Annotated in this window: 40 protein-coding genes and 1 tRNA gene (2 of these 41 cut by a window edge); 17 read left to right on the forward strand and 24 right to left on the reverse strand. The window is 57.3% G+C overall.

Translation table 11 applies throughout. The features are described 5' to 3' along the window. From DYI22_RS04475 to DYI22_RS04505, 7 genes are all read left to right on the forward strand, one after another. Positions 1-295, forward strand: the 3' portion of a protein-coding gene (locus DYI22_RS04475) for a hydrolase or metal-binding protein (protein WP_213476828.1). It extends 593 nt beyond the left edge of the window; the window shows 295 of its 888 coding nt (coding positions 594-888); its start codon lies off the left edge, out of view; it ends in the stop codon at positions 293-295. 273 nt (positions 296-568) lie between these two features. Continuing rightward, positions 569-3157: an AAA family ATPase gene (locus tag DYI22_RS17625; protein ID WP_213476829.1), complete on the forward strand. Its 2589-nt coding sequence runs from the start codon at positions 569-571 to the stop codon at positions 3155-3157. Next, positions 3150-4619: a DUF262 domain-containing protein gene (locus tag DYI22_RS04485; protein WP_213476830.1), complete on the forward strand. Its 1470-nt coding sequence runs from the start codon at positions 3150-3152 to the stop codon at positions 4617-4619. Before DYI22_RS17625 ends, DYI22_RS04485 begins: the two co-directional genes overlap by 8 nt. Next, a complete protein-coding gene (locus DYI22_RS04490) occupies positions 4609-6597 on the forward strand; it encodes a DUF262 domain-containing protein (RefSeq protein WP_213476831.1) in 1989 nt (662 codons plus the stop codon). Before DYI22_RS04485 ends, DYI22_RS04490 begins: the two co-directional genes overlap by 11 nt. A gap of 87 nt (positions 6598-6684) precedes the next feature. Then, positions 6685-9558, forward strand: a complete 2874-nt coding sequence (locus tag DYI22_RS04495) for an SNF2-related protein (RefSeq protein WP_213476832.1) — start codon at positions 6685-6687, stop codon at positions 9556-9558. A 98-nt stretch (positions 9559-9656) separates the two neighbouring features. Beyond that, complete coding sequence (locus DYI22_RS04500) at positions 9657-13049, forward strand: site-specific DNA-methyltransferase (protein WP_213476833.1); 3393 nt, start codon at positions 9657-9659, stop codon at positions 13047-13049. Next, the gene (locus DYI22_RS04505; RefSeq protein WP_213476834.1) at positions 13024-16407 is read left to right on the forward strand and encodes a DEAD/DEAH box helicase family protein; all 3384 of its coding nucleotides are present in this window, start codon (positions 13024-13026) and stop codon (positions 16405-16407) included. The genes DYI22_RS04500 and DYI22_RS04505 overlap by 26 nt, the downstream gene beginning before the upstream one ends. A 63-nt stretch (positions 16408-16470) precedes the next feature. Here the strand turns inward: DYI22_RS04505 and DYI22_RS17680 are convergent, their stop codons facing one another. Then, a complete protein-coding gene (locus DYI22_RS17680; RefSeq protein WP_416234548.1) occupies positions 16471-17202 on the reverse strand; it encodes an inovirus Gp2 family protein in 732 nt (243 codons plus the stop codon). A 175-nt stretch (positions 17203-17377) separates the two neighbouring features. Next, complete coding sequence (locus DYI22_RS04515) at positions 17378-17566, reverse strand: AlpA family transcriptional regulator (protein ID WP_213476836.1); 189 nt, start codon at positions 17564-17566, stop codon at positions 17378-17380. A gap of 338 nt (positions 17567-17904) precedes the next feature. Here DYI22_RS04515 and DYI22_RS04520 point away from each other — a divergent pair, with 338 nt between their 5' ends. Then, the gene (locus DYI22_RS04520; RefSeq protein ID WP_213476837.1) at positions 17905-18753 is read left to right on the forward strand and encodes a hypothetical protein; all 849 of its coding nucleotides are present in this window, start codon (positions 17905-17907) and stop codon (positions 18751-18753) included. Between the two features lie 39 nt (positions 18754-18792). Here the strand turns inward: DYI22_RS04520 and DYI22_RS04525 are convergent, their stop codons facing one another. The 3 genes from DYI22_RS04525 to DYI22_RS04535 form a co-directional block, all read right to left on the reverse strand. Next, a complete protein-coding gene (locus DYI22_RS04525) occupies positions 18793-20007 on the reverse strand; it encodes a tyrosine-type recombinase/integrase (RefSeq protein WP_213476838.1) in 1215 nt (404 codons plus the stop codon). 193 nt (positions 20008-20200) lie between these two features. Beyond that, positions 20201-20277: transfer RNA gene (locus tag DYI22_RS04530), tRNA-Arg, on the reverse strand. 62 nt (positions 20278-20339) lie between these two features. Next, a complete protein-coding gene (locus tag DYI22_RS04535; RefSeq protein ID WP_323132871.1) occupies positions 20340-20987 on the reverse strand; it encodes an MBL fold metallo-hydrolase in 648 nt (215 codons plus the stop codon). 40 nt (positions 20988-21027) lie between these two features. Here DYI22_RS04535 and DYI22_RS04540 point away from each other — a divergent pair, with 40 nt between their 5' ends. Then, positions 21028-21792, forward strand: a complete 765-nt coding sequence (locus DYI22_RS04540) for a TIGR04283 family arsenosugar biosynthesis glycosyltransferase (RefSeq protein ID WP_213476892.1) — start codon at positions 21028-21030, stop codon at positions 21790-21792. Then, positions 21776-22414, forward strand: coding sequence for a TIGR04282 family arsenosugar biosynthesis glycosyltransferase (locus DYI22_RS04545; protein WP_213476839.1), 639 nt, complete (start codon positions 21776-21778; stop codon positions 22412-22414). The genes DYI22_RS04540 and DYI22_RS04545 overlap by 17 nt, the downstream gene beginning before the upstream one ends. Here the strand turns inward: DYI22_RS04545 and DYI22_RS04550 are convergent. Next, positions 22338-25190: an insulinase family protein gene (locus tag DYI22_RS04550; RefSeq protein ID WP_213476840.1), complete on the reverse strand. Its 2853-nt coding sequence runs from the start codon at positions 25188-25190 to the stop codon at positions 22338-22340. The two genes, DYI22_RS04545 and DYI22_RS04550, sit on opposite strands and share 77 nt — an antisense overlap. Before the next feature lie 20 nt (positions 25191-25210). Continuing rightward, positions 25211-25510, reverse strand: coding sequence for a hypothetical protein (locus tag DYI22_RS04555; protein WP_213476841.1), 300 nt, complete (start codon positions 25508-25510; stop codon positions 25211-25213). A 384-nt stretch (positions 25511-25894) separates the two neighbouring features. Between DYI22_RS04555 and DYI22_RS04560 the strand changes: the two genes are divergently transcribed. Continuing rightward, a complete protein-coding gene (locus DYI22_RS04560) occupies positions 25895-27880 on the forward strand; it encodes an SDR family oxidoreductase (protein WP_213476842.1) in 1986 nt (661 codons plus the stop codon). A 52-nt stretch (positions 27881-27932) separates the two neighbouring features. Here the strand turns inward: DYI22_RS04560 and rnt are convergent, their stop codons facing one another. Both rnt and pyrC read right to left on the reverse strand, forming a co-directional pair. Beyond that, the gene (gene rnt, locus DYI22_RS04565) at positions 27933-28592 is read right to left on the reverse strand and encodes a ribonuclease T (RefSeq protein WP_213476843.1); all 660 of its coding nucleotides are present in this window, start codon (positions 28590-28592) and stop codon (positions 27933-27935) included. 41 nt (positions 28593-28633) lie between these two features. Next, on the reverse strand, positions 28634-29671 hold the full coding sequence (gene pyrC, locus DYI22_RS04570) for a dihydroorotase (RefSeq protein ID WP_213476844.1): 1038 nt from the start codon (positions 29669-29671) through the stop codon (positions 28634-28636). A gap of 160 nt (positions 29672-29831) precedes the next feature. Here pyrC and DYI22_RS04575 point away from each other — a divergent pair, with 160 nt between their 5' ends. Beyond that, the gene (locus DYI22_RS04575; protein ID WP_213476845.1) at positions 29832-30749 is read left to right on the forward strand and encodes a flagellar protein MotY; all 918 of its coding nucleotides are present in this window, start codon (positions 29832-29834) and stop codon (positions 30747-30749) included. Here the strand turns inward: DYI22_RS04575 and DYI22_RS04580 are convergent. Continuing rightward, complete coding sequence (locus DYI22_RS04580; RefSeq protein WP_213476846.1) at positions 30746-31672, reverse strand: histone deacetylase family protein; 927 nt, start codon at positions 31670-31672, stop codon at positions 30746-30748. The two genes, DYI22_RS04575 and DYI22_RS04580, sit on opposite strands and share 4 nt — an antisense overlap. A 172-nt stretch (positions 31673-31844) precedes the next feature. Between DYI22_RS04580 and DYI22_RS04585 the strand changes: the two genes are divergently transcribed. Next, entirely contained in the window at positions 31845-34589 is a 2745-nt protein-coding gene (locus DYI22_RS04585; protein WP_213476847.1) for a bifunctional acetate--CoA ligase family protein/GNAT family N-acetyltransferase, read from the forward strand. A 31-nt stretch (positions 34590-34620) separates the two neighbouring features. On the opposite strand, the gene rdgC is transcribed toward DYI22_RS04585, so the two are convergent. The 8 genes from rdgC to DYI22_RS04625 all read right to left on the reverse strand — a co-directional run bounded on the left by rdgC (position 34621) and on the right by DYI22_RS04625 (position 40503). Further along, positions 34621-35550: a recombination-associated protein RdgC gene (rdgC, locus tag DYI22_RS04590; RefSeq protein WP_213476848.1), complete on the reverse strand. Its 930-nt coding sequence runs from the start codon at positions 35548-35550 to the stop codon at positions 34621-34623. 90 nt (positions 35551-35640) lie between these two features. Further along, positions 35641-35841 carry a DUF2788 domain-containing protein gene (locus DYI22_RS04595; RefSeq protein ID WP_213476849.1) on the reverse strand — a complete coding sequence of 67 codons (201 nt, stop codon included), beginning with the start codon at positions 35839-35841 and terminating at the stop codon, positions 35641-35643. Positions 35842-35867: 26 nt separating this feature from the next. Beyond that, the gene (yaaA, locus tag DYI22_RS04600; RefSeq protein ID WP_213476850.1) at positions 35868-36638 is read right to left on the reverse strand and encodes a peroxide stress protein YaaA; all 771 of its coding nucleotides are present in this window, start codon (positions 36636-36638) and stop codon (positions 35868-35870) included. Positions 36639-36650: 12 nt separating this feature from the next. Further along, complete coding sequence (locus DYI22_RS04605) at positions 36651-36884, reverse strand: glutaredoxin family protein (protein WP_213476851.1); 234 nt, start codon at positions 36882-36884, stop codon at positions 36651-36653. Further along, positions 36884-37633: a YciK family oxidoreductase gene (locus DYI22_RS04610; RefSeq protein WP_213476852.1), complete on the reverse strand. Its 750-nt coding sequence runs from the start codon at positions 37631-37633 to the stop codon at positions 36884-36886. Before DYI22_RS04610 ends, DYI22_RS04605 begins: the two co-directional genes overlap by 1 nt. A gap of 65 nt (positions 37634-37698) precedes the next feature. Continuing rightward, positions 37699-38358 (reverse strand): HAD-IA family hydrolase, encoded by a 660-nt coding sequence (locus tag DYI22_RS04615; RefSeq protein WP_213476853.1) that lies wholly within the window; start codon positions 38356-38358, stop codon positions 37699-37701. A gap of 20 nt (positions 38359-38378) precedes the next feature. Continuing rightward, positions 38379-39107, reverse strand: coding sequence for a bifunctional 2-polyprenyl-6-hydroxyphenol methylase/3-demethylubiquinol 3-O-methyltransferase UbiG (gene ubiG / locus DYI22_RS04620; RefSeq protein WP_213476854.1), 729 nt, complete (start codon positions 39105-39107; stop codon positions 38379-38381). Between the two features lie 64 nt (positions 39108-39171). After that, positions 39172-40503, reverse strand: a complete 1332-nt coding sequence (locus DYI22_RS04625) for a TRZ/ATZ family hydrolase (RefSeq protein WP_213476855.1) — start codon at positions 40501-40503, stop codon at positions 39172-39174. Positions 40504-40708: 205 nt separating this feature from the next. Here DYI22_RS04625 and mtnA point away from each other — a divergent pair, with 205 nt between their 5' ends. Next, positions 40709-41773, forward strand: coding sequence for an S-methyl-5-thioribose-1-phosphate isomerase (gene mtnA, locus DYI22_RS04630; protein ID WP_213476856.1), 1065 nt, complete (start codon positions 40709-40711; stop codon positions 41771-41773). On the opposite strand, the gene DYI22_RS04635 is transcribed toward mtnA, so the two are convergent. The 4 genes from DYI22_RS04635 to DYI22_RS04650 all read right to left on the reverse strand — a co-directional run bounded on the left by DYI22_RS04635 (position 41762) and on the right by DYI22_RS04650 (position 48333). Continuing rightward, positions 41762-42481 (reverse strand): helix-turn-helix domain-containing protein, encoded by a 720-nt coding sequence (locus tag DYI22_RS04635; protein ID WP_213476857.1) that lies wholly within the window; start codon positions 42479-42481, stop codon positions 41762-41764. The two genes, mtnA and DYI22_RS04635, sit on opposite strands and share 12 nt — an antisense overlap. Positions 42482-42513: 32 nt before the next feature. Beyond that, on the reverse strand, positions 42514-44670 hold the full coding sequence (locus tag DYI22_RS04640) for a carboxy terminal-processing peptidase (protein ID WP_213476858.1): 2157 nt from the start codon (positions 44668-44670) through the stop codon (positions 42514-42516). A 271-nt stretch (positions 44671-44941) separates the two neighbouring features. Beyond that, the gene (locus DYI22_RS04645; RefSeq protein WP_213476859.1) at positions 44942-47092 is read right to left on the reverse strand and encodes a 3-hydroxyacyl-CoA dehydrogenase NAD-binding domain-containing protein; all 2151 of its coding nucleotides are present in this window, start codon (positions 47090-47092) and stop codon (positions 44942-44944) included. Positions 47093-47124: 32 nt separating this feature from the next. Next, positions 47125-48333 carry an acetyl-CoA C-acetyltransferase gene (locus DYI22_RS04650; RefSeq protein WP_213476860.1) on the reverse strand — a complete coding sequence of 403 codons (1209 nt, stop codon included), beginning with the start codon at positions 48331-48333 and terminating at the stop codon, positions 47125-47127. Between the two features lie 197 nt (positions 48334-48530). On the opposite strand from DYI22_RS04650, the gene DYI22_RS04655 reads away from it, so the two are divergent. After that, positions 48531-48794, forward strand: coding sequence for a late competence development ComFB family protein (locus tag DYI22_RS04655; RefSeq protein ID WP_213476861.1), 264 nt, complete (start codon positions 48531-48533; stop codon positions 48792-48794). Between the two features lie 15 nt (positions 48795-48809). On the opposite strand, the gene DYI22_RS04660 is transcribed toward DYI22_RS04655, so the two are convergent. Beyond that, positions 48810-51284 carry a DUF349 domain-containing protein gene (locus DYI22_RS04660; protein WP_213476862.1) on the reverse strand — a complete coding sequence of 825 codons (2475 nt, stop codon included), beginning with the start codon at positions 51282-51284 and terminating at the stop codon, positions 48810-48812. Positions 51285-51464: 180 nt separating this feature from the next. Here DYI22_RS04660 and DYI22_RS04665 point away from each other — a divergent pair, with 180 nt between their 5' ends. Further along, complete coding sequence (locus DYI22_RS04665) at positions 51465-51944, forward strand: regulatory protein RecX (protein ID WP_213476863.1); 480 nt, start codon at positions 51465-51467, stop codon at positions 51942-51944. A gap of 13 nt (positions 51945-51957) precedes the next feature. Here the strand turns inward: DYI22_RS04665 and mltF are convergent, their stop codons facing one another. Beyond that, complete coding sequence (gene mltF / locus DYI22_RS04670) at positions 51958-53472, reverse strand: membrane-bound lytic murein transglycosylase MltF (RefSeq protein ID WP_416234549.1); 1515 nt, start codon at positions 53470-53472, stop codon at positions 51958-51960. A 337-nt stretch (positions 53473-53809) separates the two neighbouring features. Between mltF and purL the strand changes: the two genes are divergently transcribed. Further along, positions 53810-57671, forward strand: partial view of a phosphoribosylformylglycinamidine synthase gene (purL, locus tag DYI22_RS04675; RefSeq protein ID WP_213476864.1) — the 5' portion only. It continues 44 nt past the right edge of the window; only the first 3862 of its 3906 coding nucleotides appear in the window; the start codon lies at positions 53810-53812; its stop codon lies beyond the right edge, outside the window.

Consider the following 57671-nt stretch of genomic DNA (forward strand, 5'->3'; position numbering starts at 1 on the left):
GCCAATTTATTACGTGGACTTGGTGATCAAAGAAGAGCTATCACTGAAGGAAGCGGTGTCGGAGGCGAAGGAAAAGGCCGCGCAGGTGGCAGAGGAGGGCATTGATCAGTCGGCGCTGGATGCTGCGGCTGCCAAGGGATTTGGAAACGCGTTATTTGAGTATGATGAGGATGAAATAACTGAAGTTTTGGAGGAGTTTTACCCTCTCTCGTCACATGGAAGTACGACAGAAAGTGCGGTGACAGCCTCTAAACTCATGAAAGGTTTGGAGTCTCAGCACTCGGTAGCAGGATAGAGAGCGACGAGTGGCCCGTTGGGGCCACTCGTCGGAGTACTGGTGAATTTATTTTTTGTTTCAAATAGTGAGAGCCCAGAGATCAAGCTGGATACCGTGGTGTTTACCGTAAATAAGTAGATTGCGGTGGTAGTTTGACCATGTGTGAATTCAAATGCGGTGAGGTTGTCCACCATTTGAGAGGATGGTTACATTTTCAGTACATGTCAGCGTAAACTGGGTATCAGACTGATCGGAAACGACTTTGAAAGCAATACAAGGAGGACGCAGTCTGTGCCTGATGTGGATGAAACAACTATCGAGTGGCTCCATGGTCAGCAAGACTGGCTACAGCAAGCAACCGAGACACTGCTAACTGATGGATGTCTATCCGACGCGAAGCTCGACGAGTTGGTTGCTTATCTAAAAACCTCTGAGGGACAGGAGGTTACGAACCACCGCCAATTCGATGGCCTGACCACTCATGCAGCCGCTACCGGGGAGTTGCGACTCACTGAGATTGGCGACATTAGCGGAATTGAAAATCTGGCACCCAGGCAGCCTCTGAACTTCGGTAAGGGGAACCTTTGTGTGATCTATGGGCATAACGGGTCAGGCAAATCCGGTTACACGCGCCTGCTAACGAAAGTTTGCGGAAAACCACAGGCAAAAGACCTTAAGCCCAATGTGTTTGAAGCGCCGCCTGCTGAGCGCCATTGTAAGGTTAGCTATTCTGAAAGCGGGATAGCAAGCGCTCTGGATTGGCCAGCGAATAGCGCTCCGATTGATGCCCTTCGGTCTGTAGATATTTTCGACGCCGAAACTGCCGTTGCCTATCTCACTGAGGAAACAGCAGCCACCTACACGCCACCTTCCGTTGCTCTTTTTGAGGAGCTGGCCAGTGTATGTAACCGCATCAAGGAGAGACTTCAATCTGAGCAGGAAGCCCTGTTTAGTGCGTTGCCACGGTTGCCTAACGAATATGCGGCAACGCAGGCGGGCACTGATTATCGCGGGTTGAAGTCGACCATGACCGAGGTAGATATAGAACCCATCATCCAATGGGCATCCCGCGACCAGCGAACCCTGGATCAATTGGACGAGCGTTTAAAAACAGCAGATCCAGGACAGTTAGCTCGCAGCAAACGAAATACTAAACAGCAACTCGAGCAACTCGTGGCGAAGCTCAAAGCTGTGATGGCTGCACTCGGCAAAGACCGCCTCGATTCGATTCGGTCGTTCAGAAGTGAAGCGATCAATAAACGTCGTATGGCGAGAGAGGCAGCTAAGGTAAAGTCTGCCGAGTTGGAAGGCGTCGGCACGGACACTTGGCGTGCATTATGGGAAGCTGCACGAGTTTATTCCCAAACCCCCTATCCTGGGCAACAGTACCCCGTTACAGACGATGCACGATGCGTCTTGTGTCATCAAGAACTGGGGGAGGAAGCGCAGCGGCGGTTACTGGATTTTGAAAGTTTCGTGCAAGGCCGTTTGGAGACCGAAGCTAAGGTAGCGGAAGAATCCTATCGGCAGGCTTTGGCGGCCCTGCCCTCGGGGCTGACAGAGGAACAGTGTGCAACAGCATGCCAAGCGGCCGGGTTGAGCGACGGTCCATGGGAAACACGGCTCATGGAATCGTGGCGTAAGATCGTCAAAACGCGTGCTGTTCTTTTGGACCACGAGGCGAAAAGCAATGCAGAACCCCTGGAATGGCCGACCGATATCATTGAAGAACTGAGCAATCGGATTCAATTGCTTGAACGTGAAGCCGCACAGCACGATGAAGACGCGAAACACTTTGATCGTGCCCAAGCCACCAAAGAAAAGTTGAACCTAGAAGCTCGAAAGTGGACCGCGCAGCAGGCTGCAGCGGTTCGTGCCGAACTTGAACGCCTTCGCAAAGTGGCGCTCTACGAAAAGTGGAAGCGTTCAACGAATTCCCAAGGTATTTCGCGTAAAGCGGCGGAAATTGGTGAGCAGGTTATTACTCAGATGTTCGTGGATCGTTTTAATCGCGAATTAAAAGCATTGGGCGCCTCCCGGATAAAGGTTGAGCTTTACAAATCGCGCACGACAAGGGGGAAATCGCTCCATAAGCTTCGGCTGAAGGGGGCGCAAACCGGCCGAGACTTACCGGAGTCGGTATTAAGCGAAGGTGAGCGTCGGGTTGTGGGGTTGGCAGCGTTTCTCGCGGATGTCGCAGAGCAGCCTCACGCTGCCCCCTTTGTCTTCGATGATCCTATTTCTTCACTGGATCATGATTACGAATGGCATGTGGCAGTTCGGTTGGCTCAGTTGGCGCAAACGCGGCAAGTGCTTGTGTTTACACATCGGCTATCGCTATACGGAGCGATGGAAGATGCTGCCAAAAAGGTTGGTGATGCTTGGAAAAATGACCATTTGCAGCAGCTTTGTATCGAATCCTTTTCTGGCACTGCAGGACATCCGGCAGATCAAGCGGTATGGAATGCCAATACCAAGAAAGCCAACAACATCCTATTGCAACGGCTCGATGACGCTAGGAAGGTAGGTGAAGCCTCAGGAGCTGAAGCCTACAGGGGCCTAGCTCAAGGTATATGTAGTGACTTCCGAAAATTGCTGGAGCGGACTGTTGAAGACGATCTTCTGAATCAAGTTGTGAGGCGCCATCGCCGCAGTGTCACGACGGACAATCGGTTAGCCCCGTTGCCGTTGATTAGCCATGAAGATTGTCAGTTTATTGATGACATGATGACCAAGTATTCCTGCTATGAGCATAGTCAGTCGTCGGAGGTGCCGGTCTTTATTCCAGAGGCAGATGAGTTGCGAGCCGATATCGAGTCACTGAAAGCATGGCGTGAGAGCTTTCGAAAGCGCCCCGAAGGAAGCGTTGCCAGTGCCTGAGTCTGGTCCCGTTACGGTAAGCGTGCGAAGTTTCGTCGAGTTCTTTGGTGAGTCTTCTTTGCCGGTGGCAGTCGACACATACCAGCGCGGCTTTGTGTGGGACCTGGAGAAGGTAACGCAGCTTGCGGAGGACCTGGTGGCGTACGAGGAACTGGGTGAGGAGGCTCCACCTTATTACGTAGGCACGGTGCTGGTTCACCGCAGTCCGGCGAAGGGCAAGCGCTTTATTATCGACGGACAGCAACGGTTGACTGCTCTGACCATCCTGTATCGTCAGCTAACCGGTTCCCTGCCGGAACAGTTTGCCATGACGTACTCTTCGCGATCGGCGCGCCGCATTCGCTCGGCGGCAAAAACCTTTCAACAGCTGCGAAAACCCGGCAAAGAGATCTTTAAACGGATTCGGTTCACCATTATCGAAGTCGATCGGGTAGATCTGGCCTTTACCTTCTTTGACACGCAGAACAATCGGGGTGTGCCCTTGCATGCGACCGATTTGCTCAAGGCCTATCACTTGCGTGCAGTAGAGGGTGAAGCGAGAGAACGACTGCAAACGCTGTGTGCCAGCGGCTGGGAGCAAGTCCAGCAAAGCCGCACTGCGCTCGGCCCGGAGGTAGAGGTCAAGGACTCCGCTCCGCGCCTGTTCAACCTGTTTCTGTGGCGGGCAAGGTGTTGGACCGGCAAGCAACTGCGACCTGGTGGCCATGACGCACTAATGGAGGCTTTCCAAAAGGATACCTGGCCGCTGACCGGCCCGGAAGATGGCATTCCGCTCTACCGTTCCCGTCAGAATCGCCTGGGCACCCATCTACGGCTGGGTGAGGCCGGACAACGGGAAATCCAGACTCACCCCATCACCTTGAGTGCACAGGCGGCCGACCTGCCTTTTGCTATTCGTCAGCCAGTGCACAAAGGGATCGGTTTTTTCCTCTATGCGGAAAAGTATGGTGCCTTGTTGCAATGGATGCTGGTGGACGAAACCTCTTCTTCGCAGCGGGTCTGTTTTCGGAGAATCCACACCGACCTCATGAGGGCGAACTCAGTTTATCTTCGGGAAATTTTCGTTCTCGGGGCGCTGATGTATGCGGATCAATTTGGCGAGGAGCAGCTGTGGGAGTTTGCACTCTGGTATGAACACGCGCTTGGAGCGATCCGACTGGAGAAACAGCAGGTGCGTTACGAAGCGGCAAAGAATTTTTTTCGCGATGATGCGCTCAACCTGCTTGACGTTATTGCTGGGGCCTATCTTCCAGATCAAGTCATAGGGCATCTGAAGCGACACCATCGTCATGACAGGATCTACGCTGACGAGCAGATCGAAACCGGAAAAGGCGTGCAGGGGCGCTACAAGCAGGCAGTATTGCGCTATTTCAAGATGCCATCCCTAAGCCTGAAGGGGAAAGCAGGATGGATAGAGCACTTGGTCAGCATGGATCAGGAGGAGGCCGGCCATGGCGTATGATTCGCAACTTATCAGCCTGGCAGAAATCGTTGAGAAGGAAGAATCCTGGACTTTCAATGTGCCCATCTATCAGCGCCTCTACGTGTGGGGAAGTGACGAGGTGAAAACCCTGCTTGATGATCTCGTCAACGCCTATGAGCGGGATGAAGACTTGTTTTTCCTGGGGGGGACTCTGGTAGTCGAACAGCCATCTAATCATGGACGGAAGTTTGAACTGATCGACGGGCAGCAACGCTTCACCACCCTGTGGATGCTTTGTCATGTCTGGCGCCGGGCGCTTGAGCCCTTTTTGACAGTCAAAGAGGGTGGAGAGAATCTTCTGCGTCTGGGCTTTGCCATCCGTCCGACGGTCAATCGTTACCTGAAATCTTTGGTTCTAACCGGGCATGATGCGGAGACAGAAACGGCGAGGGAAACCCACAAGATGCGAGAGGCTGTTGCAACCATGGAGGCGCTCTTCAAGCGCCGAGGTCTTCCCCATGGTGTCAGCTTGGACGAGCATTTGGCGGGCCTCAGTCGGTTTGTTTTCGAGAAAGTTAAGCTGGTCTTTACCGTGGTTCCCACCGAGACCGATTTGAACAAGCTGTTCGAGGTGATCAACAATCGTGGAGTGCAACTCCAGCACCACGAGATTCTCAAGGCTCGGATGTTGGACGCCCTCTCAGACCAGGAGCGGCAGGCTTATGCCATTTTATGGGACAGTTGCGCCGACATGGGAGAGTTTGTGGAGCGCGGATTGGCGGCCAACTCCGCGCTAAGCGCTAAGGATGTCGCGCAGCTCTGCGACGCGGAGGCGATGGTTCGTGATGCCGAGCCCCTGGCTAAGGCTGTGGCGGTACTCAAACGGCTCAATGCTACCGTCCAAGATCAGGGGGCGGCCGATGCTCTCGGGCTGGACGAGATTTTGATTTCTCATGAAGAGTGTGGGGAGTTAGATAATAAGGATAAAGGAGAGCCCCAGGAGGGAACGACATGGATGCGAAGCATCGTCGGCTTCCCAATGTTTTTGCAACATGCTCTTCGTATCTGGCTGATCCGTGAGGGCCGCCCGGATCTTCCGCGCATTTTGGATCGGGAGCTCCTGCAGCTGTTTGAAACGCATTTTTTTTATGACGGGAAGGAGATCGAGCAGGCGGAACGCTGTCGCTCCTTCATCAAGTTGCTCTGGGAGCTGCGCTACCTTTTTGACAAGCATTTCATCAAGTGGGTCGACCGTGGTGATGAAGAAATCCACATGATCAGCCCGCTCAGTTTAAGTAAAAGCGACGGAGCGCTTAGTTTGAGTCGTGGTCGGGAAAGCGAGAAGCAACAAGGATTCGGCTTGCTCCAGAGCATGCTTTATCACTCGCAGGAAATCACGACTCACTACTGGATCACGCCCCTGCTGAACTTTATCCATAAAGGCCCGCAAGAAGCAGAGAATTATTATGAATACCTCCGGCACCTCGACACCCACCTTCTTGGATCAACCATAGAGGGAAGTCTGATTGAGCGGACAAAAACGTTTCTGGACAAGCCTTGGTCACGCCATGACTTGAACCACGAGCAGGAGCTCAGGAAGGAACATGGCGTCGGATTTCGGCACTACTGGTTCTATAAACTGGAATTTGTTCTTTGGTATCTGTATCGGAACGAAAATGCTGGATGGCGTGACTTTCGTTTCACAGCCAAGAACTCTGTTGAGCATATTTCTCCCCAAAATCCAGTAAAGCAGGACGACGATCGCGTGGAGAAAATGCGGCATCGCTTCGGCAATTTAGCGCTTGTCTCTCGAAGCTTGAATTCCGAATACAGCAACCTGCCTTTCAACGAAAAACGGCAAAGGTTCATTAACAACAACAAATCGACAGTGGATTCGCTGAAGATGAGCGTGATCTACAGGCACGAGACCTGGAGCGATACCTTCGCTCAAGAGCACGAGAACGCTATGATTTTAGCTTTTGACAAATACGCAGCAAGTTTGAAGTCAGGGGGGTAACGTAGGTTGCTCCTAGTAGTGAGTTTGATTCTTGCCTTTAGCCAGTACAGTTGAAACCGCTTGCTCCTCAAAAAAAGGAAGTACTCCATGCCTATAACGGACTACCACGCCAAGTATTTTGCCTACGAACTCACCAGGCAGCGTCGTGGTGGTGACGTTGGTCGTCTGACCCAGTCGCTATTCGATGCCTCAGTCGACCTGAACCCCCACCAGATCGATGCAGCGCTCTTCGCTTTGCAGAACCCCTTGGTAAAAGGTGTGATCCTGGCGGACGAGGTCGGCCTGGGTAAAACCATTGAGGCTGCCCTGGTGCTGGCACAGTACTGGGCAGAACGTAGACGAAGACTGATCGTCGTCTGTCCTGCGGCTTTGCGTAAGCAGTGGGCAAACGAGCTGGCAGAGAAATTTCATCTGCCCTCGCAGATTCTGGATGCCCGAACCTATAAGGAGTTGCGTAAGCAGGGTGTGGCAGACCCGTTCGACCAGCCCGGTGTTAACGTCATTTCTTACAATTTTGCCGCGAGAATGTCGGAGAAACTACGGCTTACACCGTGGGATCTGGTGGTATTCGACGAAGCCCACAAACTCCGTAACGCCCACCGGGAAAGTCATCGTACTGGCCAGGCTATCAAAGAAGCCTTCGGCGCTTGCAATAAGCTGCTGCTGACGGCAACGCCACTACAGAATTCCCTGATGGAGCTGTACGGCCTTTCGACGGTCATCGACAGCCAACTGTTTGGTGATGCGCTCAGTTTCCGTCGCCAATATCTGCGCGGTGGAGAAGACCTGGAAGGACTGAAAGAACGGCTTCAGGAGTTCACCAAACGGACCTTGCGTAAACAGGTTCTGGAGTACATCCGCTACACACAACGACGTGCCATCACGATTCCCTTTGCTCCATCGGAAGATGAACTTCGGCTTTATCATCTTGTGTCTGCCTACCTGCAGCGTGAGAACAGTTACGGCGTCCCCCAGCGGCAGCGCCACCTGGTCACTTTGGTGGTCAGGAAACTGCTGGCATCCTCCACAAGTGCCATTATCAATACGCTTGAGACGATGATCGATCGGTTGAAAAGGCTGGAGCAAACTCAAGAAGATGAAGACAACTGGCTGGAAAAACTGATCGGTAGTGAGGATGTAGAAGAGGACCTCCTTGATGAAGCCGCTGACGGGGAGGGCGAATACCAGGTTGAGCAACCGGATGAGCCCATACAGCTGGACCGCCTCCGTGGAGAGATTGCTGAACTGGAACAGTATCTGGATCTGGCACACAGAATCACTGAAGACGCTAAATCTGCAGCTCTGCTGAATGCGCTGGAGCAGGGCTTCAGCCACATGACGGAGATGGGCGCGGAGCGTAAGGCCGTCATCTTCACCGAAAGCCGGCGAACTCAGGATTATCTGCTCAAGTACCTGGAACGGCATGGCTACCTTGGTAAGGTCGCCACATTCAGTGGTACCAATAATTCCAGCACTACGCAGGCGATTTACAAGCGCTGGCTCACGCGTAACGAAGGTTCTGATCAGGTTACCGGTAGCCCTGCAGTTGACCGGCGCACAGCGATTATCGATCACTTCAGGGACGATGCAGAAATACTCATTGCCACCGAAGCCGCAGCAGAGGGCGTGAACCTTCAGTTCTGCAGCCTTGTCGTCAATTATGATTTGCCCTGGAACCCTCAGCGAGTAGAGCAGCGCATCGGGCGCTGCCATCGCTACGGTCAGAAATTTGATGTCGTCGTCATCAACTTCCTCAACCAAAAGAATGAAGCAGATCGGCGAGTTCTTGAACTGCTCAGTGAGAAGTTTCACTTGTTTGATGGCCTGTTTGGTGCGTCAGACGAAGTGCTGGGCCGAATCGAGTCCGGTGTCGACTTCGAGAAGCGCATAGCGGCCATTTACGACACTTGCCGGTCTCAGGCCGAAATCGAACAGGCCTTCAATGATCTTCAAAAGGAGCTCGAAGAAAGCATTAACCGGCGAATGCAAGAGACTCAGGAAAAGCTTCTGGAGCATTTCGATGCCCAAATCCATGACTTGCTGAAGATCCAGCGCGAAAGAGCAGAGCAGCAGCTCGACCGGGTAAGTCGCCTCTTCTGGCAGCTCACCAGGCATCAACTTGCCCCCTTCGCAACCTTTGATGAGAACCGCCTGGCATTTGAGTTGAACGAAAGTCCGTTAACCAAGGTGGCCACCGGTGCATATGAGCTGATCCGAAAGGGCGAGAAACCGTCAGAGCACGCCCACCTATACCGGTTAAGCCACCCCCTCGGTGAGTATGTTTTGGACACTGGCCGCAGGTTGGAAACGCCGGTAACGGAAATGGTGTTCAATCTGTCTGGCCACGAGGCGAAACTTTCCGCACTCCAGAATCTTCCGGAAAAATCCGGCTGGCTTGAACTGAATTTGCTTGAGCTGCAAAGCTTTCAGCGCGAAGAGCACCTGGTTTTTACCGCAGTCACGGATGCCGGACAGCTGCTTGATGAAGAGCAATGCGAACTCTTTTTCCGGCTGCAGGGTGAGGTGCTGAGCAATGACGCTGACGGCCCCGTTCAGCAACCGGGGCGGCAGCTAAGTGAAACCGTTACCAGGCAACTGGATGCCCGGCTCAGCCGATTGCTCGACGAGAACAACGAATACTTCCAGCGTGAGCGGACCAAGCTCGAAGCCTGGGCGGATGATCAATTGTTGAGTGCAGAGCAAAAGCTCGAGGACACAAAAGCTCAGATCAAGGAAGCAAAGCGCCAGTCCCGCCTGGCAGAAAGCGTTGAAGATCAGAAGCATGCTCAAGAAGAGATCAAGCGTCTCAGTAAGTTGCAGCGCCGGCAGCGACAGGAAATATTCGATGTGGAAGACGAGATAGAAGCCCGCAGGGATGCCTTAATTGATGCGCTGGAGCGCCAGATGCATCAGAGCAGTAGCACCCATCACCTGTTTCGAATTCGATGGCGCCTAGCCTGATCTTTAGCTGTCAGTTCGATTAACAATCTTCCAGCTATTTGTGGGAGAATCCTCAGCATTTCTGACCTGCCAAGTTCGATTTTTAAACAGGGAATACCATGAGTAACGCGACACAGCAGTTAAAAGCCCAGCAACGTCGACAGAAATTTGCCGACCTTTTGCGCGAAATGTTCCAGCTCAATCAGCCGGAACTGGATTTTGGGCTCTATCGCATTATGCATGCCCGTAAAGATGACATTAACCGGTTTATTGAGCAGGACCTGCCGAGGATCACTCAGGAAGCATTCAGCCAATACGCCAGCCAGGATCAGGCTCAGCTGGAAGCCGAACTGGAAGAGCACATCAAGAGCGCGAAAGGCCTGGGTATGGATCCGGATGCGATTCCCAAGGTGCAGGAACTCAAGCAGCAGTTGCGGGGTGGATTTGACCTCGCGCGGGAAGAGGGCGAAGTTTACGACGCATTGGTCACCTTCTTTAACCGCTACTACAACGAGGGTGACTTCCTGTCACGCCGGGTATACAAAGACGGTACCTATGCGATTCCCTACCAGGGGGAAGAAGTGGTGCTGCACTGGGCCAACAAAGACCAGTACTACATTAAAAGCAGCGAAACCTTGCGGGATTACAGCTTCCGCCTGAACCCGGATGCCGGCCCCGGTGAAGATCCCATGCGGGTTCATTTCAAGCTGGTGGATGCGGAAGCCGGTGCAAAAGACAACAACAAAGAATCCGGTGATAGTCGTCGAGTTTTCGTGCTGGACGTAGAGAACCCGTTTGAGCTGATCACCGGTGAACCAACCGAGTACGGTGACCAGCACACCGAACTGCAATGTCGGTTCGTGTTTCGGCCGGCAACGGAAAGCGACTGGACAGAAGCCGAGAAGAAAAAGGCGACAGCTGCAGCCCAGAAGAAACCGCCGACACAAGATGCGCTCCGAGCGATTGCTGAAGAAAGGCTTTTGGGAGCGGCCTCGGATGTGCCGGAGTATTGGAAGAGTGCGCTGGCAAAGTCCTACCGTAAGGCTGATGGCAACCAAGCTGATTATTCAATGCTGGCTGGGCAACTGAATAACTACACCAAGAAGAATACGTTTGATTATTTCATCCACAAAGATCTCGCCGGATTTTTAACCCGGGAGCTGGATTTTTACATCAAGAATGAGCTCCTCGATTGGGAGGATATCGCCTCGTTAAAAAATGATACGGCAAGACTTGCCCCACTGCTCAGCAAGATTGAAGTGATTCGTTCGCTTGGAGAGAAGATCATCGCTTTCCTTGCGCAGTTGGAGAACTTTCAGAAGAAACTGTGGTTGAAAAAGAAGTTCGTAACCGAAACTAATTACTGTTTTACGCTAGATGTGCTGGCTGGCAATGACGGTCTTCTAGCAGAGATCTTTAGCAATAGTGATCAATTAAAAGAGTGGGAAGATCTCTATAAAATCGATTTGACCGATCTTCGGAAGTGTTTAGAAAAAGTAGGTTATTCAGGTGTTCTTGACAACCCGAAATACCGGTACCTTTTGGTCGATACTGCAAAATTTGATAAATCTTTTAAACAGGGTCTACTTGATTTTGTTGAGGGACTTGATGAGAAGTGTGATGGCGTTCTGATCAATGCAGAAAACTTCCAAGGGCTGTCTTTCTTGAAAGAGAGATATGCGTCAGAAGTCGGGTGCATTTATATAGATCCGCCATATAACACTGATGCCAGTGCCATAATGTATAAAAATGGATATAAATCATCAAGTTGGATTTCTTTGATGAATGACCGACTTCAGTTAGCAAGAGATTTGATGTGTCGTGATGGTGTTTTGGCGTCAGCTATAGATGATGAACAACAAAAGGAGCTCGCATTTCTATTAGAGTCGGTCTTCAGATCGGAGCTCCTGGGAGTGTTCTCTATCCGGTCCAACCCCTCAGGTCGACCGACCAAGACCGGATACTCTGTTTCGCATGAGTACAACCTTTTTGTGGGAAAGAGTGATGAGTCTAATATAAGTAGGCTGCCCCCGACCGACGCTCAGCTGTCTCGGTTCAGCGAGAAGGATGAATTTGGAATCTTCGAATGGAGAAATTTAAGAAGAGAAGGCTCGAACTCTGACCGAAGCGCAAGGCGCGCACTTTATTATCCAATCTATATCAGAGATGAAAAGGCTTATGTGCCAGAAATGTACTGGGAAGAGCAGGATAAGTCATGGGTCGTTACTGAAGATCCAAAGCCCACTGATTCAGTTGTTTGGCCGATTAACGACCAGGGGGATGAAAAAACGTGGAGATGGGAGAACTCGAAGGTCGCTTCATCACCAGGTCTAATTGGTATTCGAAAGGATCGATCAGGAAAAGACTATGTATATTACAAGAGGCGTCCAAATGATGACGGCGTAGTATCGGTCTCTTCTTGGTTTGACGCTAAGTATTCGGCAACTGAGCATGGTTCAGCGTTGATTAAGGATTTATTTGGAAATATGGCTTTTTCCTACCCGAAATCAATACATGCAGTTAAGGACACTGTTCATATTTCTGGTGGAAACAAAAAGGATGTTAAAGTTCTTGACTTCTTTGCCGGTTCAGGAACCACTGGCCATGCGGTCATTGATAAAAACAGAACCGATGGTGGAAATCGTAAATATATTTTGATCGAGATGGGAGAGCATTTCGATACTGTTATTATTCCTAGGCTGAAAAAGGTTTCGTATTCTGCCCGCTGGAAAGGTGGATTGCCTCAATTATCGGAAGATGGCACATTCGAATCCACATCACAGTTCTTCAAATATCTTCGACTTGAAAGCTACGAAGATTCTCTCAACAACTTGTCTCTAACCAAGTCGCCAAATCAACAAAAGATCTTTGGCGAGCTTTCAACGCCTCAGGTTCAAGCTGCCCGAGAAGCGTATTTTTTGAATTACATGCTTGAAGTCGAATCACGGGGATCTAACTCCCTTCTTAATGCTAGGAAGTTCTGGAATCCAGATCATTACGAGCTTAAAGTTTGCGCTTCTAATAGTGATCAAACTCGGTCTATAAATGTCGATTTGCTGGAAACCTTCAACTATCTCCTGGGCTTGGAAGTCGAACATATTGCCGCCCCCATTCACTTCGAGGCTGAGCTGAACCAAGGCGAATACGGCCGCTGGCAGGCGAAGGTTAAGCGCAGTGAAACCGGCAAGTGGTGGTTCCGAACCGTCTACGGCACGAATCGGACTGGGCAGCAGGTGCTGGTGGTATGGAGAAACCTGCCGTCGGTCATTGATGGAGAGGCCGATGGTATCCAGAAGGACAATGCTGTGCTGGATGCGGTACTGATCGAGAAGCTCTCTATTCGCCTGACCGAAAGCCAGGACGACGAGATCGACGTGCTGTACGTAAACGGTGACCACAACATCAGTATCCCCCGGTCCCGCAAGGGTGAACCCATGGAGCAGGCGCGTATCCAGCTGATCGAGGAAGCGTTCCATCGGCTGATGTTTGCTGACACCGAAGCGGTTCACTAAGGGGAATATCATGGCAGCACGGAAATCCGCCAAGGGCAGCAAACAGACGTTGCCCTTCCGCCATCACTTGGTGCTGAACCAGTGGTTGTTTTCTCTGTTCGGCTTCGATTCTCTCAGTGGCCAGTTTGATTTGGGAAACCGGGAAGCGCCAACGCTTGAGGCGTTTCGCGATCGTTTCCAGCTGATCGGTGAAACCAGCGGCCGCAATGCCGAGGGGGAGCACCTGCTGATTCAGAGAATGCGGGAAAACCTCAACGAACATGCCAAGCTGAGCGATGAGCAACTGCTGGAGTACGACCGCCGCATTAAGCAGCTGACAGATACCATCAATAACGCACGCCTCGCCTCCGGTGAGGAGCCGATTGAATGGAAGTATTTCCAGTACTTGATGCTGCTGTTCACCGAGATCTACCTGGACTACCTGTTCACCAAACCGGATGAGTTGCTGGAGGCGCTCAACGAACAGATTGAGCGTTGGAATGATCACTGGGTTGTGGAGCAGGGCTTTAATCACAAACCGCTGGATTTACTGAACCCGGAGGATGATCTGTGGCCGCAGCTCAACATGGTGGCCTATTGGAGCGCGACGGGCTCCGGTAAAACCCTGATCATGCACGCGAACATTCTGCAGTATCGCTTCTACCTGCAGCGGTATGGAAAAGCCGGGGATATCAACAAGATTATTCTACTGACCCCCAACGAGGGGCTTACCCAGCAACACCTGCGTGACCTGGACAAGTCCGGAATCAGGGCCAGTGAGTTCTCTGCCCGTGGTGGCGACCTGTTCGCTCAAGATGTGATTGTCATCGACATTAACAAGCTCCGCGATAGTGAGAAGAAGAAGACGGTTGCGGTCGACTCCTTCGGCTCCCGCAACCTGCTGTTGGTGGATGAGGGCCATCGGGGAACGGCCAGTGGTGGTGGCAGCTGGTACGACTATCGGCAAAAATTGTGTTCGCTGGGTTTCTCCTTCGAATACTCCGCTACGTTTGCCCAGTCAGGCTCCAAACACGAGAACCTACGGCAGACGTATACCAAGGCCATTCTGTTCGATTACTCCTACCGACATTTTTATGGGGATGGCTACGGTAAGCAGTCTCAAATCCTGAACCTGCAAGCAAATCCCAATGCCCAGGATGAATTCCGATATCTGGTTGCCTCGTTACTGAGTTACTACCAGCAACTACGGTTGTTCGAAGAGCAAAAGGCCAGCTTCAAGCCCTTTAACTTGGAGAAACCGCTGTGGGTGTTTGTAAGCTCTAAGGTAACGGCAACGCTGTCCAGCGGCGAAGCTTCAGACACCGTTCAGGTGCTGGCATTTATCGACCAGGTATTGCACAAGCAGGAAGAAACGGTCGCCGCGATCGATTACCTGCTGAAGCGCGGCATGGTTGCCAAGGGTGGTACCGATCTGTTGCATGGGCGGTTCAATTATCTGAAAGAACTGGGTGAAGGCGGGGATGCGCTGTATCACGATCTGCTGGACAGGGTATTCAGTAGTAGTGGCGGTCGACTCCACATCGAAAATATCACCGGCATTCCTGGTGAAATCGCGCTTCGAGCTGGCACGTCTGACACCCCTTTCGGGGTCATTAACGTGGGGGATGATGCAAAGCTGGTCAAACTCTGTGAGAAGCACGAACTGTTCACTCAGGATTCTCGCTTTAGCGAAAGCCTGTTCCATGGCATCAACACCGACAGTTCACCAGTCAATCTGCTGTTGGGCTCGAAGAAGTTCACCGAGGGCTGGAGCAGTTGGCGCGTTTCCAACATGACGTTGATGAACGTCGGTAAGAATGAGGGTGCCCAGATCATCCAGCTGTTCGGTCGTGGCGTGCGCCTGAAAGGCTGGAAAACAACACTTAAGCGCTCAGCCGAGCTGGCAACCGGCTTGAAAGAAGCTGGTATTGAGCGGCCTGAGCACATTGGTGTCATGGAGACCCTGAACATCTTTGGGGTGAAGGCCGATTACATCGCGCAATTCCGGAAAGAGCTGGAAGACGAAGAGATCCCAGTTAACGAGGGCCTTGAAGAATTCGTGCTTCCGCTGAAGCCGATGAAGGACCTGCGCAAGGACCTTCATGTTGTGCGAGTAAAGGAAAGCATCGCCAATAAGGCCATTGGCGGTTCCGGTACGGCTTTTCAGGAGCTCGCCGAACAGGTAGTTCTGAAGGCTCCGGACGATTTGAAGCAAACTGAGATCGATTACTTCTGCAATCCGCCGAGGGTAAGCCTGGATTTCTATCCCCAGGTTGGACTGTTCGCAACCGACAAGAAGGGCGTTCAGAACACCGGTGCCAAAATTCAGCGTTTAAAGCCGACTCATATTGCGCTGCTCGATATGCAACGCCTTTATTTCGAGCTGCTGGCGTTCAAACGAGACAAGCGGTGGTCAAACCTGACCATCACCCCGGAAGTAGTAGAAAAACTCCTGACTGATAGCCGGTACGACTGGTACCGGCTCTATGCCCCAGACGAGGCGATGGAGCTCGGTCGACTGGATAAGATGTCACTGTGGCATGACATGGCGATATCCCTCCTTAGAAAGTACTGTGAGTTGTTCTATGGTTTCCGCCGCAAGCAGTGGGAGGCAGACAAGCTTGAGTACAGGCCTATTACGGAAAATCGGAAGTACCTCCCGGGCGTGAGTGATGCCACACCAGAGGGCAGCTACATGGTCACTCTTGACCGGGTACGCCATCAGTCGCTGATCAAACAACTCTCGAATTTGAGGGATAGCATTGCTAACGGCGAGGTGGACGTTTGGGATGGCAAGATCGCAGAGGGTCTGGAGTTTATCTGGTGCGAGCCGCATTTCTATCAGCCGCTACTTGCATCCACCCAGGGTCTAGATTTTCAGGTGACTCCGGTATCTCTTAATAAAGGGGAGGCCGATTTCGTTCGCGACATCCAGGTGGCAACTAAGACTGGGGCTTTTGAAGGCTACGAGGTTTACCTACTGCGCAACCAGACCGGCCAGGGAGCCGTGGGAGTATTCGTTGATGGTGGCTTCTATCCGGACTTCATCCTGTGGCTGGTGAAGGGCCAATCCCAGAAAGTGGTTTTCGTCGACCCGAAAGGTCTGCGTCACCACAAACCGGACGATCCCAAAGTCCGCTTCCATGAGACCGTCAAGGACATTGAGGCAGACCTTCGCAAGCAACGTCCGGAGAATGCCGGAATCGAGCTGCATGCGTTCCTGATCTCGGAGACACACTCGTCTCAGCTTGTGAGTCAGTGGAGGGATGCTGCCGGTCAGGCTGTGACCCGAGAGCTTATGGAAAGTTGGAATATCCTCTTCAGAGAGGAGGATGATCGATATGTCGAGAAACTGGTCGAAAAGATTTCTGGTTCATAGACCGATGTAGAACCCTGCTGATACCTGGAAGCCGGCTGCATGCAGCCGGCTGATTCCGTTTCTTTATAGTCCGCGTCTTACTGACCAGCTCAACTTCGCTGATGCGCGCCTGCTCGTCCCGAAGTTGTGGCTTGCCAATCCCCACATCTTGCTCCTTTGTTTTGCCAGGTAACTGGCGCGCTTAAACAGCTCATCGTAGGGCTCGCCTCGGCGAATGTGGTAAAGGTGGTTTCCCGGCACGTAGATGAGCCCGTCGCCCTCTACCTGAGTGCAGCTCAAGGAGCTGCACCAGGCCTTGCTTATCATTCCGTATAAACCGATGCTATCCATTCCTAATTGGCCAAGGCCTCGGAATGTTTGCTTATTGAACAGCAGAATGCAGTGATAATGCGGATGATTGTTTGTATTGAACTCTCGGCACCATATGAATCCAACATTAGTGGGGTGGAACCGTTTGCCCTGGCGTGTCAAAGAGTAGCCGTAGGCTTGTATTCGTGCTTTTAGTGAATCAATGAATTTGCTGAATAATGGGCGGCCTGTGGGGGATTCCCAGTTATAGTGTTTCGGTAGGCGAAGGTCTATTCGAACTGCTATTGAGTGAGGATGGGTCAATAAGAAATCGCTGATGGTCTCATCGATCCTCTGGAGATATTTGGTTATAAAGAAACCATGACCTGGTATAAGTTCCATTTTATTGAACCTGCCCTCTTTGGTGAGAGGCAGGTTCGATACGTATTCATGTGGTGATATAGTGTCAAGGCTCATTATTGATTCCCTATGTCGGTGCTCCTGCATGTAGAGAACTATTTTGTCAACTCTATTAGTGAGTAACTAATAGTATTTAAAACCTACATGGGTTTGATGGATTGTTGAGTCAGAAGGTCGGTCGTTTGATAGGTCGAAATTAACTAATGTTGAAGTATTCGGTCTGCAAAAATGAGGGAGCCTTCTTCCGTTAACCGGTTGGCACTCAGTAGGCTGCATCTCGCTCTTGGATCTTCCCTGCGATCCAATCATCTATTTCCGAGTCTACCCAGCCGACGGACCTGCCTCCCAAATCAATCGGCTTGGGAAACGTTCCTGCGTCGATGTATTTGTAGATAGTCGAGCGGGCGAGGCCAGTCTTTTCCATCACGTTTCTGAGTCTGAGTATTCTCATGGCTATCTCCTGAACGGTTTGTCTCAGAAGATCCAGGGAGGTCAGTAGAAATTTATTGATGCTTCCGGAAGCGAAGTGAGGTACGCCTGAGGCTGCCAGTCCGTCTTGCCATTGTCGGCTGGGTGTCGAAGCCATGCCCTCTCTAAGCCGCATAGTCGAGATCTGTAATCCATAACTGACTGTATTAACATGTTAAAAATGACTAGATACGGCTAGCCAGACAATAGAAGGCACCTAGAAACCGCACAGAATCTACCAAGATACCGTGTAGAAAGACGCAAGAAACATGGTAGAGTAGATCTTGGTTTATTGTTTTATCTAAAAATCGTAGGTGGTGTATGGCTGTCCGCATAAAAGACCGGGAGGTATTGCCCGATAGATTCAAACATTTTTCTGATCAGGACCTTGTCTGGCTCTGGGCCATTCTCAGTAATGAATTTACTATCAGCCCACCCGAGTCTTTACGAAATCCTAAGGATTTAGCAGAGTCTTGCGCTAAAGCTCTAAGTAATAAGAATGCTGGTTATGAAGAGTGGGTTGTTAAAAGTTATCAACAGTGTGTTATTAATGGTCAGATAAGTGAAATTATCGCTAAGCCAGATAAGAGGCTGATTAGCTGGCTTATGTACAGGCTTGTCGTTGATAATGGTTTTGATTTTGAGCTTAAAGGATTGAAAAATTACTTGGACGATTGGGCGTGCTTTCTCTTGGCTGTGGATTTGGATGCTAGACCAGGGTCTGAAAAGCTACGTCTTATTAGGGAGATAATGGCGCTTTGGAACCTTCGCATGTTGAGCGATTATTCTCTCGACTGGGTTGATGGTAACGATTCCAAGCAAGTTTCTTGGCTTATAAACGAGGGGCTTAAAGCTGGGTTGCCGAACTTGGTGTCCGGAGGGGTAAATAATCCTTTGTCGATAAATGAAAGTCTATTAAAGTTTAAGTGTATGTTGGATCAGTCTAGATTCAACTCAAAGATGGAAGAGATGTTAATTAGAGATTTGAGAAGGAAATGGAGTATAAAAACCAATAAGAAAAGGAATGAGCGATATCAGGTTAATGTATTGCTTCTCCCAGAGACTAAAGAGGGGATAAAGGAGCTGATGAAGAGGGATGGTTATAAGACTCAAGGAGAGGTTGTAGATGCCCTTGTGAGCAAGGCCCTCTCCGGGTACGAACACTTGTAGTATCTAACAGTTCAAACTGAAGGCTTAGCCACCGAACGGTTATACCTTCAGTTTGTTGAGGAAATCTGCCCATGTCTGCATCATTCGCTTTCTTTCTTTCAAACGAGCGGAGCGATTGTATGCGGCAGCAACCTGGTTGCGCTGCTTGTGCGCAAGCTGCAGCTCAATGACTTCTGGTGGCCAACCCTGCTCATGGAGCAGTGTCGAAGCTGTTGCACGAAAGCCGTGGCCCACCATGGTCGAGCCGTCAAAGCCCATGGATCGGAGTGCGACGTTAATGGTGTTATCGGACAGTGGGCGCCCGGACTTCACAGACTCGAAAACCAGGTGCTGGTGGCCGGTGATCGCCTGGAGCTCCTTCAGGACAGAAACCGCTTGTTTGGGCAGGGGGACAATGTGGTCCGGCACTAAGCCGGCCCGTTTTGCCTTCTGAGTACCTTTCATTCGTTTACCTGGCACAACCCACGTGCCCGACTTCAGGTCGATCTCTGCCCACTCAGCGTTCCTTAGCTCACCGGGGCGCAGAAACAGCATCGGAGCGAGCTTCAGCGCTGCTCTGGTTGATGCGTGGCCACTGTAGGCATCAATAGCCCGCAACAGTGCTCCCAATTCGTCAGAGGAGGTGATGGCGGCCCTGTGCTGCGTAGGTACCGTCTTCAATAGGCCTTTCAGTGTGGAAGTCGGGTCTGTTTCAGCTCGCCCTTCTGCGACGGCGTACCGATAGATCTCACCAATTCGCTGGCGTATGCGGTGCGCGGTTTCGTGTTTACCCTGATTCTCGATTTCGCGAAGCGTTTCCAGAATCTTGGCTGGCTTGATGTCTGCGATGGGTAGGTGGCCTAGTTTGGGGTAGGCCCAGGTCTCCAGTCTTCTGCGCGCTACTCTCAAGGTACCTTCGGAGAGCTCTCCTTTTTTCAGCTTTAGCCATTCTTCCGCAACAACCTTGAAGGTGTCGCTTTTCTCCTGCTCAGCGGCTTTTTCCTGCTTTTTGACCTCATTGGGGTCTACGCCGTCAGCGATTAATGCTCGTGCCTCAGAGCGCCTCTGCCGGGCGAGCTTCAGTGGTACGTCCGGGTATACCCCCAGAGCCAACGTTTTTTCTTTGCCACCGAACCGGTACTTCATGCGCCAATACTTGCCCGACGGCTGGATATCCAGGTACATGCCTGCGCCGTCAGAGAGCTTGGTGCGCTTGCCATACTTTTCGAAGCTGGCAGATTTGATCTGTCTGTCGGTCAGCTTGTCCGTTGCCATTGGGGTATCCTCCATCGGTTGGGGGTATAAAACTTACTATAACGGGGTGCATTTCAGTTTGCACCCCCAGATGTACCCCCAAAGGTTGTGGCTGAGCATGGATGTCAATGGATGTTTATGGACTGAGGATGAGGTAAAAGTTGTTTAAAAACGGTAGGTTGTGGAGGTTGGTGGATCTTGATGGAAGGGTGACTGGTACCCCCGGCAGGACTCGAACCTGCTACCTTCCCCTTAGGAGGGGGACGCTCTATCCAGATGAGCTACGGGGGCTGATCGTCAGAAGGCCGGTATGATAGCGGGCCCGGTGTAGTGTCTCAAGGGCCCGCGGGGATTTAGCCCCGATGGTCGGAAACGAAAGGATTGGTTTCCTTCTCATGGCCAAGGGTGGACATGGGGCCGTGGCCGGGCAGAAAACGGATGTCATCACCCAGTGGAAACAGCTTTTCACGAATGGAGCGTACCAGGGTGTTGTAGTCGCCTTTGGGAAAATCCGTGCGGCCGATGGAGCCCTGAAACAGCACATCGCCGACCAGCGCCAGTTTCGATGGTGCGTGATAGAAGACGACGTGGCCGGGTGTATGGCCGGGGCAGTGCAGCACCTCCAGTGTCTGTTTGCCCAGAGTGACCTGCTCACCATCTTCCAGCCACCGGTCCGGGGTAAAAATTTCCGGCGCCGGAAAGCCGAACATCTGTGCCTGCATGGGCAGGCCCTGAATCCAGAAGTTATCCTCCTGTTGTGGCCCTTCGATGGGCACATCGAATACCCGTGACAGCTCGGCCGTGCCGCCGGCGTGGTCAATGTGGCCGTGGGTCAGCAGGATCTTTTCCACCTTGACGCCTTCTTCCGCCACTGCGCTTCGTATCCTGTCCAGATCGCCGCCGGGATCGACCACCGCTGCCGCCAGGGTTTCGTCGCACCAGATCATGGAACAGTTCTGTTGAAACGGGGTCACAGGAATGATTCGGTAATTCAGTGGCATAGTGGTGTCTGTCCGCAGGCTGTACTGATTTGAGATGACTATGGTAAAGGTAATCGGGGCCGGGCTCGAATTTTCAAGCCGGGTTCAGGAACAGGAGCGCGATTCGTTGTTGTTGAGTGTTGTTGTACCGGTCTGGCAGGAGTCGGCCGCCATTGTGGATACCCTGCAGGCGCTGGCTCCCTTGCGGGTCGCCGGTCATCAGGTGATTGTGGTGGACGGTGGCAGTACGGACGGCACCGCCCAACGGGCTGAAGGATTTTGTGACCGGGTGGTGGTATCGGAGCCCGGACGGGCGCTGCAGATGAATGCCGGTGCCCGGGTCGCTACTGGGGATGTTCTGCTGTTTCTGCACGCCGACACCCGCTTGCCGGGGGCAGCCCTGAAGGCACTGGAGCGCTTCGGTGACAGTGGTAAAGCCTGGGGGCGCTTCAATGTGCGCCTCAGTGGCCGTCGCCCGTTGTTTCGGGTGATTGCCTGGTTGATGAATCAGCGCTCGCGCCTGACCGGTATCGCCACCGGTGACCAGGCGCTGTTTGTGCGCCGCCCGGTGTTTGAGGCGCTGCGGGGGTTTTCTCCGATTCCGCTGATGGAAGATGTGGAATTGTCATCCCGGCTGCGGTTGGTGTCTCGCCCATTCTGCATCAGCGATCCGGTGGTCACCGACAGCCGACGCTGGGAACAGCAGGGCGCCTGGCGTACCATTGTGCTGATGTGGCGATTGCGCTGGCGCTATTGGCGCGGTGAATCGCCGGACTCTCTTGCTACCGCCTACCGATCGGATATCCGTAATGCCCACAAACCCTGATGCCTCTGCACTGGTTATGCAGTTCTCCAAATGGCCGGAAGAGGGCCGGGTGAAAACCCGTCTGATGCCGGAGCTGGGAGCGAAGGGGGCGATGGACGCGCACATCCGCCTCAGCCTGGCGGTTCTGGATAACCTGATGGCCAGTGGCCTGCCGGTGGAATTCTGGTGGGATCGGCCAGTGACCACCGTGCCCGAAACCGCAAGCCAGGTGATGGCCACGCTTGCCGCGGGCGGCATCCACACCGCAATTCAGCAGGGCGATCATCTGGGACGGCGTATGGAAGGGGCGTTGGCCAGCGGGCTTGCCGGCCATGACAAGGCCCTGGTGGTAGGCAGTGACTGCCCGTCGGTGGATGCAGATTACCTTCGGCAGGCCGTGGCCGCCCTGGACACCAGCGATGTGGTGCTGGGGCCCTCAAACGATGGTGGCTACGTGCTGATCGGTGTTCGCAGGGTGGTGCCCGGCATGCTGGACAACGTGGACTGGGGAACCGAGAGCGTTCTGGACCAGACCTGTGATCGCCTTGCCGGGCACGGTTTGAGCGTCAGCTTGCTGGCGCCTCGCTGGGACGTGGACGAGCCTGAGGACTGGCGGCGGTTTCTTCGTCTGGCGGCGTCGTGATCACCTGCAGCGCCCGGTGGCGTTCAAGCGCGGCGCTGCGGTAGATGTCGAGCAGTTGCTCCTGATCGACCGCTTTGACGGCCTCTACCAGCCGTTCCCGTGAGTCGAAGTCGGTGGCGCCACGGTCGATCTCCCGCCAGAAACGCTCGGAAATCTCACCTAACGTACGTTCCTGCTCTTTGAGCTTGCTGATCACCGCCTGCTTTTCCCGTTCAAGCTCGGTATCGCTGAGGTCGCTGAGCGTCTCCTCAAAGTCGGAAGAGAATTCGGCGATGGCCTGGTCAATCTCTTGCGCCGACGCCTCCGGAGACTGCACCACCAGGCCCAAGGCCGGCATTTCCAGCATCTCGAAAGGGGTGGCGTACACGATGTAGCCGAGCTGCCGGTTGGTGCGGATCTCTTCATAGAAGGGGCTGCTGATAATCTGGCCCAGCAGACGGAACGCCGCCCGTTCATCAAACCCGTCATGGCGGCCCTGCATGTACAAGGTGTACCCGGTATCGGGGTGATCGACGGTCAGCGGCACCACGGTTTCAGTCTTCGGCAAGGCTCGAACCTTGCTGCGGGGCACGTCGGTGATGGCGGCCTGCTGCAGCACCATGGCCCGGATCTGTTGCGCAAGGTTCAGCGCCGCTGCCTCGGTCAGGTTGCCGTGGGCGAGCATCACCGGGTCGGTCTGTGAGAACAGCTCGGCAGCGAAGCGCTCCAGCTCGTCGAGCGTCACCTCCCGGGCTGCTGCCAGTCGCTCCTCGGTGTTCCACGCACCTTCAATGAGCAGGGTCTGGACTTTTTCCGAGGTCTGCTGCACCGGTCGTTCCTTGGCCTTGTTCAGCAGGCCGTCGATCATCCGCTGGCGGGCAATATCGAAGCGCTGTTGCGTCAGGTGAGGGTCGGACACCTGGGAAAGTATGCGTGTCATCAGCAGGTGAAGCTTATCGCTGTAGCCGCCCACCCGGATGGTGACGCCGCGCAGGTGGGAGTAAACGCTGTAGTCGAGGCCAGCGAGCTGCGCCGGATACGCCCAGGCGTTCAGGTTGGTGTTGACCGCGTCGACCAGCAGCTCGGTGAGTACCTTGCCACGGGCGGAGGCCTGCGCCAGCGGTGTGCGGATGCTGACGTACACGTTGGCTTTGGGTGTGCCGAACTGGGTATCCCTGGCGTACCAGACCGACAGGCCCTCCTGCTGGCTGAGCAGCACCGGCTTGCTCATGGTGTTGCCGCTGACCATGCCGAGGCTCTCGGGGACGAACGGGTTGGCGTCCGGAAGCGCCAGTTGCGCGGCCAGCCCTGCGGTGTCAGCCTCGTTAACGCTGGGAATGTCCAGTGGCTGACGTTCGTAAGCGGTTTGATACCACTGTGTCTGGCTGGGCGATTCGATGCCCGGCTCGGGCGCGACCACCGTAACCAGCACATTGTCCGGTGTCAGCCGCGCGAGGATGTCGCGATACTGCGCCGGTTCGTAGGCTTCCATCATCCACGGTGCCTGCAGCACGTCCGCTGGTGGGTAGTGTCGCAGCTGGCTGGCCAGTCGCATCACCTCATGAACCGGTTCGCTGCGTTCGCGGAAACGGAAATCAATCTGCGCCAGATTCTTCATTTCATTGAAGCGGTCTTCGGAAATGCCTTCGTCGCGGATCTGCTCAATGTAGGCAAACACCAGCGCCAGAATCTCGTCCCGTCGCTCGAGCCCCTCCGGGGTCAGCGACATGGCGATTTCCAGAGTGGCTTCGGTGCCGGTGTCCATGCCGGTGCCGGCGGACAGGCTTTCCACCAGACCTTCCTGCTTCAGCACGTCAAACAGGCTGCCGGGGCCTTCGTGCCCGAGCAGGTTGGCGACATAGCTGCCGGGTTTGGTGCGGTAGTTTGCCTGCTGGGAAGGGATCGGGAAGCTCAGCGTCAGGCTGCGGATGTCCTTCAGTGCGTCCACCGTGACCTGTGCCGGCAGTGCCTCCGGACGCATCAGCGGTGCGTCATGCACCTTGGCCGCCAGGTCGCGGTTTTCGATGGCATCAAAGCGGCCGCGAACCATGGCTTCCAGTTCGTCCAGTGGCTGTGGGCCATACACCGCGAGGCTCATCAGGTTGGCGGAGTAGTGCGCTTTCCAGAACTCGACCAGATCGGGTCGCAGGGGACGTGCGTCGGTGTTTTCCAGTGTTTCCAGGTTGCCCACGGCAAACTGGTGGAAGGTGTGATCGGGGTTGCTGACGGCCTTTTTCACCGAGTAGATACGCCGGCCGTCGTCTTTGAGCTTGGAGGTGTACTCCGAATGAACCGCCCGGCGTTCGCGATCCACCAGTTCAGGTGTGAACAGCGGGGCGGAGAATTGCTCGGCAAACCGATCGAGAGCGTCGTCGAGATGGCCGGCCTGAATATCAAAGAAATAATTGGTGTCCTGGAAGGCGGTAAAGGCATTGTGGCTGCCGCCATGGCTCTTGATGAACTGCTGGTACTCGCCGGGCTCCGGGTATTTTTCGGTTCCCAGAAACAGCATGTGCTCCAGAAAGTGGGACAACCCTTCACGGTTCTTCGGGTCGTCGCCGCTGCCAACGGCCACGTTCATTGATGCCGCCGCCTTGGTGGAGCCGGGCGCCGAAATCAGCAACACCTGCAATCCGTTGTCCAGCTCGAGGTACCGGTAACGATTGCTGTCATTCGGGCTTTTCACCGGTTCGGTGACGGCCTGGGCAAGGCTGGCAAAGACCAGCAGGACAATCAGTGCCAGTAACTGCGTCAGCCCGCGGGGCTGAGGGCGAATCAGGGAGATGCCGGATTGCATGGTGTCAGTTGCTCCGAAGATCAGTGGATCATGGCGTTTCGGGTACTTGCAGGCTGCTGGTCGAGAGTTTTACGGGCCAGGGAAGCGGCCGTATCAGCGTCGAGTTGCCCACTGGCGATTTTTTCCAGCACCGTGCCCATCACCGCTACCGACTGGCGGTAATCGGCGAATTCCGCCTGAAAAGCATCATCAATGGCCTGGTACACCGCCTGAATCTTGTCTTCCCGGGAGCCGGAATCTTCCGCGGTGTCGTTAATGGCCTTCAGGCAGGCGCGGGCGATGGCAATGTAGCGTTCTGCGTTGGCGTCGTCTTTTTTCATGGGCTGATATCCGGGATGAAGTGAATGGTCCGTATGCAGGAGAGATAGGGTTGGATTATGTCATTGCTATAGGGTGGTTTCATTTCTTTCTGTTAATGAAGGGTTTTTCCGGGCACCCGCCAAACCTTGTGCTAGGCTCAAAATCAGTGTGTCGATCGAGTCGACGGGTCCGGGTCGTCCGGTGCCCGCTCCGGGACGCTTCCTAGAGTAAAGGCTCTAATTAAAACAAAGGCTTAGAGAGTAAATGCTCTAAAAAAGTTCGATACATGAAGGTTGCAATTAAGTACAATGCCGGCGTTCCCGGGGAAATCTAAGACTTTGGTCGTAGATGCCCCGGACGTTAGGGACAGACAACAATTGAGCAACAGGCAAGGTGGACTATCAATGAATTACTTTCTGACGGGTGGCACCGGATTTATCGGCCGTTTTCTCGTAGAGAAACTCCTCGCTCGCGGTGGCACGGTGCATGTGTTGGTGCGTGAGCAATCTCTTGGCAAGCTGGACGTTCTGCGGGAACGCTGGGGCGCGGATGACCAGCAGGTGAAAGCGGTTATTGGCGACCTGACCAGCCCGAATCTCGGCATCGACGCCAAGACCATGGACGCCCTGAAAGGCAACATTGACCACTTCTTCCACCTCGCCGCCGTGTACGACATGGGCGCGGACGAAGCCGCCCAGCAGGCCACCAACATCGAGGGCACCCGCAGTGCGGTGAGCGCCGCTGAAGCCATGGGCGCCGGCTGTTTCCACCATGTGTCTTCCATTGCCGCCGCAGGCCTGTTCAAAGGCACCTTCCGCGAGGACATGTTCGAGGAAGCGGAAAAGCTGGATCATCCCTACCTGCTGACCAAGCACGAGTCTGAAAAGGTGGTGCGTGAGAGCTGCAAGGTGCCATTCCGCATCTACCGCCCCGGCATGGTCATCGGCCATTCCGAAACCGGTGAAATGGACAAGGTCGACGGCCCTTACTACTTCTTCAAGATGATCCAGAAGATCCGTCACGCGCTGCCCCAATGGGTGCCCACCATCGGTATCGAGGGTGGCCGCCTGAACGTGGTGCCCGTGGATTTCGTGGTGAACGCCATGGACCACATCGTCCATCTGGACGGTGAGGATGGCAACTGCTTCCACCTGGTGGATTCCGATCCTTACAAAGTGGGCGAAATTCTCAACATTTTCTGCGAAGCCGGCCACGCGCCGAAAATGGGCATGCGCATTGATTCCCGCATGTTTGGCTTTGTGCCGCCGTTTATCCGTCAGAGCCTGAAGAACCTGCCGCCGGTGAAGCGGCTGACCGCTGCGGTGCTGGATGACATGGGCATTCCGCCGTCCGTGCTGTCGTTCATCAATTATCCCACCCGCTTTGACGCCCGGGAAACCGAGCGCGTGCTGAAAGGCACCGACATAGCGGTTCCGCGCCTGCCAAGCTATGCGCCGGTGATCTGGGATTTCTGGGAGCGTAACCTGGACCCTGATCTGTTCAAGGATCGCACCCTGCGCGGCACGGTGGAAGGCAAGGTATGCGTGGTGACCGGCGCCACGTCCGGCATTGGTCTGGCCACCGCCCAGAAGCTGGCTGAAGCCGGCGCGATTCTGGTGATCGGTGCCCGTACCAAGGAGACGCTGGACGAAGTGGCTGCCGAACTCGAATCGCGCGGCGGCAATGTCCACGCCTATCAGTGTGACTTTGCGGATATGGACGACTGCGATCGTTTCGTGAAAACCGTGCTGGATAACCACGGCCACGTGGATGTGCTGGTGAACAACGCCGGTCGCTCCATCCGCCGTTCCCTGGCGCTGTCGTTCGACCGTTTCCATGATTTCGAGCGCACCATGCAGCTGAACTACTTCGGCTCTGTGCGCCTGATCATGGGCTTTGCCCCGGCCATGCTGGAGCGTCGTCGTGGCCACGTGGTGAACATCTCATCGATTGGTGTGCTGACCAATGCCCCCCGCTTCTCGGCGTACGTGGCGTCCAAGTCCGCGCTGGATGCGTTCAGTCGCTGTGCCGCGGCGGAATGGTCTGATCGCAACGTGACCTTCACCACGATCAATATGCCGCTGGTGAAGACGCCGATGATCGCGCCCACCAAGATTTACGATTCGGTACCGACCCTGACGCCGGACGAGGCCGCGGAAATGGTGGCGGATGCCATTGTTTACCGTCCCAAGCGTATCGCCACGCGTCTCGGTATCTTCGCTCAGGTGCTGCACGCTCTGGCGCCGAAGATGGGTGAGATCGTGATGAACACCGGGTACCGGATGTTCCCGGATTCACCGGCTGCCGCCGGCAGCAAGTCGGGTGAAAAGCCGAAAGTGTCCACCGAGCAGGTGGCCTTTGCCGCGATCATGCGGGGCATTTACTGGTAAGTGTCTGGCCGATGCCTATAAAAAACGCCTCCCTCGGGAGGCGTTTTTTTGTTCAGTCGTCGCCGGATTCGCTGATCAGCGGCGGCGGAAAGCCACCCAGCTCCTTCCAGCGATTGACGATACCGCAGAACAGGTCGGCGGTTTTCTCCGCATCGTAGGCCGCCGAGTGTGCTTCCTTGTTGCTGAACGGAATGCCGGCGAGCTTGCAGGCCTGGGCCAGCACCGTGTGGCCATAAGCGAGACCGGCCAGGGTGGCGGTGTCGAAGGTGGAGAAAGGGTGGAACGGGTTGCGTTTGATGTCTGAGCGCAGGGCCGCCGCGAACACGAAATTGTGGTCGAAGGTGGCGTTGTGGCCCACCAGCACCGCCCGCTTGCAGTCGTGGGCTTTCACCGATTTGCGAATCGGAGTGAAAATTTCGCTCAGACCTTCCCGCTCGGGCACTGCCTCACGTTCCGGGCTCCAGGGGTCGATGCCGGTGAAGTCCAGTGCCGACTGCTCCAGGTTGGCGCCTTCAAACGGATCAATCTGCTGTACGTGGGTTTCCGCACGCCTTAGCCAGCCGTCCTCATCCATTGTCAGCATGACTGCGGCCACTTCCAGCAGGGCGTCTTTCTCCGGATTGAATCCACCGGTCTCCACATCCACAACCACCGGCAGAAATCCGCGGAATCGACGGGCCATGGGATGCGGTTCTCTGTTTTCGTCAGTCACTCAAACTCCTCGGGATCGGGCTTCGGGTCGGTTTGCCTGATTCAGGCAGTTGCCAGTTTCCAGTTCACGGTTTCGCCGGCACGCAGGGGAATAATGGTGCCATCCGCCAGGGGCAGTTCCTCGGGCATGGTCCATGGCTCCCGGATCAGGGTGATGGTGTCAGTGTTTCGGGGCAGTCCATAGAAATCAGCGCCGTTGAAGCTGGCGAAAGCTTCCAGTTTGTCCAGCACGCCCAGTTCTTCGAAGATGTCAGCGTAGAGGCCCATGGCACCGAATGCGGAATAGCAGCCGGCGCACCCGCAGGCGGCCTCTTTCTTGTCGCGGGCATGGGGCGCCGAATCGGTACCGAGGAAGAATCTCTTGTCACCACTGGCCACGGCTTCCTGCAGGGCGCGCTGGTGGCGGTTGCGCTTGAGAATCGGCAGGCAATACAAGTGCGGCCGGATACCGCCGACCAGCATGTGATTGCGGTTGTACATCAGATGCTGGGGCGTCAGGGTGGCGGCCAGATTATCGCCGGTGTGGGCGCGGACGAACTCGGCGGAATCGGCCGTGGTAATGTGCTCCAGGACCACTTTGAGGGTGGGGAAGGCCTGCAGTGTGGGGGCCAGTACCCGCTCCAGAAAGACTTTCTCGCGATCGAAGATATCAATATCTGCGTCAGTCACTTCGCCGTGCACCAGCAGCAACATGCCGCACCCGGCCATGGCTTCCAGCACCGGGTAGATGTTGCGAATGTCCGTCACACCGGAGGCCGAGTTGGTGGTGGCGCCAGCCGGATAGAGCTTGGCGGCAACCACGCCCGCGGCTTTTGCCTCGCGTATGTCTTCGGCGGTGGTGGACTCGGTCAGATAAAGCGTCATCAACGGGTCGAACGGCAGGTCGCCAGCGGCGCTGACGATCCGTTCCCGGTACGCCAGCGCGGCACTGGCGTTGGTCACCGGCGGCGCAAGGTTGGGCATGATGATGGCGCGACCAAAGCACCGCGCGGTGGCGGGAACCACATCGTCAAGCACGGCACCGTCCCGTACGTGAAGGTGCCAGTCGTCGGGGCGGGTGATGGTCAGGGTGTCAGTCATGGGATGTTATCCGGGCAGTCAGGCGCCGGGCAGACGCCGGCAAAAAAATTTGGCGGAATTATATCAGATGCGGGGTGCGTTTGTTTCCGTCGAATTGCTAAAGAAAGGTTCCAGCCCGCCGTTAAACGGTCAGTAACCCTGATACTGACGGATAGATGGTATGGCCACACATTCAGCCTTGTTTCCGCGAACAGCCGCGCTGGTCGGTGCGCTGTGGCTGTGCGCCAGTGGGTCGGCCCAGTCCTCCAGCTTTGGCGCCGGCATCGAGAACAGCCAATGGTATGTGTCCGAGTCGGTGTTCGAATGCGCGCTGGTGCATGAAGTGCCCGGTTACGGTCGCGCGATATTTCGCCATCGGGCCGGCGAGCAACTGTCGTTCATTCTTGAATCGGACACCGGGTTAATGCGGCCAGGGCGCGGCAGCGTGGTCGTGGAAGCACCCGCCTGGCGCCCCGGTGCGGCGCCGCGCAAGGTGGGTTCGGTCGAGGTTGGGGGCGGACGCCGACCGGTAACGTTGGGAGCCAGGCAGTCGATGATGGTTGCCCAGGGCCTGCTCGACGGCATGATGCCCACCGTCACCCGGGAATCCTGGTACGATCGCAGGCCGGTCAGGGTGCGGGTATCCAACATCAATTTTGCCCGCGAATTCGACCGATATCGTTTGTGCACGGCCGGTCTGCTGCCGGTCAACTATGACCAGATCAAACGCTCGCGCATACCCTTCCGGGCGGGCAGTACCAGCCTTTCCGATAGCGATCAGGCACTGCTGGATAATATCGTGCGTTACGTTCAGGCCGATTCCACCATCGAGCGCATCTTTGTGGATGGTCATACCGACGGTTCCGGCAGCCGGATCGACAATCGCGCGCTGTCAGAAGAGCGGGCCAACGCGGTGGCGGATTATCTGATTGCACAGGGACTGCCGGCGGATCTGATCACCGTTCGTGCCCATGCCGATCAGTATCCGGTGTCCAACCGCGCGGCCGATAACCGGCGTACTACGATTCGTTTGCAGCGCGAGGGCGAGCGCCCGGAACTGCAGCAGGCGAACGGCTATGAATCCGGGTTCGCGGGCTAGCGAACCGAACTCAGCACATCAAGATGGGCGTTCACGCTCTGGGCCAGCGCCCGCAGGTGATAGCCTCCTTCCAGCGTCGAAATGATCCGGTCGTTGGCGTGGTCACTGGCCACGCTGACGATCATTTCCGTCAGCCAGCGGTAGTCGTCTTCCTCGAGGTTCAGCTCCGCCATCGGATCCAGCCTGTGGCTGTCAAACCCGGCGGAAATCAGCACCGCTTGTGGGCGGAAATCCTGTAACTTCTTCAGCCAGCCCGCTTCCACCGCCTTGCGGTAGTCCAGTGCCGAGCAGTCGGATGCGATCGGCGTGTTGATGATGTTTTCCGGCTGGCGGTGAACGTGGGAATGGGGGTAAAAGGGGTGCTGAAAACTTGAGCACATCAGAATGCGTTCGTCCCCGCCCACGATATCGGCCGTCCCATTGCCCTGGTGCACATCGAAATCAATGATGGCGACGCGCTCCAGCTGGTGGAAATTCAGCGCCCGCATCGCGGCCAGTGCGATGTTGTTATAAAAGCAGAACCCCATGGACTTGCTGCGTTCCGCGTGATGGCCGGGTGGCCGGGCGCACACGAAGGCGTTGGTGACCTGGCTGCTCATGACCATGTCGACCGCTTCGATGTTGCCGCCAGCCGCCAGACGGGCGGCGCGCAGGGTGTCTGGCATCATCGCAGTGTCCGGGTCGGTATACACGCGGCCCCGGGTCGGCTGCATCAATTCCAGCTGGTGCAGGTACTTTTCCGGGTGAACAGTCAGCAGCTGATCCCGGGTGATCTCGTCCGGGCGCACCCAGTCCAGCCGCTCCCCCACGCCGGAGTCGGACAGGTAGCTGATGATGGCTGCAATGCGCTCCGGAGATTCAGGGTGTTCCGGGCCCATGTTGTGCTTGAGGCAGTCATCATGGGAGAAAAATGCTGTGGTCATACCAATCCTGACAACGTTGGTTCTGCTTGTATTTTCACCAATGTTATCAGGGATGGTACGTGCTTGCCGCGTTTCTTTGGTCTTATGGAGAGGATAGGCGTTTTACATCACCGAACAGGCGCCTAAGATAAGGTTAGCCCGTCGACGACTGGAAACAGCAAGGAGCCTGCGCTTGAGCACCCGATATCTGGAAAGTCTTTTCAATCCGTCCTCTATCGTGGTGATTGGCGCCTCCGAACGGGCAGACAACCTCGGCGGGATGGTACTGCGGAACCTGCTGGGTGGTGGCTACCCAGGCCAGCTGCTGGTGATTAACCAGAACGAATACGACAACGTGCACGGGGTGCCCTGCGTGCGCAAAGTGTCTAAGATGGAGTTCAGCCCCGACCTCGCCATTATCTGTACCCCGCCGGACACGGTGCCCAAGATGGTTCGCAGGCTGGGGGAGGCCGGTGTGCGCACCGCCATCGTGATGACAGGGGGCATGTCCCGTTCCCACAGCAAGACCGGGCAGCCGCTGATGTATTCGGTGCGGGATGCCGCGAGAGAGACCGGTATCCGCGTGCTGGGGCCCAATACCATTGGCCTGATGGTACCTGCCAGGAGCATGAACGCCACCTATGCCCACATGGGGGCGATACCCGGGAAAGTCGCGTTTGTTGGTCAGTCGGGCACCATTGCCAGTTCGGTGATCGACTGGGCGTTTGCGCGCGGTGTCGGTTTCTCCTATTTCCTGACCCTGGGCGACGGCATGGACATCGACCACGATGACCTGATCGACTACCTCGCCCAGGACAGCCAGACCCGCGCCATCCTTCTGCATATCGAGAATATCCCGAACCCGCGGCGATTCATGTCGGCGGTGCGGGTGGCGTCCCGCACCAAGCCGGTTATTGCCGTCAAGAGCGGTCGGGTGCCGGAATCGGAATGGTTCGCCCACGAACTGCCGGCGGGGGTCAAACGCAGCGACCCGATCTACGACGCCATGCTTCAGCGCGCGGGTGTGCTTCGGGTGGACGGTCTTGGCCAGATGTTCGATGCCCTGGAAACGCTGACCCGCATGCGTCCGTTGCGGCGCGAATCCCTTGCCATCATTGCCAACGGTGTTGGCCCTGGCGTGCTGGCGGTTGATCGCCTGGCGGATCTGGGCGGGGAACTGGCCCAGTTGTCAGAACAAACCATTGAGGCGTTGGCTGAGAAACTGCCGCCGTACTGGACGCGCAAGAATCCGGTGGACCTGAACTACGATGCCTCGCCGGAACTGTATGCCGAGGCCATCCGGATTTTTGCCCGTGATCCGGAAGTGGCCAACGTGCTGGTGATGTACGCCCCGAGCCTGACCGAAGACAGCCTGCAGATCGCCGATGCGGTGGTGCAGGCGTCCAAAGGTACCCGTCTGAACGTGTTCACCTGCTGGCTGGGGCAGAGCACGGTGATGGATGCGCGGGATGAGTTCTATCGCGCCGGCCTGCCGTCGTTCTTCAATCCGGAAAAAGCGGTGATGGCCTTCATGCAGCACGTTCGCCATCAGCGGGTGCAACGGCTGCTGACGGAAACCCCGGAATCGTTTACCGACCATTTCGATGATCGCACCCACACCCGCCGGGTGGTGATGGGCGCCATGCGTAGCGGGCGCATGCATTTGTCGAACCGCGAGGCCCGGGATGTGATCCGGGATTACGGCATCAACAGTATCGAGACCATTTACTGCGACGATGTGGAGGAGGTACTGGAGGCGTTTGCGGTGGAGCGGCGTCCGGTAGACATCACGGTGATTCACGAGCATGCCTGCTACCCGTTCCGGGAACTGAGTACCGGGCAGCGGCGCTTCAAAGGCACGCTGCAGAAGCTCAACAGCGAGGCTGCCATTATTGATGGCTGCCGGGTACTGATGGAGGAATACCAGTTCCACTTCCCCGGCAGCGGGTTTCTGGGCTTTGCCGTCCAGCGCGCCTACCAGCACGTGGGGGGTATTGAATTCAGTGTGGGCATTACCCGGGACCCGGTGTTCGGGCCGCTGGTGGTTTGCGGGGCCGCCGGAGCGCAGATCAACGTGATGACCGACCGACAGATTGCCTTGCCGCCGCTGAACATGGTGCTGGCGCGGGAGCTGTTGCGCCGGACCTACATGTACAAGCTGCTGAAGGAGAACAGCCTGAAGCCGGAGGAGGATATCCGTGCGGTATCCGAGACGCTGGTCACGCTGTCGCAGATCGTGATCGATATTCCCGAGATCCGCGGGCTGGAGATCGCGCCGCTGCTGTTCAACGAAAACGGGGCGGTGGCGGTCAACATTGCCATTGATCTGGATGACAAGCCGGGCCGGCCGATTATTCAGCCCTACCCGCGGGAACTGGAGGAGTGGATCCTGCTGCCCAAATCCGGTCGCCGGGTGATTCTGCGCCCGGTGCTGGCGGAGGACGAGCCGGCCCACCGGGCGTTCCACGAACTGCAGTCACCGGAGTCCATCCGCTATCGCTTCTTCCAGTATCGCAAGCATTTCTCCCGCGAGGACGTGGCGCAGATGGTGCAGATCGATTACGACCGGGAGATGGTGTTCATCGCCAATGCGCCGCGGGAAGACGGCGAGGGCGAGGAAACCCTGGGCACGGTGCGGGTGTGGACCGATGCCGACAATCTGCAGTGTGAATTCGCGGTGATGGTACACGACAAGATGAAAGGCGAGGGCCTGGGCGTGGCGCTGATGCAGAAAATGATCGATTACTGTCGCTCACGGGGAACGGTGGAAATGGTGGGCAACGTGTTGCCGGACAACCGCCCCATGCTGCAATTGGCCGAGCATCTGGGTTTTGAGATCCGCTACAACGCGGAGGAAGAGGTGATGGATCTGCGGCTGGTGCTGAACGAGCCGGAAAAAGACTGGCAGCGGGAGCGCCTTCGCAGGCAGCCCCACTGATCCGGTGACTCGCGAGGTGAGGGGGTAGCCCTCAGGCCTCGTCGATAATGGCGGAGCGATCCTCTCCGCCCAGCGCTTCCAGAAGGCCTGGGATCAGCCTGGACAGTTCCAGAGTCATCAGCGCGAACGCGGCGTCAAAACGGGCGGCGGCGTCGTCTGCGTCGACGTCGTCCAGTTTTTCCTGCAGGGTGTCGCCGAACTTCAGTCGCTTGATTCCCAGCTCTTCATCCAGCACGAAGGACAGATTGTCCTCCCAGGTCACGGCCAGTTTGGTGACCTGCATGCCCGCGTTCAGGTGATTGCGAATTTCGTCCGCCTTCAGATCCAGCCCCTTGCAGCGCACCACGCCGCCGTCTTCGGACGGATCTTTCAGTTCGCACTCCGTGCCCAGTTCGATGGTGCCCGGCAGATCAATGCTCTCATTCAGCCAGCCGGTGAAAGTAAAGGCAGGAGCCTGTTCCACCGCGGGTGGGCGAACCGGCAGCGAGCCCAGGCTTTTGCGCAGGAACGAAGCAAGGTCTTCTGCCTGCTTGGAAGAGCCGGCATCCACCACCAGCAGTCCGTCCTGGGGCGCCAGATAGGCGAAACTGCGGCGGTTCTTGGAGAATGCCTGGGGCAGCATTTCCAGCATGACCTGCTCTTTGATCTCGTCTTTTTCCTTGCGGCGGACTTTCCGGCTCTGTTCAAGCTCGATGGCTTCGGCGCGCTCTTCCACCATTTCTTTGACCACGGAACCCGGAAGGATCTTATCTTCCTTGCGCAGGGCGATCAGGTGGTAACCGTTGGTGCTGTGTACCAGCATGTCGCTGTGCTTCCCGAGCGGCGGCACCCAACCCTGCCTGGTGGTTTCCTGGGGACCACAGGGCTTGAACGCATCGGCCTGAAGTTTCTCTTCCAGGGCTTCAGCGGAGATGTCGAACGGCTTGGTAAAACGGAATACACGGGCATTACGAAACCACATCAGGGTCGATCCTTGTCAGAGTTTCTAAAACGGGGGAGGGATAATACGGCCACGGGTCCGTGGCCGTAAAGTGGCGGCACTGGCGTCACATCAGATCTGCATGATCTCTACCAGAACGGTTTTCACAATGAAGCCGACCACGCCGGCGCCCAGTACAGTAAACAGGGCGATGGTGCCAAATCGGCCGGCCTCGGATTTCTTGGCCAGATCCCAGACGATGAATCCCATCCAGACGATCAGGCCGGTCAGAAACACCAGCAAGGCAATCTGGGAAAACACAGCTTCGTTCATTCAATACTCCGCATCATGGTCGGGGGTTACTGCTCGTCCCGCAAAAACAGCCAGTTGTTCTGGTCGGACTGCTCTTCGCAGAAGTAATACCCTTCAAGGTTAAAGCCTTTAAGATCATCCGCCTGGGTAATGCCATTCTCAATGGCGTAGCGGCACATCAGACCGCGCGCTTTCTTGGCGTAGAAACTGATCATTTTGTATTGGCCGTTTTTCCAGTCCTTGAACTGGGGGGTAACCAGCCGGCCATTGAGTTCCTTCTTACGCACGCTCTTGAAGTACTCGTTGGAAGCGAGGTTCACCAGTACCCCATCGTCTGCCGCCAGCAGCCGGTTGAGCTCCTCGGTAATACGGTCGCCCCAGAACGCGTAAAGGTCTTTGCCACGGGTATTCTCGAAACGGGTGCCCATCTCCAGCCGGTAGGGCTGCATCAGGTCCAGCGGCTTGAGCACTCCGTAAAGGCCGGACAGCATGCGCAGGTGCTTCTGGGCGAACTCGAATTCCTGCTCGCTGAAATTCTCCGCATTCAGCCCGGTGTAGACATCCCCCTTGAAGGCCAGAATGGCCTGGCGGGCGTTGTCCGGCGTAAACGGCGTTTTCCATTGCTGGAAACGCTCGGCGTTGAGTTGCCCCAGCTTGTGGCTGATGCTCATCAGGTTGCTGATCTGGTGGGGTTCCAGCGTCTTGAGCTGGTCCACCAGTTCACAGGCATCGTCCAGGAAGTCCGGCTGACTGTATTGTTCGGTGGCCAGCGGGCTGTCGTAATCCAGGGTTTTCGCCGGGGAGATAACCATCAACATGTCAGGGTGTCCTCATTGCAAAAAGGTGAGTAACTGTTCCCGGGTAAACGGCCAGTCCAGTTCCGCCCCGGTGTCGTTGCGGCGTAATACCGGGATGCGGGTGCCGTAACGCTCCACCAGTGCTTCCGACTGGGCAATATCCACCACATCCACCGGAATGGGCTCCGGCATGGGAGTGTTTACGAGCAGGGCCTCTGCCAGTTCACACAGGTGGCATTGAGAGGTGGTGTAGAAAAGTAACTCCATTATTTCGGCTGGGCGTCCAGTTGCTGGCCGGTCACGCCGGCGCTGTCCTTGCCCATCAGATACAGGTAGCTGGGCATCAGGTCTTCGGGCGCAGGATTCTGTTGCGGATTTTCCGCCGGGTAGGCGTGAGCGCGCATGTTGGTGCGGGTCGCCCCCGGGTTCAGGCTGTTCACCCGCACGTTGTGTCGTTCGTCGTCGAGCTCTTCGGCCAGCAACTGGCTGAGGCCCTCCACGGCAAACTTGGACACCGCATAGGCGCCCCAATAGGGCTTGGCTTTGCGGCCAACGCCGGAGGAGGTGAAGATAACCGACGCGTCGGCGGATTTCCGCAGAAGCGGAATCACGGCGCGGGTAAGCAGAAACGGTGCGGTGGCGTTGACATGCATCACGCTGTTCCAGGTTTCCGGATCGTACAGTTCAACCGGGCTGCGGCTGCCAAGAATGGCGGCGTTGTGAAGCAGGCCATCGAGCTGACCAAAGTTGTCTTCGATGGTCATGGCCAGTTCTTCGTATTCCTTGACGGCCGCACCTTCTAGGTTCAGCGGAACGATGGCCGGTTTGGGGTGGCCGGCGGCCTCAATTTCGTCGTACACAGATTCCAGTTTCGAGACCGTCCTGCCCAGCAGGATCACGGTTGCACCGTGGGCCGCATAGGCCTTGGCGGCGGCTCGTCCGATACCACTGCCCGCGCCCGTCACCATGATAATGCGGTCTTTCAGCAAATCTGCCGGTGCCTGGTAATTCTGCATAACCTGTCTCCTTGCAGGGAAAGCCGTGTCGGTCGAACCGACGAATCCAACGTGTTTATCTGGCGCTATTGTAACAGTTTTGCCAGGTCAGGGACGGTGTCGGCAATCAGGTCCGCTTGCCACAGGTCAACGGTGTGGGGCTCCTCAATGTAGCCATAGCGCACGGCAATGGTGGTCATGCCGGCATTGCGTCCCGCCTCGATGTCACGCTCGTGATCGCCTACGTAGATGCCCGTACCGGCCGATGCTCCGATGCGCTGGCAGGCCAGATGCAGAGCTTCCGGGTGGGGTTTGCGATGGGTGACGTGATCCGGGCAGATGACCACGGCGCAGCGCTCGGCAAGGCCCAGCGCTGCCACCAGAGGCTCGGCGAAACGCACGGGTTTGTTGGTCACGATGCCCCAGGGAATGCCGCGCGCTTCCAGGTTGCGGAGAATCGCATCCATGCCCTCGAACAGGCGGGTTTCAATGGTGACTCCCTGTTCGTAGAGATCCAGAAAGGCGGTATGTTTCTCAAGATAATCCGGGTGCTCCGGCTCCAGCCCGAAACCGACGCGGACCATGGCCCTGGCGCCATTTGAGACCGAGCGACGAATGGTCGCGCCCGGCAGGGGATCCAGTCCGTGCCTGACCCGCAGTTCATTCAGGCAGCGAATGAAATCCGGCGCGGTGTCGATCAGCGTGCCGTCCAGATCAAACAGTACGGTGGAGGGCGTGTCCGGCATAGCGGAGGATCCTGGCCTGTTCATTCGCCCGTGTCACCCTCCCGGTCGTCTTTGGCGTGCATCATGTAATTCACGTCCACGTCGCGCCCCAGTTTGTAGACCTTGGTGACCGGGTTGTAGGTCATCCCGGTGAGTTCACGGATCTCCAGCCCGGCGTGGCGCAGGTGGTCTGACATTTCCGATGGCCGGATGAATTTCTTCCATTCATGGGTGCCTTTGGGGAGCAGGCGCAGCAGGTATTCGGCCCCGACAATGGCAAACAGGAACGATTTGGGATTGCGATTGATGGTAGACACGAACAGATGGCCACCGGGTTTCAGCATGGCGGCACAGGCACGGATCACGGAGGCGGGATCGGGCACGTGTTCGAGCATTTCCAGGCAGGTAACCACGTCATACTGGCCGGCGTGTTGCGGATCAGCGGCCAGCTCCTCTACGGTGATCTGTCGGTAGTCGACCTTGATGCCACTCTCCAGGCCGTGCAGCCGCGCCACGGACAGGGGCGCTTCACCCATGTCGATGCCGGTGACGTGCGCGCCACGGCGGGCCATGCCCTCCGACAACAGACCGCCGCCGCAGCCCACATCGAGTACCCGCTTCCCTGCCAGCGGCGCGCGCTCGTCAATGTAGTTCAGGCGCAGCGGATTGATGTCGTGCAGGGGGCGGAATTCGCTTGTCGGATCCCACCAGCGGCTGGCCAGCGCCTCGAATTTGGCGATTTCGTTGTGGTCTACGTTGTGATTGCTCATAGTCTGTTCTGCCTGGTTCATAAGAAGGTCGTGGCCGGAAGCCCGCCGGTCGAGGTCATCGGACTCATCGGTTACCGATACGGTCTGACCAGGATTTTACCCGCAACATCAGATCCGGTACGTCGATGCGGGTGAGACGGCCATCCTGTACCTGTGGTACGCCGGCGATCCAGCTGTGGCTTACCTGTCGGCCATGGTTGCTGTACACAAGGTGCGAAGCCGGGTCGTACACGGGTTGCAGGAAAGGGTCGCTGAGATCCACGGCAATGATGTCCGCCAGTTTGCCGGCTTCCAGCGTGCCCAGCTCGTGGTCTCGACCGAGCGCCCGGGCGCCATGCAGGGTTGCCATGGCGATGGCGTGATGCGCGGGCAGGGCGGCGGCGTCACCGGCCACTACTTTGGCGACCATGGCGGCGGTGTTCATTTCACCGAACAGGTCGAGATCGTTGTTGCTGGCGGCGCCATCGGTGCCAATGGCCACATTGATGCCAGCGTCGGTCAGTTTTTGTACCGGGCAAAAGCCGCTGGCGAGCTTGAGATTGGACTCCGGGCAGTGAATCACATGGGCACCGCTCTCTTTGAGCAATGCCACATCGGTGTCGTCTATCTGGGTCATGTGGACGCACTGAGTCCGGTTGTTGAATACCCCCAGCTCAGCCAACCGTGCGGACGGCCGCTTGCCGGCGTTCCGGATGGCTTCGGTCACTTCGAATGCCGTCTCGTGCAGATGGATCTGGATGCGGGCACCGGTATCCGCCGACAGTGCCACGGCGCGGGACATCGGATCATCAGAGACCGTGTAAGGGGCATGGGGACCAATGGCCGGCATGATGTATTCGCTGCCCTGCCATTGACCGATGAACTCGGCGCCCTTGCTCAAATACTCGTCCGGCCCCGTACCCCATTGCGTGGGGAAGTCCAGCAGCGGAAAGCAGATCTGGGCACGCATACCGGCATCGTGGGCCATCTGGGCGACGACTTCGGGGAAGAAATACATGTCCGAAAACGTGGTGGTGCCGGTGCGCAGCATTTCTGCCATGGCCAGTTGGGTGCCGTCGGCAATGAACGACGGGCTGATATGCGTGCCTTCGGCCGGCCAGATGTGATCATTCAGCCAGGTCATCAAGGGCAGGTCGTCTGCAAGGCCGCGGAACAGGGACATCGCCGCATGGCCGTGCATGTTGATCAGTCCGGGCAACACCACGTGGTGATCCAGATCGATGGTTTCGCGGGTGCGGAAGCGGGCGTCGGCCTCTTGCCGGGGCACCACGGCGGCAATGCGATCGCCCTGGATGATCACTGCCTGGTGGTGCAATACGGTGTTCGCGGGTTCCACCGGGATGAGCCAGCGGGCGTTGATGCGGATGTCCGCTGCTGTGATGGTTTCTGCCGTCATGTACCCTGCCTTTTGGGAGCTGGCCGGGGAATGCGGCGTTCTTGCCAACAGTCCCCTGGAATGTAGCCGGAAAGTATAACCAGCAGGTGCTTTGAGAACTACCCTGTAAAGCCGGTGCCGCCAGCTCCCGATTCAAATCCCGCGGGCCGGGCGGTTATACTGTCGAGCCTGGCCTTTTTCTTTTTCACGCTACCGGAGTTCACTGATGTCGACGTCATCCGCCCCCTCAGCCCAGCGCGCTATCGGAACCGTTGCCATTCGCTGGCACGGAAGCAGTCTTGAGCTGCTGGATCAGCGCCTGCTGCCCGCCGAAGAGCACTGGATCACGCTGGAGGGTGCGTCCGGTGTGGCTCAGTGCATCTCCGATATGGTGGTCCGTGGAGCGCCGGCCATCGGTATCAGTGCTGCCTACGGCGTCGCGCTGGCGGCTCGCCATGCCGGCGGCGGTGACTGGCAGGCTGAAATTCGCCAGGCCATCCGTGAACTGGCCGCATCGCGCCCCACAGCGGTGAATCTATTCTGGGCGCTGCAGATCATGGAAGCGGAATTCCACGGCTGTCATTCGCTGGACGAGGCCGTCAAGCGGCTGGCGGCCAAAGCGGTGCAGATCCATCGCGAGGATCTCGCCGCCAATCTGGCCATGGCGGACCACGCCCTGGAGTTTATCGCCGCCGAGACGCCATTCTCGGTCCTGACCCATTGCAATACCGGGGCCCTGGCCACCGGCGGCTATGGGACAGCGCTGGGAGTTATTCGTCGCCTTCATGAACAGAAGCTGCTCAACCGGGTTTACGCCGATGAAACCCGGCCCTGGCTGCAGGGAAGCCGGCTGACCGCCTGGGAGCTGGCCCGTGACGGTATACCTGTCACGCTCAATGCCGATGGCGCCGCGGCGGCCATCCTTGCCCGGGGCGATGTGAAATGGGTGGTGGTCGGCGCCGACCGGATAACCGCGAATGGCGATGTGGCCAACAAGATTGGTACCTACAGCCTCGCGGTTCTGGCGCGTCATCATCGGGTCGGTTTCATGGTGGTGGCGCCGTCCAGCACCGTTGATATGTCGCTGGCCACTGGTGAGGACATTCCGATCGAAGAGCGTGAGGGCAGCGAAGTGAGGCAGATCCGGGGTGTGCCGATTGCGCCGGAAGGCGTGCAGGTGTTCAACCCGGTGTTTGATGTCACGCCGGCCAGCCTGATTGACGCCATCGTCACCGAAAGGGGGGTGGTGCATAACCCCAATATCACCGGAATGCGGGCCTTATTCGGCTGACCCTTCGTATTGTTCGCGGAGTTCGGCGGTTTGCCGCTCCTGTTCCTCGATGAAATGCAGTGACATCTCGAAGCTTTGGCGGGTGAACTCCAGAACCTTCTGGAACCCCTCATCCGAGAGGTTGCGTGCGTCATCGTGGCGGCGGAAGATGTTGATAAACTCCCGCTCACGTTCGAACTGCAGCGGCAGACGGCCCACGCCCCAGTCGTTGAGGATTTGCCAGACTTCCGGGTTGTAGTTGCGCGTGGTGCGCAGAATGAAAGGAATCGGGTCGTTGCGGGCTATCAGCGCGGCGAGCCGAAGAATCAGTTCGAAAGAGAGCGTTGTGGTGCCATTTTCTATGGCTTCCAGCACCGATTTGTCCCGCAGGTTGAGGGCTTCACTCATCTCAGACAGAGTGAGCCCCGCCACTTCCCGAATGTCTTTGAGGGACTGACCGGCGGTGAGCATCATCCGCAGCTGGTCCTGGGAGTTGATCAGCGCCCGGCCCACCCGCAGCGAGGTGTCGGTGGAGCGCGCCGCAAATCTCAGCGCCGAGCCAGTGAGCCCTGCAAGCCGGTCGACCAGTGTTTTCTGGTCACGGCTATCACCTTCCCGCTGTTCCAGGTCTTCGACTGCCTCCAGGGATTTCATCGCATGCATGGCATCCATGAGCATGCCCTGAAGCATCTGGGCTTTTTTGCGGTCGTCGTCCTTTCTGGCCGTCATTGGCTACCTTGTCAGTCGAAGATCAGATCGCTTCAGCGCGCCTGTGCGGCGAGTTGCTTGGGGTCGAGGATTGATGCCATACGGCGATCCAGCTCAAGCATGTCGGCCATGATATGGCCGCCTTCGCGGATGATGAAATCCAGCTCGTCATCGGTGTTGTCCAGATCAGCCGCCTGCACATCCTGCCAATCGTCCAGCTCCTCCAGGGTTTCAAAGGGCTCCTCGCCACGAAGTTCGCGCCGTGCGTTGGCAATGGTCAGGCGTGTACGCTCGATCTGGGACTGGTGTTCCTTGCGTTCGTCGTGATTGAGGCTGACCGACTCCAGCTCACGCTGCTCTTTCAGGAAATCGATCTCCTGCTGCAGCAGCCGGAATTCCGGGCTCTCCTCGAAGCGTTCGTCATGACGATTGCGCAGTTCATCGATTATGCCGCTGAAGTCAAAGTAACGGGTGTGGGGTACCGCTTCAATCTGATCCCAGGGCAGGGCATGGTCCAGTGCGTCTTCGCCGATGCGAGTCTTGTCGACCCGGGAAGGGATTTCGATATCCGGGATCACCCCCTTGTGCTGGGTCGAGCCGCCGGAAACCCGATAGAACTTGGACTGGGTGATCTTCAGCTGGCCGTGATTCAGTGGGCGTACCGCCTGAACCGTGCCCTTGCCGAAGGTCTGTGACCCCACCACCAGGCCGCGGCCATAATCCTGGATGGCGCCGGCGAAGATCTCCGACGCGGAGGCGCTCATGCGGTTCACCAGAACCACCAGCGGACCGTCATAGGCCACACTCGGGTCCTCATCGGCCAGCACCTGCACTTCGTTGTTGGAGTTGCGGATCTGTACGGTGGGGCCCTGATCGATGAACAGTCCAACAAGATCGTTAGCTTCGTGCAGGGCGCCGCCGCCGTTATTGCGCAGGTCCATTACCACGCCATCGACCCCATCTTCCTTGAGTTCCTCGATCAGGTTGCGGACGTCGCGGGTGGTACTTTTGTAATTCGGATCGCCCGCCTGCATGGCCTGGAAATCCGCATAGAAGGTGGGAATATTGATCACCCCGATACGGTAGTCCTGACCGCCACGGTCTAGCTCAATCACGTCTTTGCTGGCGCTCTGTTCCTCGAGCTTGACCTTGTCGCGTTTGATGGCGATGGTTTTGGTGACGGTTTCATCGGTGGCGCTGGCCGGAATTACTTCCAGGGTGACGGTGGATTCCCGTGGCCCGCGAATAAGGTCAACAACCTCGTCAAGGCGCCATCCGATAACATTCACCGGTTTCTCTTCGTCATCCTGGGTGACGGACACGATGCGGTCCGCCGGCTGCAGCTGGCCCTGCTTGGCCGCGGGCCCCCCCGGAACCAGTCGTACTACCTTGGTGTACTCGTTGTCTGCCTGCAGCACCGCGCCGATGCCCTCGAGCGACAAGCTCATGTTGATGTTGAAGTTTTCCGAAGTGCGCGGTGAAAAGTAGGAGGTGTGGGGGTCCCACATGCCGGCGAAGGCGTTCATGTATGCCTGGAACGCATCCTCGCTGCGCGCCTGGTAGGCACGCTTGAGCTGACCTTCGTAACGTTGGCGCAGACTCTCTTTGATGGCCTCATCATCCGAACCGTTGAGCCGTTGCGCCAGAACGGCGTTCTTGACTCGTTTGACCCAGAGTTCATCAAGTGCTTCGCGGTTGGGCTCCCAGTCTGCTTCGGAGCGATCAAGGAGAATGCTCTCGTCGGCTTCGAAATCCAGCTGATCGAAGCCCTTGTCAATCAGATCGAGTGCAAAGTTCAGGCGCTCGATCATGCGCTGTTGCACCAGATTGTAGATATCAAAGCCGGGTTGAAGCTGGCCGGTTTTCAGTGCGGACCCCAGCCCCAGCCGAATGGCCGAGAATTTCTGCAGATCTTCCTGGGTCAGGTAGATACGCTGGCCGTCGAGATAATCCAGGTAGGCATCGAACACGTCGCCGGAAAGCGCATCATTGATGCCCAGGTCGCGGAAATGGGTGAACTGCAACTGCCGCGCAATGAGGATGTTGGCGCGGGCCTGATCCACGGTTGGCGTCACTGGCTGGTATTCCGCGTTGCGGTCAATCGAGGCCGCAACGCCGAGGGGCAGGGCCATGAGAATGCCGAGAGCCAGCCCTTTGCCCAGAGACCGGTGAAGCATGTGCCTTGTGATCGAACGTTCCGCGATGCTCATAAAAATCTACCTGACGGTATGTGGCGACATTGATCGGTCGGGCGGGAAAGTTGCCCAGGGCAAAACCCTGAAAACAGATACGCCTGACGGGAATCGCCGGATTGGATCTTGAATTTATTGTAGGCAAGGGCCCCAGTGGTTGCCATAGGCAGGGCGTATCGGTTCGTGACAATCTGTCCATGATGTGGTCAGGTCCGTATCCGCTAAACACGAAAAAAACCCCGCAGGGCACATGGCCGCGCGGGGTTCGATACGAGCCGGATGCGGAAGGTTACTCGAACAGGGTGTTGTTCTCGGCCTTCTCAATCAGCAGGGCGGGCGGGGCAAATCGCTCACCGTAGGTGTCCGCCAGCGCTTTCGCGCGTTCGGTAAACGCACGCACACCGTACTGGTTGATGAACTGGATGGCGCCGCCAGTCCAGGGCGCATAGCCGATCCCGAAAATGCTGCCGATGTTGGCATCCTCCACGGTTTTCAGCACACCCTCCTCAAGGCAGCGAACGGTTTCGATGGCCTGAATGAACAGAATGCGATCTTTCAGGTCCTGGAGCGCCACGTTGCGGGCCTTGGCGGCGTCCACGAACAGGGTGTCCAGTTCCGGCCACAGGTGCTTCTTGCCGTCGGCCGGGTACTCGTAGAATCCGGCACCGGAGGCTTTGCCCTTGCGGTTGTGTTGGTCGACCATCTGGTCGATGACGGCTTCAGCCGGGTGTGGCTGCCAGGTGCCGCCGGCCGCTTCTGTGTCTTTCTTACTCTGGGCACGGATGTGCTGCATCAGGGTGAGGCTGACTTCGTCCGAGATGGCCAGCGGGCCCACCGGCATGCCGGCCAGTACGCCGGCATTCTCGATGCTGGACGGGTGGATGCCCTCGGCCAGCATGGCGATGCCTTCGTTCACAAACGTACCAAACACCCTTGATGTGAAGAAGCCACGGCTGTCATTGACCACAATCGGAATCTTGCCGATTTGCTGGACGTAGTCGAACGCGCGCGCCAGCGTATCCTCGGAGGTTTTGGCGCCCACGATGATTTCCACCAGCTGCATCTTGTCCACCGGGGAGAAGAAATGCAGGCCAATGAAGTTGTCTGGCTTTGCCGAGGCTTCGGCCAGCTGGGTGATGGGAATAGTGGAGGTGTTGGAGGCGAAGATACCGTTGCTGACCAGCTTTGGCTCCGCTTCCTGGGTGACTTTGGCCTTTAGGTCGCTGTCTTCAAACACTGCCTCGATCACCATGTCGCAGCCTTCCAGATCATCCGCCGAAGCCGTCGCCTTTATGCGATCGAGCACCTCGGCTTTCTGCTCCTCGGTCATGCGGCCACGGCTGACTTTTTTCGCCAGCAGCTTTTCGGAGTAACTTTTACCTTTTTCGGCGTTTTCAACGGAGACGTCTTTGAGCACGACGTCAATACCGCGAGTGGCGGTGGAGTAGGCGATGCCGGCGCCCATCATGCCCGCGCCCAGTACTCCGATCTTTTTGAAGGTTTCTTTGGCAACGCCGTCGGGGCGACTGCCACCGGCATTGATGGCGTTAAGCTGGAACCAGAAAGTGCCGGTCATGTTTTTTGCCACCTGACCAATCACCAGCTCGGCAAAATAGCGGGTCTCAATCAGGCTGCCGTTGTCGAAGTCCACCTGGGCGCCTTCCACGGCGGCGGAGAGGATACGCTCCGGTGCCGGGTAGCAGCCTTTGGTCTTCTGCTTGAGCATGGCCGGGGCAATGGCCAGTTTCTGTGCCATGGCCGGGTGGTGGGGTGCCCCGCCGGGCAGTTTGAAGCCTTTCTGATCCCAGGGCTGCTGGCACTTGGGATTGGCGTCAATAAAGGCCCGCGCTTTCTGCATCATGTCGTCGGCGGAGGCGGCCAGTTCGCTGACAATACCCGCTTTCAGAGCCGCTTTCGGGTTGGCCTTCTTGCCTTCCATCAGGAAAGGGAAGGCCGCTTCCAGGCCGATCATCCGCGGTAGGCGCTGGGTACCACCGCCACCGGGCAGCAGCCCGAGGGTGACTTCCGGCAGACCCAGCTGAATGCTGTCATTATCCAGCACCACGCGATGGTGGCAGGCCAGCGCGATCTCCAGGCCGCCGCCCAGCGCGGTACCGTTAATGGCAGCCACGACCGGCTTGCCGCAGGTCTCCAGGGCGCGCATTTCGGCTTTCAGGCCGTTGACCATGTCTTCAAAGGCCTGGGCGTCGTCACGGGTGACTTTGTGCAGTTCTTTCAGATCACCGCCGGCAAAGAAGGTTTTCTTGGCGGAGGTGATAATAATGCCTTTGATGTTGTCGAGGTCCTGCTTGACCCTGGCAACGGTGTCGGTCAGGCCCGCACGGAAATCCGCGTTCATGGTGTTGGCGGACTGGCCCGGCATATCAATGGTGAGGGTCAGAATCTGGTCTGATCCCAGGTCGTAATGGATGGCGCTCATATTCGGTTCTCCTGTCAGAAAAAGTGTCGGGCTCAGACGCGTTCGATGATGGTGGCAATGCCCATGCCGCCGCCCACACACAGGGTGGCGAGGCCGAATCGCAGATCACGGCGTTCCAGCTCATCCAGCAGGGTGCCGAGAATCATCGCGCCGGTGGCGCCCAGTGGGTGACCCATGGCAATGGCGCCGCCGTTGACGTTCACTTTTTCATCGGGAACAGACAGTTCTTTCTGGAAGCGCATCACCACCGAGGCAAACGCTTCGTTCACTTCAAACAGGTCGATCTGGTCAACCGTCATGCCCGCCTTTTCCAGTGCCTTGCGGGTGGCCGGAGCCGGGCCGGTGAGCATGATGGTGGGGTCGGTGCTGGTGACCGCGGTGGCGACAATGCGTGCCCGCGGCTTGAGGCCCAGCGCTTTACCTTTGGCCTCGCTGCCGATCAGCATGGCGGTGGCGCCATCCACGATGCCGGAAGAGTTGCCTGCATGGTGCACGTGGTTGATCTTCTCTACGTAGTGGTACTTCTCCCGCGCGACGCCGTCGAAGCCCATTTCGCCCATCATCTGGAAGGACGGCTTCAGGCTGGCGAGGGATTCGACCGTGGTGTTGGCGCGGACCTGTTCGTCGCGATCAAGAATCACCACACCGTTCTGGTCGGTCACCGGGATGATGGATTTGGCAAAGTGGCCGTTTTCCCAGGCCTGGGCTGCTTTCTGCTGGGATTTCACCGCAAAGCCGTCGACATCCGCGCGGCTGAAACCTTCCAGAGTGGCAATCAGGTCGGCGCCGATGCCCTGGGGCATGAAACCGGTGTGCAGGTTGGTGGCCGGGTCGGTGGCCCAGGCACCGCCATCGGAGCCCATGGGCACCCGGGACATGGCTTCAACACCCCCGGCCACGACCATGTCTTCCCAGCCTGAGCGTACTTTCATGGCGGCCAGATTGACCGCTTCCAGGCCGGAGGCGCAGAAGCGGTTGAGGGTGACGCCGGCCACTTTCTCATCCCAGTCCGCTGCCAGCGCAGCGGTCTTGGCAATGTCCGCGCCCTGATCGCCGACTGCGGTGACACACCCCATCACGATGTCGTCCACCTGGGCGGTGTCCAGGTTGTTTCTCTCCTGCAGTGCGTTGAGAACGGTGGTCAGCAGCGAAATGGGTTTGACGCTGTGGAGTGAGCCATCTTTCTTGCCGCGGCCCCGTGGGGTGCGAACTGCATCGAAGATATACGCTTCGGTGGTCATTGCTGTTCCTCTGGTGATTATTGTGTCGGGCCGATGTGCCGATCACACAACCATAGCGGGTTGCAGGCAGTGTGCGTAATGACGCCGGCTGCCAATCGGATTGGCGAAAGTGCTCATTGGCGTGCCTGGCGGCAATGACAAGGTGCTGCCAGGGATCTATTGTTTAGAGAGGCGTACATAGCGGCAGGAGGTGAAGGATGTCCCTGAGAGATGCGATAGATAATTTTTACGAGCGGCTGGTGGTGGATGCCATTGACGCCACCCGCGAGGAATCCGACAACGCCGATTATCTGACCGACGTGATGTGCGTGGCGTTAAATCGTCTGCCGACGCGATATTACCGGCATTCCATCGATATGATGTTTTATCTCGGCGATGACGAACTGAAGGCCATGAAGCAGAATTCCCTGACCGCCGTTCAGGCGGCCCGGGAGTTTGTGAAGAGCCATCAGCGAGACTGAGAGCAGCCGGACGCGCTAGTCCAGCAGGGCGTCCAGCGCCCGATTCAGTCGCTCCGCCAGTTGATCGCTGGTCGCCTCGTCGGGTTGCCGAATGCACCAGGCCGCCACCAGCGATTCCAGTTGTTGCTCCTTGTTCTGACCCTGGCCCTCAGCACTGCCCATGCCGTTGGCCAGCCGCTGGACCTGAATCTCCATTCTCTGCCCCTGGTCCGCTTCCGGTGAGGGAACGCCGGTCAGGATCTCGGCGCGAATCACCAGCTCCACGGGACCCATGTCATCAACGTCTGCGGCCAGCGCGTTCCACGTTGCCGGCATTTGGCTCTGGTCTAGGTCACCGGTAACTCTCGCACGGACATGGCCCTGCCAGGACTGAATCCTGCCAAGGCTCCGCAGGCTTTGCAGTAGCTGGTTCAGGCGTTTCTTTTGCTGAGTCAGTCGCTCCCGCACCCCAGGAGAGACGGGTTCAGCACTCACCGCCTCCAGTTCGCCCAGTGCTGCGGTAAGGGCATCGGTGTCGGCGTTCTGCGGCAGTGCCTCCGCGGCAGTCAGCGCCGGAGTAACCCGGGTGTCGGCCTCTCGGGTGGCCTGCTGCTGTTCTGATTTCTGGGCATCCCGACGGGCAAAGATGGCATCACAGGCCCGACGGAAGGCCTGCCACAGTTTGCGGTCCTCACGGTGCCGGGTGATACCAATCTGTTGCCACTCGGTTTGTAACGCCTTTGCCTTTTCCATGGCCTCGCCGAGCGGTTCGTGGCTGATCAGGGCGTCCGCGCGCTCCACAATCGCCTGTTTGAGCGCTTCGTTTTTCTGGCGCTCGGCATTGAGTGGTTCTTCCAGCTGTTTCAGTAACTCGTCGAAGCGTTTCTGCACCGGGCGATTGTCACGGAATTCGATGGGCCAGGCGGCTTTCCATTCCTGGCGGGCGGTCTGGTGAATGCGCTCGACGGATTTCCAGTCGATCTGTGCCCAGTCGGCGTTCTCGACGAAGGTGGCCAGCTGGTCACAAATGGTTTTTCGGGTCTCCAGGTTCGTTTGTTTCAGCCCGGATTTGGCGGCGAAATAGGATTTACACGGCTCATAAGCCTGATCCGAGGCGGCTTTGAAGCGGGTCCACAGGGCCCGATCCGAGGAGCCGCCCAATTCCCGCCATTCGTTCTGCAATTCGCGGATGCGTTCAGCCTTGGCCTCTGGCTCCATGGGCTGGGTCGCCAGGTATTCCATCTGTTCACAAAGCGCGATCTGTTTCGGCTCGGTGGCAAAGCCCTGCCAGTCGGTCAGTTCGCGCAATTGGCCACCCAGTAACTGAACCCGGGCCTGAAAGGGTTTGCCGTGCCGATGGTCAAGTTCTTTGAGCTGTTGTTGTGCCTGCTTGAACAACTGTCGGGATTCCTTGAGCTGTTTCGCTTCCAGGGCTTCGTCAAGTTTCGCCAGGGTGGCTGTCAGGGCTTCTGCCTGACGCTGCTGTTCGCCGTCATCCTGCCTGGGCGCGGGTGCGGCTTTCTTCTGGCCCGCGGTGCGGTACAGCGCGTCGAGCTGGGGTGGTCGCGCGAAATCAGCCGGCCAGTCAAGCGCAGTTATCAGTTCCCGGGCACGGGATTGCAGGTCGCTGTCAGTGTCGGGGTCGGTTCCGCTCTCCAGTGCGGCGATCTGCTCCCGGAATTGTCCCAGTCGTCTCAGTGCGGACAGGTAGAGGCGCAACGGCTGCATCAGGCTCTCGTAGCGCTTCTGCTGCTGTTTATCGACCGTGGTGTCGCGGGTGGCTTCCAGCCAACGGTTCTCCTGCGTTTTCTGCAGCGCATCCAGCGAAGACAGGGCCGGCGCGTGCTCCGCGTCTGACTGCCGCAGTTCCTCAAGGGTGTTTTGGAGCAATTCCAGTGTTTCGGTACGCTGCTTGTGCTGCTCCTCCTGACGAAGCCTGTCCCGGGCTTCGGCTTTGACCGCTTCCGCCCGTTCTCGGCACCGGCGTACCGCCTCGAGAAAGGCGGTGGCCTGTTCGGACGAGGCATCGTGCTCCACCTCAGACCATTGCTTCAGCAGGGTCTCAAGGCGAGCTTCGAACAGTTTGGTGTCTTCACTGCGGGCCTGCTCGGTTGCGCTGTTGACCAGGTGGTCGATACGCTCACGGATCTGCCGGGACTTCTCCTCGCTTTCCCGTATTTGCTGTAACGCTTGTCGCACGGTCTGGTAGACGCCCTTGTCGCGCCCCTTGGCTTCCTTCTGAACTCTCTGAAGACTGGCTTTGTCGGTGATCTGGCGGGCCGCCTCGGTGCGGATGTCCGCCGTCAGTCCTGCCAGGGCCAATGACTCCAGCTGGGCCCCGGTCGGTGAACTGGCCAGTTGTTCTAGCTGTTCGGCGCGCTGTTCATCCTTCGGATCAACCGCCGGAACGTCAACCGGCCTCGCTGGCGCGGATCTTCCGCTGGCCCCCGGTGCGCGTGGTTTGGCGGTGGGTTTGTTTTTTCCGAACAGTTTCTGAATGAATGCGGCCATGAGGGTATCCTCGAATATTGAAACCAGTTCCCGGTGTGGGGCACAGTATGCCCGCACCGACCATCGGCTTCCCGCTCTGCGGGCGCCGGAGAAGCCAACGCAGTGCTGCACTATGAAAGGTGGCAGTCTCGTTGTGGGGGCTAGTCTAGCGTTTTGTTCGCGTTTGCGGGAAGGGTCAGAATGGCAAAAGAGGAAAATCCTGAGGATCAGGAATACAGGGCGCGTTCGGTTGCCCTGCGGTTATTGGCGAGGCGTGAGCACAGTCGCATGGAGCTGGGCCTGAAGCTGCGCCAGCGGCGGCTCGAGGCGTCGGTGATTGAGCGGGTGCTGGACGAGTACGAAGCCGAGGGCTGGCTTGACGATAATCGTTTCGCCGATGTGTATGCCCGGCAGCGTGTGGATCTTGGGTACGGTCCGTTGAGAGTCACTGCTGAGCTGCAGCAGCGTGGCGTGCACACGACCCCTGAATGCGTTGATGAGATGTCCGACGACGACTGGGCGGAGCAGGCCACCCGGTTACGGTGCAAACGATTCGGTGGGCACGATATTCGTAATGACTGGGACGAGAAGGCCCGTCAGGCGCGATTCCTCACTCGCAGGGGGTTCACCGCGGCTCATGTCGAGCGCGCGCTTGAGCATGTGGATCAGAGCGACGATTGATAACGGCGCAACTCTAGAGCGTGGGTGGAATCATGCCGAGTTCGTTGGGCAGCATGGCACGCATGTCTCCGCCGGCCTCCGCCTCGGGCGATAACTCAGCGCCCGGCGTTCCGTCCAGTTCGACGTACCAGGTTTCCTCCGCCGTTTGCGGCTCTTTGATGGGTTCAAGCATCCACGCCAGTACATCGTAGTAGCGGCGGATATTCTGCACGTAGATCACGGGTTCGTGGCCCCGGGCGTAGCCGTAGCGGGTTTTCGAGTACCACTCCTTCTGGGCCAGCAGTGGCAGGAATTCCTTGACGTCCATCCAGCGGTCGGGATTTTTTCCAGCGCCCTCGGTCAGCCGCCTGGCGTCTTCGAGGTGGCCGTAGCCAACGTTGTAAGAGGCAAGCGCAAACCAGGTTCTGTCCGGCTCCGGAATGCGATCGGGAATCTGGCGGTGAACCAGTGTGAAGTATTTGGCGCCGCCCTGAATGCTTTCTTCCGGATCGAGCCGGTTGTTGATGCCGATTTCGCCGGCGGTGGTTCGGGTCAGCATCATCAGGCCGCGTACCCCGGTTGGCGACACCGCATTGGGGCGCCAGTGGGATTCCTGGTAGCCGATAGCCGCGAGCAGGCGCCAGTCGAGATTGTATTCGGTGGCGTAGTTGCGGAACAGCGCCTCGTACTTCGGCAGGCGATTGTTCACGTGATGGACGAACGTGCGGGCACCCACGTAATTCAGCCGGTCGAGATGGCCGTAGAAACGCTCGGATAATTGCGCGAGCGTGCCATTGTCGGCCAGTTTCTCCAGGAATTTGTTGGCCGCGGCAGACAGGGTGCCGTCCTGTTCGACCGGAAACAGCCAGGACAGTTGCTCAGGCTCACCGAGAGAGAAGGCTTCTTTCACCTTCGGGAAATACACGTGGTTGAGGTCCAGTTCGTTGGACGAGACCACTGCCATTGTAAACTCGCCAGTCTCTACCCGGGCCAGAACGCCGGCGGCATCGAGTGAGGGGTGGACCTGCCATTGCAGGTTCGGGAGTTCGGCGCGAAGTTTCTGAAGCTGGTGCTCGTGGTTGCTGTCTGCGACCAGATGCAGGGTGGTGCCGGCCAGATCGGCCGCGGTCTCTGGGCGATCGGTATCACGATGATAAATAACGACGGATTCCGCGAGTATGCCGGTCGGTACGGCATGATAACGGGTTTTGAGGTCTTCCCGGTTGGCGATACCGGCCAGTCCGATGTGGGCGTAATTCCGATCCAGCACCGAAAGAATTTCGGTGTTGTTATCGGCCACCCGAACGCGCAGTTCAACACCGAGGTGGTCAGCAAAACGCCGCGCCAGCTCATAGTCGTAACCGGTGATGCCGTCGCGCCCCTCGAAATAGATGGAGGGAGCGGTGCGGGTAATGATGTGGAGAACGCCTTCTGACTGCACTTCCTGCAGTGTGGTCGGGCGGGAGCATCCGCTTAGCAGGACGGTAACAGCGATAGGCAACAGCCAGGCCGATAGTTGGTTGGCGGAAAAACGTCTTGGCTTTGACAAGTCCTTGGTCTCCCCTGGAACTGCTGCAGGACACTGAGTTTACGAAACAAATGCGGATATCCGATCAATTCCGGTGCCGCATGGGCTCGAATTCATACCTGTTGGTGGCGTCCGATGCCACGTTCCAATCATCTCTGGTCCGCCGGCCCCGGTCAATAAATGTGATCACTTTGTATGCAAAACAATGTCAATTGTACATGGCCGTAATTCCTGTCCGGACGCTGTATCCGCGACACGCTTTCAAGTATCATGGCGGCCTTTCAGATGGCCGGGCGGCCCGCTGCAACTGTAGCCAGGCGCCCCGACTTCCCCGTTTCGCGCGATACAGGTTTCGATCATGCTTGAACTCCGCGGCGCTCCAGCGCTTTCGCCTTTCCGCTCCAGCAAACTGCAAGACCGCATCAGGGACATTGTGCCTGAGGTTGAGCATGTGTATGCCGAGTTCATGCACTTTACCGATCTGGAATTTGAACTGTCGGAATCCGAGCAAGCCATTCTGGATCGTCTGCTGACCTACGGGCCCAGTGTCGAGGTTGAAGAGCCGGAAGGGATCCTGTTTCTGGTGGTGCCGCGCCCCGGTACCCTGTCGCCCTGGTCCAGCAAGGCGACCGATATTGCGCGTAACTGCGGCTTGCGACAGATCCGACGTATTGAGCGGGGCATTGCGTTTTACGTGCGTGCCAACCGTAAACTGAATCTTGAGCAGCGGGAACAGATTGCCGCTTTGCTGCATGACCGCATGACGCAGAAAGTTTTCCACGAGATGGGCGGCGCTGAACTGCTGTTCAGTCATGAGGAACCGCGAGTGGTGCAACGCGTTCCGGTGCTCGCAGGAGGCCGTGAAGCGCTGGTGCAGGCCAATCAAACGCTCGGACTGGCGCTGGCGGACGACGAAATCGACTACCTCGCCAAATCCTTCACCGATCTGGAGCGTGATCCCACCGACGTTGAGCTGATGATGTTTGCCCAGGCCAACTCAGAGCACTGTCGGCACAAGATCTTCAATGCGTCCTGGGATATCGATGGCGAAGGCCAGGAAAAGTCACTGTTTGCGATGATCCGCAACACCTTCGAGATGAACAGTGAAGGTGTACTGTCTGCGTATAAGGACAACGCCTCGGTCATCCGTGGCAGTCGTGGCGGCCGTTTTTTCCCGCACCCTGAAACCGGGGTGTATGGGTACAACGAGGAAGATATCCACATTCTGATGAAGGTGGAAACCCACAACCATCCGACCGCCATCGCTCCGGCCTCCGGTGCGGCGACCGGGTCCGGCGGTGAGATCCGGGACGAGGGCGCGACCGGTCGAGGCTCGAAGCCGAAAGCGGGCCTGACCGGTTTTACCGTGTCCAACCTGAACCTGCCCGGGGATCCGCAGCCGTGGGAAATCGGCTACGGCAAACCGGACCGCATCGCTTCAGCGCTGGATATCATGATCGAAGGGCCGATCGGTGGTGCCGCGTTCAACAACGAGTTTGGCCGGCCAAACCTGGCGGGTTACTTCCGGACCTTTGAAGAAAGGGTGCCGGGGGCTGCCGGCGAGGAAGTGCGTGGTTACCACAAACCCATCATGATTGCCGGTGGGTTGGGTAACATCCGCGCCGAACACGTGGAGAAGGGGCATATCCCGGTAGGCGCCAAACTGATTGTGCTTGGCGGGCCGTCGATGCTCATCGGCCTCGGTGGTGGCGCGGCCTCATCCATGGATTCCGGTACCAGCAACGAGAATCTCGATTTTGCCTCGGTTCAGCGTGACAACCCGGAGATGGAGCGTCGCTGTCAGGAGGTGATCGATCGCTGCTGGCAGATGGGCGAAGACAATCCCATCGCCTTTATCCACGACGTCGGCGCCGGTGGCCTGTCGAATGCCATGCCGGAACTGGTGAAAGACGGCGGCCGCGGCGGTAAATTCGAGCTGCGGGATATTCCCAGTGATGAACCGGGCATGTCGCCGCTCGAGATCTGGTGTAACGAATCCCAGGAACGCTATGTCATGGCGGTTGCCGCCGAGAACCTGGAGAAATTCGATGCTCTGTGCCGTCGCGAACGCTGCCCGTACGCGGTGATCGGTGAAGCTACAGAATCCCATCACCTGGAACTGGCGGATTCCTACTTTGACGACAAGCCAGTAGACCTGCCGATGGACGTGCTGTTCGGGAAGCCGCCGCGCATGCATCGCAGCGTTTCCAGGTCGTCGTTTACCAAGCCGATTTTCGATTCCTCCAAAGTCGACCTCAATGACGCCATTCGCAGGGTTCTGCGTTTGCCGTCGGTGGGCTCCAAGAGTTTCCTGATCACCATTGGTGACCGGACGATTACCGGCCTGGTGGCCAGGGATCAGATGGTGGGCCCGTGGCAGGTGCCCGTGGCCGATGTGGCGGTTACGGCCAGCTCCTATGACGTGCGTGCCGGCGAAGCCATGGCGATGGGCGAGAGAACACCCGTTGCGGTCATCGATGCGCCGGCGTCGGGCCGCATGGCCGTGGGTGAGGTCATCACCAACCTCGCGGCCGCGCCCATCTCGCGTCTGTCGGATATCCGCCTCTCGGCGAACTGGATGGCGGCAGCCGGTCACCCCGGCGAAGACGAGAATCTGTACGAGACGGTGCGAGCGGTCGGTATGGAACTGTGCCCGGAACTGGGCATCACCATCCCGGTTGGCAAGGATTCGATGTCGATGAAGACCGTCTGGGAAGAGGACGGAGGTGAACAGAAAAGCGTTACCTCACCCTTGTCGCTGATTATCAGTGGCTTTGCTCCGGTAACGGATGTCACCCGCACACTGACGCCGCAACTGATGACCGACGCCGGTGACACTGACCTGATCCTGATTGATCTCGCCGCCGGCCAGAATCGACTGGGTGGTTCTGCGCTTGCGCAGGTATACCGCCATGTGGGTGCCGTGGCCCCCGACCTGGATGACCCCGAAGACATCAAGGCCTTCTTCGCGGTGATCCAGGGTTTGAATAGTGATGACAAGCTGTTGGCTTACCACGACCGCTCCGATGGTGGTCTGTTTGTCACGCTTGCCGAGATGAGTTTCGCAGGCCACACCGGTATCGAGGTCAAGCTCGACGGTCTGGCCGAGGACTCTTCCCAGTTTGCCCGTGAGCTTTTCAATGAGGAGCTCGGCGCGGTTATTCAGGTCCGGCGGGACGACACTGACTTTGTTCTCCAGCAATTCTCGGCGGCAGGGTTGGGGGATCACACCTCAGTGATCGGTTCTCTGCGCGACGACGATCGTCTTCGTCTGAGTTTCGGCGGCACCGCCGTGGTGGACGAAGCGCGGGCGGACCTCCACCGCCTGTGGTCGGAGACCAGCTATCGCATTCAGGCGTTGCGTGACAATGCTGAATGCGCCGAGGAGGAGTTCGACAATCTGCTGGATGCCGGCGACCCCGGATTGAGCGTTCAACTCAGCTACGACATCAACGAAGACATAGCGGCACCCTTTATCAGTACTGGGGCAAAGCCGAAAGTGGCGGTACTGAGAGAGCAGGGTGTCAACGGCCAGGTCGAGATGGCCGCGGCGTTTGACCGTGCCGGATTCGAGTCGGTTGATGTGCATATGAGCGACCTGCTGTCAGGCAGGATATCGCTGGAAGGTTTCAGCAGCCTGGTAGCCTGTGGTGGCTTCTCCTATGGCGATGTGCTGGGCGCCGGCGAGGGCTGGGCGAAGTCTATCCTGTTCAATGATCGGGTACGTGACCAGTTTGCCGCGTTCTTCAATCGCCAGGATACCCTGACGCTGGGTGTCTGTAATGGATGTCAGATGCTGTCCAATCTCCATGAGCTGATTCCAGGCAGCGAAGGCTGGCCGAGGTTTGTGCGAAATCAGTCGGAGCAGTTTGAAGCAAGGTTCGTGATGGCCGAGGTTCTTTCGTCGCCCTCGGCGTTTTTGGACGGTATGGCCGGCTCCCGAATGCCGATTGCCGTTGCCCATGGGGAAGGCCGAGTGGAGTTCGGTGGCAGCAACTCTGTCGCGGCGCTTGAGGAAAACGAGCTCGTTGCGTTGCGGTACATCGATAACAGGGGGCAGGCAACCGTCCGCTACCCGTTCAACCCCAACGGGTCGGAGCGTGGTATTACCGGGGTCACCACCCGTGACGGCAGGGTGACCATTATGATGCCGCATCCGGAGCGCGTGTTCCGGGCCGCGCAGCATTCCTGGCACCCGTCTGAGTGGCAAGAGGACGGCC

The sequence above is a fragment of the Marinobacter lipolyticus genome, assembly GCF_018424605.1.
GTDB lineage: Bacteria > Pseudomonadota > Gammaproteobacteria > Pseudomonadales > Oleiphilaceae > Marinobacter > Marinobacter lipolyticus_B.

Excerpts from the sequence above, each read along its gene's own strand:
- DYI22_RS04490 (WP_213476831.1), top strand. The coding sequence starts at position 4,609 with ATGGCGTATGATTCGCAACTTATCAGCCTGGCAGAAATCGTTGAGAAG.
- DYI22_RS04495 (WP_213476832.1), top strand. The coding sequence starts at position 6,685 with ATGCCTATAACGGACTACCACGCCAAGTATTTTGCCTACGAACTCACC.
- DYI22_RS04500 (WP_213476833.1), top strand. The coding sequence starts at position 9,657 with ATGAGTAACGCGACACAGCAGTTAAAAGCCCAGCAACGTCGACAGAAA.
- DYI22_RS17680 (WP_416234548.1), bottom strand. The coding sequence starts at position 17,202 with ATGCAGGAGCACCGACATAGGGAATCAATAATGAGCCTTGACACTATA.
- DYI22_RS04515 (WP_213476836.1), bottom strand. The coding sequence starts at position 17,566 with ATGAGAATACTCAGACTCAGAAACGTGATGGAAAAGACTGGCCTCGCC.
- DYI22_RS04520 (WP_213476837.1), top strand. The coding sequence starts at position 17,905 with ATGGCTGTCCGCATAAAAGACCGGGAGGTATTGCCCGATAGATTCAAA.
- DYI22_RS04525 (WP_213476838.1), bottom strand. The coding sequence starts at position 20,007 with ATGGCAACGGACAAGCTGACCGACAGACAGATCAAATCTGCCAGCTTC.
- DYI22_RS04535 (WP_323132871.1), bottom strand. The coding sequence starts at position 20,987 with ATGCCACTGAATTACCGAATCATTCCTGTGACCCCGTTTCAACAGAAC.
- DYI22_RS04540 (WP_213476892.1), top strand. The coding sequence starts at position 21,028 with ATGGTAAAGGTAATCGGGGCCGGGCTCGAATTTTCAAGCCGGGTTCAG.
- DYI22_RS04545 (WP_213476839.1), top strand. The coding sequence starts at position 21,776 with ATGCCCACAAACCCTGATGCCTCTGCACTGGTTATGCAGTTCTCCAAA.
- DYI22_RS04550 (WP_213476840.1), bottom strand. The coding sequence starts at position 25,190 with ATGCAATCCGGCATCTCCCTGATTCGCCCTCAGCCCCGCGGGCTGACG.
- DYI22_RS04555 (WP_213476841.1), bottom strand. The coding sequence starts at position 25,510 with ATGAAAAAAGACGACGCCAACGCAGAACGCTACATTGCCATCGCCCGC.
- DYI22_RS04560 (WP_213476842.1), top strand. The coding sequence starts at position 25,895 with ATGAATTACTTTCTGACGGGTGGCACCGGATTTATCGGCCGTTTTCTC.
- pyrC (WP_213476844.1), bottom strand. The coding sequence starts at position 29,671 with ATGACTGACACCCTGACCATCACCCGCCCCGACGACTGGCACCTTCAC.
- DYI22_RS04575 (WP_213476845.1), top strand. The coding sequence starts at position 29,832 with ATGGCCACACATTCAGCCTTGTTTCCGCGAACAGCCGCGCTGGTCGGT.
- DYI22_RS04580 (WP_213476846.1), bottom strand. The coding sequence starts at position 31,672 with ATGACCACAGCATTTTTCTCCCATGATGACTGCCTCAAGCACAACATG.
- rdgC (WP_213476848.1), bottom strand. The coding sequence starts at position 35,550 with ATGTGGTTTCGTAATGCCCGTGTATTCCGTTTTACCAAGCCGTTCGAC.
- DYI22_RS04595 (WP_213476849.1), bottom strand. The coding sequence starts at position 35,841 with ATGAACGAAGCTGTGTTTTCCCAGATTGCCTTGCTGGTGTTTCTGACC.
- yaaA (WP_213476850.1), bottom strand. The coding sequence starts at position 36,638 with ATGTTGATGGTTATCTCCCCGGCGAAAACCCTGGATTACGACAGCCCG.
- DYI22_RS04605 (WP_213476851.1), bottom strand. The coding sequence starts at position 36,884 with ATGGAGTTACTTTTCTACACCACCTCTCAATGCCACCTGTGTGAACTG.
- DYI22_RS04610 (WP_213476852.1), bottom strand. The coding sequence starts at position 37,633 with ATGCAGAATTACCAGGCACCGGCAGATTTGCTGAAAGACCGCATTATC.
- DYI22_RS04615 (WP_213476853.1), bottom strand. The coding sequence starts at position 38,358 with ATGCCGGACACGCCCTCCACCGTACTGTTTGATCTGGACGGCACGCTG.
- ubiG (WP_213476854.1), bottom strand. The coding sequence starts at position 39,107 with ATGAGCAATCACAACGTAGACCACAACGAAATCGCCAAATTCGAGGCG.
- DYI22_RS04625 (WP_213476855.1), bottom strand. The coding sequence starts at position 40,503 with ATGACGGCAGAAACCATCACAGCAGCGGACATCCGCATCAACGCCCGC.
- mtnA (WP_213476856.1), top strand. The coding sequence starts at position 40,709 with ATGTCGACGTCATCCGCCCCCTCAGCCCAGCGCGCTATCGGAACCGTT.
- DYI22_RS04635 (WP_213476857.1), bottom strand. The coding sequence starts at position 42,481 with ATGACGGCCAGAAAGGACGACGACCGCAAAAAAGCCCAGATGCTTCAG.
- DYI22_RS04640 (WP_213476858.1), bottom strand. The coding sequence starts at position 44,670 with ATGAGCATCGCGGAACGTTCGATCACAAGGCACATGCTTCACCGGTCT.
- DYI22_RS04645 (WP_213476859.1), bottom strand. The coding sequence starts at position 47,092 with ATGAGCGCCATCCATTACGACCTGGGATCAGACCAGATTCTGACCCTC.
- DYI22_RS04650 (WP_213476860.1), bottom strand. The coding sequence starts at position 48,333 with ATGACCACCGAAGCGTATATCTTCGATGCAGTTCGCACCCCACGGGGC.
- DYI22_RS04655 (WP_213476861.1), top strand. The coding sequence starts at position 48,531 with ATGTCCCTGAGAGATGCGATAGATAATTTTTACGAGCGGCTGGTGGTG.
- DYI22_RS04660 (WP_213476862.1), bottom strand. The coding sequence starts at position 51,284 with ATGGCCGCATTCATTCAGAAACTGTTCGGAAAAAACAAACCCACCGCC.
- DYI22_RS04665 (WP_213476863.1), top strand. The coding sequence starts at position 51,465 with ATGGCAAAAGAGGAAAATCCTGAGGATCAGGAATACAGGGCGCGTTCG.